This is a genomic window from Celeribacter persicus (genome assembly GCF_003050785.1).
Lineage (GTDB): Bacteria > Pseudomonadota > Alphaproteobacteria > Rhodobacterales > Rhodobacteraceae > Celeribacter > Celeribacter persicus.
In genome coordinates, this window is record NZ_QAOH01000003.1 from 281,007 (window position 1) to 322,680 (window position 41,674).

Here is a 41,674-nt window from a genome sequence, read left to right on the forward strand (position 1 = left end):
GCAATATCAAGCTCTTGTCGTGCATATCTTGTGGCATCCTCCCGGGCAGACGATGCCAGATTATTGATCATCATACTGCTGAGATCGAAGATCCCATTGGCGACGTCCTGCGCCTGAATCGGGTCGAAAGCACGCACTTCAATCTCAAGAATGCCCGCGCCACCGTCATAAGACACCGATACCACCCTGCGCCAATAAGCGACAAGGTCCTCCACCGTCGACTGAGGATACAAGCAGAAGACAATGTCCTTCTGCTCCGGCAGACAGGCATAGATGCCCCTGAGATTGAGCCGTGCATCGAGTTCCTCGACCAAAGCCTGACTATGGATAAAATCGGCCAGAATCTCGGAATCCAGCGAATCCGCGCCCCCGAGCTGGCTCATGCCGCCAAGGATTTCGAGAGCAGGCGCGCTCTGTGCGCTTCGGACGGAAAAGGCGATGCGGGAGGCATACTGGTCTCGTGCCACGCCCCAAATGTAACCGACCGCGAGCAGAACCGGCAAAATCGTACAGAGCAGAAAGGAGAGAAACAGAAAACGATGCCTTTTGCGCAACCTTACGGGCCTCGCGGAAGGCAGAATGACCACCGGTGCTGGTTCGACCACAGAAATATTCGGTGAATTAGATTTTCGCGATGCTTTCCCGGCCAAAGTGCTTACCTCTCGGTCCCAGTTAACCGATTTCTAACTCGGCATGACGTAAGCCTCATCACATCAGCAATTGGTAAATAAATGATGAGGTTCAGTGCACTACATGCGAATGACGGGACAGACAGCATGAGTATGGCCGGGCACTCACCCTCCCTTGGGCGCGCCGTGCGGACGATCTCTGCCTTGATGCTAAGGGAGATGGCGACGAATTACGGCCGCACACCGGGAGGATATCTTTGGGCGATTCTCGAACCCGTGGCCGGGATTACGCTCATCACAATCTTCTTTTCGCTCGCCTTTCACCAACCTCCGATTGGTGAACATTTCATACTGTTTTATGCTTCGGGGATACTGCCCTTCACCATGTACAAGGACATGTCGACAAAGATTGGTCGGGCCATTTCCTTCAATGAGAAACTGCTATCCTATCCATCCGTGACCTTCATGGACGCGATTCTGGCGCGACTCATGCTGAATGCGCTCACACAGGTCATGATCTTCTGCCTGATGTTTGGCGCCATCCTGCTTTTCACTGGCACAGACTTACGTCACCTCAACCCGTCCATGATCGCACTCGCCTTGTGTGGCGTCATCGTGTTTTCGTTCGGCATCGGTGTCATCAATGCATTGTTGTTTGAAAAGCTGCCCGTCTGGGAACAGATCTGGGCCATTCTGAACCGCCCCATGTTCTTGATTTCGACAATTTTCTACCAGTTCGAAAACATTCCGGACGCTTTCAGGCCAATCCTCTGGTTCAATCCTCTGGTGCATATCGTCGGGGTGATGAGGCGTGGGATCTATCCGACCTATGACGCGGATTTTGTATCCCTGCCGTATATTTTCGGGCCGCCTCTCGTTCTGTCGGCCTTTGGCATTCTATTCCTGCGGGCTTTCCATAATGGTCAATAAGAGCAGAAATTCGGATGCCCCTCCATAAAAGAAGCTGCCATGGCAATCGCATGGCAGCTTCCCCGTCCCATCATATCGCGCGTTTGGCGCGAACCGTCACGCGTCGAGGTTTTCGACGTTGAGCGCGTTGTCCTGAATGAACTCACGACGCGGTTCCACGACATCGCCCATCAGTTTGGTAAAAATGTCGTCAGCCTCCTGGAAATCCTCGATCTTCACTTGCAACAGCGTGCGGGCTTCCGGGTCGAGTGTGGTCTCCCAGAGCTGCTCCGGGTTCATCTCACCCAGACCTTTGTAGCGTTGCAGCGACAGACCCTTTTCGCCCTCTTCCAGAATCGCGTTCAGAAGGTCGATCGGCCCGTGGATCATCGTCTCGCGATCCTTGCGGACAAGTTTCGACGGATCGGTGTAATGCCCTTCGGTGGCAGCCACTTCCTGATGGATGCGACGCGCTTCGCCGCCGCGCAGGATGGCGCCATCGAGGGTGCGAACCTCCTCGACACCACGCAGCACACGGGTGAGACGGATGCCGACATCCTGCGTCGGGCGCCCGGTCCAACCACGCTCGTATTCCAGCGCAATCATGTCGAGACGTCTCGCCACGGTCTCCGCCGTGCCCGGCAGATCGGCATCCACACGACCCGGCTCGAATGCGCCGGCCAGTGCCGCCTGTTCGAGGATGTGACGCGGGTAATGGGTCGGGAAAATCTCCAGCACGCGCTTGAAACTGCGCGCACCTTCGACCACACGTTCGAGATCGGTTCCGGCAATTTCTTCGCCGTTTTTGAGCCGCAGAACCGCACCTTCAACGCCCTGATGGATCAGGTGATCCTCAAGTGCCGCCTGATCTTTCAGATAGACTTCGGATTTGCCGCGCGACACTTTGTAGAGCGGTGGCTGGGCGATAAACAGATGCCCGGCCTCAATCAGTTCCGGCATCTGGCGGAAGAAGAAGGTGAGCAAAAGCGTCCGGATATGCGCACCGTCGACGTCGGCATCGGTCATGATGACGATCTTGTGGTAGCGCAGTTTGTCGAGGTTGAACTCATCGCGGCCGATACCGGTGCCGAGCGCCATCACGAGGTTGCCGATCTCCTGCGACGACAACATCCGGTCGAACCGCGCGCGCTCGACGTTGAGAATTTTCCCCCGGAGCGGCAGGATCGCTTGTGTCCGACGGTCACGCCCCGTTTGAGCGGAGCCCCCGGCGGAGTCACCCTCGACGAGGAAAACTTCGGTCAGGGACGGATCCTTTTCGGAACAATCCTTGAGCTTGCCGGAGAGGAAATTCACATCCAATGCAGATTTGCGGCGGGTCAGTTCACGGGCCTTGCGCGCGGCCTCCCGTGCCATCGCCGCCTCAATAATCTTGCCGACGATCATCTTGGCCTCTGCCGGGTTCTCATCGAACCATTCGGTGAGCTTTTCGCCCACAAGGTTCTCGACCGCCGGACGCACCTCCGACGACACAAGCTTGTCCTTGGTCTGCGACGAGAATTTCGGATCGGGCACTTTCACGGAGAGCACACAGGTCAGGCCCTCGCGCGCATCGTCGCCGGTGAAGTTGATCTTTTCTTTCTTCGCGATACCGCTTTCCTGCGCGTATTTCGTGAGCGTCCGGGTCAGTGCGCCACGGAAACCCGCAAGGTGTGTACCGCCATCGCGTTGTGGGATGTTGTTGGTGAAGGGCAGGACGTTTTCGTGGTAGCTGTCATTCCACCACATCGCGACCTCGACACCGATATCGTCGCGCTCACCGGAGACAAAGATCGGTTCCGGGATCATCGCCGTCTTGTGCCGGTCGAGATATTTGACGAACTCCTTCACACCACCGTCGTAATGCAACTCAGTCCTGAGCGGCTCAGCGGGGCGTTCATCTTCGAGGATGATGCGCACCCCGGAGTTCAGGAACGCCAGTTCCCGCAGGCGTTTTTCCAGCGTCTCGAAGGAGTAGTCGAGATTGGAAAACGTGCCCTCCGGGTCGTTGGTCTTGGCCGAGGCAAGAAACCGCACCTCGGTGCCGGTCTCGTCGCCCGCATCGCCGATGACCTTGAGGTGCTCGGAAGTCTCGCCTTTGACAAATCGCGCTTGATGCACCTTGCCCGCCCGCCAGATTTTCAGTTCCAGCCACTCGGAGAGCGCGTTCACAACGGACACACCCACGCCGTGCAGACCGCCAGAGACCTTGTAGGAATTGCTGTCGAATTTGCCGCCCGCGTGGAGCTGGGTCATGATGACCTCGGCGGCGGAAACGCCCTCTTCGGCGTGCAGATCGGTCGGGATACCGCGTCCGTTGTCGCGCACGGAGACCGAGCTGTCCTTATGGATTTTCACCGCCACAAAATCGGCATGACCAGCCAGAGCCTCGTCAATGCCGTTATCCACGACCTCATAGACCATGTGATGCAGGCCGGAACCGTCGTCCGTGTCGCCGATATACATGCCGGGACGTTTGCGGACGGCCTCCAAGCCTTTGAGAACCTTGATGGAATCTGCGCCGTACTCGGAAGGCTGCTGCGTATTGTCGGACATTCGAAAATCCTTGTTATTTCCTGCCTATTTTATACGCGAGCGGGTCCGGGATGTCACGCAATTGACATAGAAAAGCGTGGGAAAAAGACGGGTTTTCGCGATCAGACGAAAGGCAAGATCAGACCGACGAAAATCAGCAGGCTGCCTGCGGAAATATTCATCCGCCTGAGTGCTTTCGGGGAGGTCATGATCTTGCGCACCGCACCGACGGAGGCCCCCAGGATCAGGTTGCCGACCAGAGGGATCACGGCGGAGATCGTACAGATGGCCGCAATGTCGTAAACGGTCAAGGCCGAGAGATCGAAGAACCCCGGCAGAAAGCCCATGTAGAACAAGATCGCCTTCGGATTGCCGAGGATGCAGATCAGACCCGCAACAAACCCCGCCCACATACCGGGACGGGTCAGGCGACTGTCGGCGGCGATTTGTTTATCGGCGTGACGGATGAGCAACCCCCCCATGGCGATGAACATCACCACGGCAATCCAGCGCATGACGGTAAGAAAGCCCGAAAATTCGGAAACGATCCAGCTCACGCCGAGGATCGCCAGAAGCGACCACAGGAAATCGCCGATCACAACGCCGAGCGCCAGAGGCCATGCGGCATGAAACCCGCCCGAAAGCGAGCGCGCCAGCATGGCGAGCCAGACGGGGCCGGGAGTCAGAAAGAGGATCAGAAGCGCGAAGGCATAGAGGCCAAGATCGCCGGGGGTGATGGTCATTCGGGGTCTTTCTCGGGCTCTTGCAAAGTAAGACTACCGTCCGCATCGAGCGGCCAGAACGGATTGTAAGCCAGTTCCCAGACATGGCCGTCCGGGTCGGCGTAATAGCCGGAATAGCCACCCCAAAAGACCTTTTCCGGGCGTTTCAAAACGGTTGCACCCGCCGCTTCGGCCAACGCGAAAGCTTCATCGACCTCTGCTTCCGACAGGAAGTTCTGTGCCAGCGTCATTGCCCCGGTGCCAAGAGGCGTACCGGGACGGGCCTGATCCTCGGCCAGAGTTTCCCGTCCGAAAAGCCCGAGTGCAAACCCGTTCGCCTGGTAGACGGTCATCTCGTCTTGCGAACTCGGATGCATCTGCCAGCCCAAAGCCGCATAAAAGGCACGGGCGCGCGCCATATCGTCCACACCAAGGGTGATCAAGGTCACACGTTGCGGCGTCATCCGGGTATCCTTTCGTCAATCAGGGAAAGACCTGCGTCTTCCCGCACTTCGATCTGCATCGCGCGCGTGCCGAGTTCGGCGAACAATTCGGGGCCCGTCCCGGTCATGAAAGCCTGCGCGCCCAGTGCGCAAATCTCATCATAGAGCGCCGCGCGGCGGGAGGCATCGAGATGGGCTGCAACCTCGTCCAGCAGAAAGATCGGCGCAGCTCCGAAGTCTTCCGCCAAAGCGCGACCATTTGCAAGGATGAGCGAAATCAGAAGCGCCTTTTGCTCTCCGGTCGAGCACTGATCTGCTGGTACACCTTTGGCCGTGTAGATCGCTCCCAAATCGGCGCGATGCGGCCCGATCAACGTGCGACCTGCTGCCAGATCGCGCGGACGTCCCTCCCGAAACGCGGCCAGAAGGTCCTCTTGCCCGACAGGCAGTTCCATATCGTCAGACGCCTTGAGCGACAATTCCGCCGCCGGGAACGCGGTTTCCGCCCCGTCCTGCGCCTCCGCCAATCGGGTCAGCGTCGAGATGCGATGCGCCATGATCGCCGCCCCATGCTCCGCCATCTGCGCCTCAAGCGCGCCATACCAATGCGCGTCCCGCACCATGTCCTTCAATAGGCGATTGCGCTCCCGCATCGCCTTCTCATAGGCCAGAACCGCCTCGGCATGGCGCGGCTCAAATGACATCACCATGCGGTCTAGAAACCGCCTCCGCCCTTCGGCCCCTTCGATCCAGAGCCGGTCCATCGCCGGAATGAGCCAGACGACCCGCGCGATCCGGCCCAGGGCAACCTGTGGCGCGGGTTTGCCGTCGATCTTCACACTCCGGGACGCGCCCGGTTCGGCCCAGGTTTCCACCTCATGCAACTGATGCAGAGAGTGCAGATCGGCGCGAATTTTCCAACCGAGTCCCTCGGGCTTGCGCGCAATCTCATCGGGACTCGCGCGCCGCAACCCACGCCCCGGAGAGAGCAAGGAAACCGCTTCGAGAATGTTCGTCTTACCCGCGCCATTCGGCCCCCAAATGGCGACAGGCCGCCCGTCCAATTCGAGACGCGCGGCCTTGTGGGAGCGGAAATGCGACAGGCTCAGCTCTTCTATGAACAGGCCGCCCATCGCATCCCTCTGGTTTTCTTCTTGGCAGAAATACTCAAACCCGCATCGGCATGACGACATAGACAGCGGAGGTGTCATTGCCTTCGCGCATCAAAGTCGGATCGCCCGAGGAATTGAACAGGAACACGGCGTTTTCGCGATCCACCTGAGAGGCGATTTCCAACAAGTATTTCGCGTTGAACCCGATCTCAAGGCGCTCGTCGTTGTAAGCCACAGCCAGCTCTTCCTCGGCAGCACCGCTGTCGGGCGCATTAACAGAGAGCGTCAGCTTGTCGTCTTCGAGCGTCAGTTTGACCGCGCGGGAACGCTCGGAGGACACGGTGGCCACACGGTCCACGGCCTTCGCGAATTCGGCGGCGTCCACTTCGAGCTTTCGGGTGTTGCCCACGGGGATCACCCGGGAGTAATCCGGGAAGGTGCCGTCGATGACCTTGGAGGTCAGGGTGATCTCGGGCGTGGCAAAACGCACTTTCGCCTCGGAGACGGAGACAGCGATCGTCATCTCGTCATCGTCGAGAAGCTTGCGCAGTTCACCCACGGTTTTACGCGGTACGATGACGCCAGGCATATCCGCAGCCTCGGGCGGCAGCGGCGCGTCGATGCGGGCCAGACGATGGCCATCGGTGGCCACGCAACGCAACGCACGGCCGTTTTCACTGTCGGCGACATGCATGTAGACGCCATTCAGGTAATAGCGGGTTTCCTCAGTCGAGATCGCGAATTTCGACTTGTCGAACAGGCGACGCAACACCGGCGCGGGCACGGCGAAGTTGCTGTCGTATTCGGCGGTGGCCATCACCGGGAAGTCCTCTTTCGGCAGCGTCGCGAGAGAGAAGTTCGACCGCCCCGCCTCGACCGTCAGACGGCCCGTAGTGCTGTCATCGGTGAGTTGGACCATCGCCCCGTCCGGCAGTTTGCGCACGATCTCGTGCAGCGTCACGGCGGAGACGGTGGTGGCACCGGCACGTTCGACCATGGCCGCGCATTTGTCCACCACTTCGATGTCGAGATCGGTGGCGCGGAAGGACACGGTGTCACCCTCGGCCTCGATCAGAACATTGGCGAGGATCGGGATCGTGTTGCGGCGTTCGACAACCGATTGTGCCTGACCGACCGCTTTCAGAAGCGTGCCGCGTTCGATGCTGATTTTCATACCACCCTCGCGTGTTTCAAAGCCCGGGGCGATGAAGGTAAACGATCCATCGCCGGGTGCAATAGTTTGTTTGCCCAGACTGTGTTGCGTCCGGTTCCGAAGGTCAAGAGACGCAGGCACCGCCAGAGACGATTGTCACGGCGGTGCAACGCATTTGACTCAGGTTCGCTACGCTTACGCCTCAAGCGTGCGGCGCAGCATTTCCAGATCGTCGGCGATCTGGCTGTCGGTGGCCTTGAGCTCTTCGATCCGGCGCACCCCATGCATCACGGTGGTGTGGTCACGCCCCCCGAAACGCCGCCCGATTTCCGGCAGGGACCGCGTGGTCATGTGTTTCGCCAGATACATCGCCACCTGACGTGGACGAGCAATGGAGCGTACCCGTTTCGGACCAATCATATCGGAAAGGCGAATGGCGTAATGTTCGGACACCTTGCGCTGGATTTCCTCGACCGTCACCTTACGCTCGGAAGCCTTGAGAATATCGGCAAGACATTCCTGCGTCAGATCAAGTGTGATCTCGCGGCCCACAAGAGAGGCGAAGGCAAAGAGACGCATCAGCGCACCTTCGAGCACGCGCACGTTGGTCGAGATGCGATGCGCGAGGAATTCGAGCACGCCATCGGCGAATTTCAGATCCGGGTACTGGGCGCGATAGCCTTCGGCTTTGGTTTGAAGAATGCCGAGACGCAGCTCGTAATCTGTAGGGTGCAGGTCGACGACAAGACCGCATTGCAGACGCGATTTGATCCGGTCTTCAAGACCCTGGATTTCACCCGGGGCGCGGTCGGCGGAGATGATGATCTGTTTGTTCTGATCGACCAGCGCATTGAACGTGTGGAAGAATTCTTCCTGCGTGCTGTCCTTGCCAGCGATAAACTGCACGTCATCGACCATAAGCACGTCGACGGATCGGAAAATCTGTTTGAAGTCGATCATCTGACGGTCACGCAGCGCCTGGACGAAACGATACATGAACTGTTCGGCGGAGAGATACAGCACACGCGCCTCGGGGTCGCGCAGGCGAATTTCATGCGCGATGGCGTGCATCAGGTGGGTCTTCCCGAGCCCCACACCACCGTAGAGGAACAGAGGGTTGAACGTCACCGGACCGCCCTCGGCCACACGGCGCGCTGCGGCATGGGCCAACTCGTTCGGCTTGCCAACGACGAAATTGTCGAAGGTGAAACGCGGGTCGAGCGGCGCGCCGGGCAGATCGGCGGCGGGAGCCTCATGCACCAGGGTCGGGGTCTGATTCGAGGTTGCAGGTGCGGTTTCAGCCGGAGCGACAGCAGGCTGACTCTGGTGCGGCTCGACTTTGAATTCGACGCGCGAAGCCGGTGCATTCGCCGCCTTGAGATGGGTCAGGATGGTGTCGGCAAAATTGCGCGACACCCAGTTCGCCATGAAACTCGTCGGCACTGAGAAAACAGCGACACCATTGTCGACTTTTCTCAGTTCCAGCGGCTCGATCCAGTTCGCGTAATTGCTGCGCCCCACAGACTCAAGAAGTTGTTCCTTAACACGTCCCCACGTCTCGTTTTTCATTTTCTCTATTCGACCCATTATCGTTTTTATCCATGCCGGTTTTTGCTCCGACATCGGGGCCTGCGGCTGCCCGCAAATCCCACGGCTCTTGCGCCTCGGGTCATCTTGCCAACAAACAGGCAACAAAACGGTCAGCCCCGCGACACCCTCACAAAGTCGCGGCTGCGGCCGACCCGGCCAGATGTTGACGTACCAACTGTATCGCACGTCTTTCACCCATGGGGACCTCACCCCCCACAGACACAGACGCACGAACGGCGGCACGGGATATATGGACAGACCGGACTGCCCAGCACGGAAGTGTGGACAACCGGACAACCGCTTCCCGGATACCCCTATCCGGGAAAGGTCTCAGACTCATGCGCTTTGACAAAAGGAACCTGTCGGAAAGAAAGCGTTTCTCTCCGGCAAAATCCAATCGCTCATCCGCGACACGACCCTGAATGTCCCCCCAAGACGACGTGAATCGCATGGCCAAGCTAGCAACCCCATTGGCGGAGTCGCAATCGAACTTCGCGCTTGACTCTGCCTTTACCAAAATCGAATCCCAAAAGCTCAATAAGCACTGCGGGAGACGTGGCGCATTTGCCTCAGATCGCGTCTCTTCGAGAAAGATTTGAGCAAGATGATTGTCACTACCACATAAGTCTTGCTAGGCGCCGCCGCCGCGAAAGATTCGCTGCACAGCCGCATTGAAATCATCGAAAAAACCGTCGGCACAAACGCAAAAAACGCGCCCGAAAGGCGCGCTTTTCTCATAAATTCTTCGCAAATATCAGCCGAGCGCTTTGACGCGGGACGACAGGCGGGACATTTTGCGGGCAGCGGTGTTCTTGTGAACCACACCTTTGGTGACGCCGCGCATCAGCTCCGGCTGAGCGGCCTGCAGAGCGGCTTTCGCAGCGGCCTGATCGCCGGAAGCAATGGCCTCTTCGACTTTGCGCAGGTAGGTGCGGATGCGGGAACGACGGGCTTTGTTGACGTCGGTGCGACGGACGGCCTGACGGGCGCGTTTTTTGGACTGGGGCGAATTCGCCATGATCTTTTCCTCTTCGAGGTCGTGTTACAATTTCGATTGCGCGAACAGACCCCGAACCCAAATATTGGGCGGTCAATCATAGCCTAAGCGGGCTCCACGCGCATGTAAGGCCTCCCTTTAGGCGAGAATCGCCCAAAAGAAAAGCCTGTTTTCACCTAAATCTGTCGGCTTACTTGTCGCGGAACTGCGGCGCACGTTTTTCCATGAAGGCGGCCATGCCTTCTTTCTGGTCTTCCGTGGCGAACAGCCCCTGAAAACTGGTGCGTTCGAAACGCACCCCCTCGGACAGGGTCAGCTCATAGGCACGGTTCACCGCCTCTTTCGCGGCAGCCACGGAAATCGCGCTCTTCTCGGCGATCTTGTCGGCCACGGAAAGCGCTTCCTCAATGAGTTTCTTGGCGGGCACCACGCGGGACACGAGGCCCGAACGTTCCGCCTCCTCGGCCTCCATGAACCGCCCGGTCAGGATCATTTCCATCGCCTTCGACTTGCCCACGAAGCGGGTCAGGCGTTGGGTACCACCAATACCGGGAATGATGCCGAGATTGATCTCCGGCTGACCGAATTTCGCATTATCCGCCGCCAGAATGAAATCGCACATCATCGCAAGTTCACAGCCACCGCCCAGCGCATAGCCCGCCACGGCCGCGATCACCGGCTTGCGCGTCGCCACGATCCGGTCGGCGTCCTCGGCAAACAGGCGTTCGGTGGCCATATCGGCATAGCTCTTTTCCGACATTTCCTTGATATCGGCCCCGGCGGCAAAGGCCTTCTCCGATCCGGTGATGACGATGGCGCGCACTTTCGGGTCGAGATCGGCCTTGCCCAGCGCATCGGCCAGTTCGCAGAGCAATTCGGAATTGAGCGCATTGAGCGCCTCGGGCCGGTTCAAACGGATCAGTTCGACACTGTCCTTGATCTCTATAAGAAGCGTTTTGTAGGCCATGGCACCCTCCGGTTTCTGATCCTTCCCGGCAGTCCTAACATCTCGCCCATAGGTATCAAGTCATCTTTGACAGGTCGGACAAAAGAAGCTGGATCGCCCCGATTGAGTGATCCTTTTTATGCGTGACGCACAATCCGGCGTCACGCAGGGCTGCCCCTCGCGTCCGTAAACCCGGAAATTGTGCTGAAAATATCCAAGCTCTCCATCGGCCTGACGGAAATCTTTGAGCGACGATCCCCCCGCCTCAATTGCCTCCAACAGCACCTCGCGGATGATCGGCACAAGTGACCCGATGCGCGCTGCGGAAATCTTTGAGGCCTTGCGCGCCGGATGAATACCCGCGCGAAACAGAACCTCACAGACATAGATATTACCCAGCCCCGCGACGACATGCTGGTCCAGAAGCGCCGATTTGATCGGGGTGTTCTTGCCTTTGAGCGCGGAAATCAGGTGATCCTCGCTGAACGTGTTGCCCAAAGGCTCCGGCCCGAGTTTCGCCAAAAGAGGATGCGCCTCCTCCGTCCCCGTGGCCATCAGGTCCATCGCCCCGAACCGCCGCGGATCGTTGAAGGTCACGCGCGCACCATTGGCCATATGAAACACCACATGGTCATGCTTTTCCTGCGCCGGGTGATCATACACGAACTGCCCGAGCGGATCGCCGGACACGGTCATTCGCCCGGACATGCCGAGATGGATCAGCAGGGTTTCTTTTGTATCGAGATCGGCGAGGATGTATTTCGACCGCCGTCGCAACCGCTCCACCGTTGTCCCTGTCAGCCGCTCCGCCATCCGTTCCGGGAAGGGCCAGCGCAGATCGGGCCGGTTCACATCGGCCCGTGCAATCCTCACCCCCGTCATCGAGGGCTCTAACCCGCGACGAACCGTCTCGACCTCTGGCAATTCCGGCATTTTGGCCCCTTCGCTTTGCGACATGCGATTGTCACGCCCGACGTGAGCCCTATAAGAAGGGTGAGTTTCGAGAAAGGTTCAAGAGCGATGAGCGAGAACGGCAAAACCACCCATTTCGGTTTCAAGGATGTGGCCGAGGATCAGAAAGCCGGGATGGTGCATGGGGTGTTTACCTCGGTTGCCTCGAAATACGACATCATGAACGATGTGATGTCGATGGGCATCCATCGGGTCTGGAAAGATGCGATGATGGACTGGCTTGCGCCGCGCCCGGATCAGCATTTGCTCGATGTTGCGGGCGGCACCGGCGACATTTCCTTCCGTTTCCTGAAACGTGCGCCGGGTGCAACGTCTGTTGTGCTCGACATGACCGAGTCGATGCTGGTGGAGGGCCGCAAACGCGCCGAGGCCGAGAAAATGGCCGACAGCCTGCAATGGGTCACCGGCGACGCGATGCAGCTTCCGTTAGAGGACAACCAGTTCGACGTCTACACCATTTCCTTCGGCATCCGGAACGTGACCCGCATCCCCGATGCGCTGTCTGAGGCCTACCGCGTTCTGAAACCCGGCGGGCGTCTCATGGTGCTCGAATTTTCGCAATTGCCGAATCCGATGATGCAGAAGGCCTATGATCTCTATTCCTTCAACATCATCCCGCGCATGGGTCAGATGATCGCCGGCGATCGTGATAGCTACCAATATCTCGTGGAGAGTATCCGCAAATTCCCCGATCAGGAAACGTTTGCACAAATGATCCGAACCGCAGGGTTTTCCAACGTCAAGTATCGCAATTTGACGATGGGCATCGCGGCATTGCATTCCGGATGGAAACTCTGATGCGCGGACCTCACAACATCTGGCGGCTCATTCGCACCGGCGCGACCATGGAGCGTACCGGGGCGATGACACAGGCGATGGATGCGCTCGACGCTCCGCGCGCCTTTCGCATTCTGGCCCGCACCGTGGTCTGGCCCTTCCGCTGGCTGGGATACAAGGGCGATCCGAACCTTCCGCCGCTGACGCGCGCAATTACCGCGCTGGGCCCCGCCTATATCAAATTCGGACAAATCCTTTCGACCCGTCCCGATGTCGTCGGCGTCGATCTCGCCAGGCAGTTGCAGGTGCTTCAGGACCGCATGCCGCCCTTCCCACGCGATGCGGCGATCAAGACGGTCGAGACCGAGCTTCAGGCTCCGATATCCAAGCTGTTTTCCGAGTTTTCCGAACCCGTCGCCGCCGCCTCCATCGCACAGGTGCACAAAGCCGTGCGCGCCGACACCGGGCAGGCGGTTGCGGTCAAGGTATTGCGTCCGGGGATCGAGAAGGCGTTTCGCACCGACATCGACGCCTTCTATTTCCTCGCCTCCCTGATCGAGAGCCTCTCCCCGGCCTCGCGCCGTCTGCGTCCGACCGATGTAATCGCGCATTTCGAAGGCGTCGTGCATGGCGAGTTGGACCTGCGACTGGAAAGCGCCTCAGCCTCCGAATATGCCGCGAACACCGCGAAAGACGAAGGCTTCTCCGTGCCTGCCGTCGACTGGGGCCTATCCTCAAAACGGGTCATGACACTTGAGTGGGTCGAGGGGATCACCGCTTCCGACATCGACGAGATTGTGGCCGCCGGGCATGATCGCACCGTGCTCGGCCCGCGGGTTTTGCAGATGTTCCTGACCCACGCGTTGCGCGACGGCTTCTTCCACGCCGACATGCATCACGGCAATCTCAAGATCGCGCCAAACGGTGATATCATCGCCCTGGATTTCGGCATCATGGGCATGCTCGATGAGTATACAAGACGTGTTTACGCCGAGATTTTGTACGGCTTTATCAAAAAAGACTACAAACGCGTGGCAGAGGTCCATTTCGAGGCGGGCTATGTTCCCGCCGATCGGGACGTGGATGAATTCGCGCGCGCACTGCGGGCTGTGGGCGATCCGATCTTCGGGATGGACGCTACGCGCATCTCCATGGCGCGGCTGTTGTCCTACCTTTTCGAAGTGACGGAACGCTTCGGGATGCAGACCCGCACAGAGCTGATCCTGTTGCAACGCACCATGGTGGTGGTCGAAGGCGTTTCCCGCTCGCTCGATCCGCATATCAACATCTGGGAAGTCTCCAAGCCGGTGGTCGAGGCGTATATCAAGGCCAATATCGGGCCCAAGGCTATGGCGCGCGATCTTTTGCGCACCGCCACGGTGCTTGCACGTTTCGGGCCGCGCCTGCCGCAACTGGCCGAGGCGCTTTTGATCGCCCAGAGCAAGGAGACCGCCGAACCCGTTGAGCGCACGAATTGCTGGCAGGTTTTGTGGCTGATCGCCGGGGGTGTGGTTTCCGCCGGGATCGGAGCTGCGGTCATGCTTCTGTTGGGGTGAGTTCAGCCTCCGCCGCTTCGAGATAAATCGCTTCGCCCCGCCCCGCTTTCCACACGCAATAGGCCGCCATGCGCCATCGGTAAAAGGGTGCAAGTTGCCGGTAACGCGCAATGATATCGACGTTGGGGTAAGCGGAAAGCGCCGCCTCCTGCTCCGTTTTTGACAATCCACCCGCACCATAAACATGGTGCATGGCAGGCGACAGGGCTATGGCCAAATCCGCCGTCGCATCGCCCCGCGCCGGACATTGCCAGTCGATGAACCGACGCTGCCCGTCGTAGATCAGAACATTCGCGGGCACCGGATCGCCATGAAGGAACACCTCTTTTCCTGCTGCAACAGGATATGGAGAAGGTTCGATTTCTCGCAGATGTCGCGCAAGGGAGCCCTCCAGCCCATGCAGGAAAAACCGTCCCTGCTCCAGCAAAGCCGTAGGGCTTGTGTCAATCGTGCGCAGGTCAGGTGGGGGAGTCAGACGGTGCAGGCGGCCCAACGCCCGGATGGTGTCGGGGTCCGTTTTTCCGGAAAACACACCCGCGACATAATGGTAAACGAGGCACACACCCTCGTATGTCTCGAAACGCGCCACGAATTCCGGTGCAAGGTCCATCCCCCCCAAGGCGATCAACGCATAGCGTTCCGCCTCCGGGTCGTTCGGGAAAAGCGGGTTGGCCCGTCGGGGATCGAACAGTTTGACCACCCAGTCACAGGACGGCCCTGTCACGCGCCAACTGCGGTTCGTCCGTCCGCCCGGAAGGCGCAACCAGTGAAGCGGAGCTGAGACACGCGCCGCAACAACGTCCTGAAGCCCCTTCGGGGGAAGGTTTGAGGCATGCATGGAGACGCTCCAGAGTTACGAACCGCCAGAGTTTAACGAGGGAGTGTTACGCTCTGCAAGCGTATCACGACGGATCGCGCAAGGCGGTCACATCGTCGGATCCGATCTCATTGCCTCCCGCCAGAACCAGAACGACATCGCCATCGTCAGAACGCGCCTCGACAATCCGGGAATAGCTTTCGACCGTGGTGGTAGAGAGGTAATCGCCGTTGTGATAATTTTCGATCTTGAAGCTGTAGAGCCCGGCATCGAACGCATCGCCATTCTCATCAAGGCCGGTCCACTCGAACGCGTCATCCGTCGGGGACATGGTCACCTGTTGAACGACCGTCCCGTCGGTGTCCCGCACAATCAGCACACCGGTATCAGCCGAGGTGGCAAAGTCGCCGGTCAGGGTCACCGGAGAAGACCCGTCGAAATAGGTCGCAGCCTCGCTTCTGGCATCCATGCCAACCCAGCCGGACAATTCCGAAAATCCCATGAGGCCAAGTTGCGCCGAAAGATCTTCCAGAAGATCGTTGGTGATCACGGATTGCTCGACCTGCGAGAAGGTGGCGAGTTGCACCGCGTAATCGGTCGATTCGATCGGATTAAGCGGGTCCTGGTTTTGCATCTGGACCGTGAGCATCTTGAGAAACGTATCGAAATCAGAACTCAGTGTGGCACTGGAACTGCTCGAACCTGAACTGGCCGAACCCGTCGTAGCAGTTGCCGTGGTCGCGGCGGTGATCGTGTTTACCATCTTGTGCTCCTGTTAAAGCCGGATATCCATGCCCGACGAGTTTCCGAGCGACAGGCGCACGGGGGCATCGGTGGGCATCGGGTCGATCATATCGGATGAGGCGGATGAGCCGCTCAGGGAACCGAAGGCATCGGTGCCGCCCTGTTGCGTTCCCTGATCGAAATTCTGGAAAGAAAATCCGCTGTCAGTATAGCCGAGGTCGCGGAACTCTCCGATCAGACTGTCGACATTGCGGCGCAGCAGATCGAGCGTGTCCGCCCGTTCGGCAGCGATCACCACATGCATTGCACCGTTCTCGGACAGGTGAAAAGACAGCCTTACCTTGCCGAGTTCTTCGGGAGACAGTGTGATCTCCACCGGGCGGTCCGGCAATTGCCGGGCCGCATCTGCGATTTGCGACGCCATATGTGTGGGCAACTCGATCCGATTCGCGACACCTGTAGCCGTAATCTGCTCCCGCACAGTTCCCGTTCCCGAGACAACATGGGTGGCCGGACCGACATCATCGCGCAGCTGAAGTTGATCCGTCTCGCCCATGGTGGACCCTTGAAATTCTATAGATGTCAGTGGCGCAGCCGAAACCGCAGCGTTTTGCGCCGGTTTCGGAACAGAGAAATCCGCCAGTTCAGAGGTCCCAGCCTCGGCAGTCATATCTGACGATACCTCCGAAACTGCGCCTTCCTGAGTCTCGGGCCTCGCCTCCGAACGGCCAAGCGGGAGGTGGGGAACAAGGCTCACCTCGTCAGTCAGGCCTGCGGCGAGTGTTTGAGTCTGATCAAGCGGCGCGGATGTTTTCTGCGATGCGGTCGCTACGGATGTCTCAAGATCGGCAGGTACACGCGAATCCGATTGAGCCGCATATGCAACGTTCCCATATTCCACAAGATCACCAGACGGGCGCACAGCCATCGCAGACGTTCCGACCGCCTCATAATGACTTTTGGCACGCAGGCCCGTTATGGGAACAAACAATGTGTCGGCTTCTTGCAGTTTCGGCCCCCTATCGCCTCGCGTCACATCCGTAGCGCTATCGTCGACGTCGATCTCTGTCGCAAGGGCCTGTGTGGTTACGTCAGATGCCATCGCTATCACCTGATCCTTTGACGATGTTATCTCAAAAATTTTCCACACATTGTCTTTTGAAACAGCTTCAACGCCCTCTGTCGCATGTCGCTCAGTCATTACGACGGATGGGGGCACAACCTCGTGTGATAAGACGGCCCGTTGCTCGGAACCCATGTCGATATCGGCCTCCCCAAGCAATGCGCCAACCGAGAGAGGAGAGTTGTCTGGCCTCCAATAAGCACGCGTGCGATCCCAATCTTCGGAGGCCAGGCCCGTTGCAGAACATTCTTCCTCGGAAACATCGGTCGCGGCCTTATCCGCCCGCATCATTATGTGGAGGCCCGGCACCGCAGCAGCAACTGTGTGTGTGACGGGTTCGAACGGAGTTTCAGAGCTTTCAGAGGGAGTCGTTTGATCGTCGACCTGCTCCACCTGGATTTTAGACCTAACAGCCAAACCTTCACCCGAGACGAGTGCCTGAATGGCTGTATCCCTAACAATTTCACTGTCGCTCTGTATCCTCATGGTTCGGGTTTCACTCACCTGACACTCATGTTTGGCTTGTAAGGGCTGGTCCCGAGAACTCCCGAGTGTTGCCCCCTGCGAGACGGTCGGTTTCGAATCATTTGCGGTTGCTGTGTTTGCGAACATGTCTTTAAAGCCGGTTTCCAACGCAGAATTCGCCCCCGTCAGCACATCGAAAGCCGACATCTTTCGGGATCGTCCGGTCTCAGGACTGCTCGCGGTCTTCATGAGGTCAAAGGTCTGAAACTGCATTTCCTGCATCCGGGATTTCTTTCGCCGTGATGCCACTATCTTCGAAGAGAGTTACCGGTTCTTTACCGGATTGCAGTTAGGAATCGAAAAAATGCTTCGAATTGGAGTGAACCCTCATGACCGTGCCTGCTGTTCCATCCGTGTCAGTCCAAAACCTTCCACAGATTTCGCAGGATGAAAAACTGCGTGACGTCTCGAAACAACTGGAAGCGACCTTTTTGGCGGAAATGCTGAAAAGCGCCGGTTTTGGGCAGACCCCGAATGCCTTCGGCGGTGGCTCGAGTGAGGACCAGTTCTCATCGTTCCTGGTACAGGCACAAGCAGAAAAAATGGTCGAGGCCGGAGGAATCGGCCTTGCTGAACAGATTTTCAACGCGTTGAAGGAAAAATAAGATGGCATTTCTTGATGCATTCCGCCCGGCGGCGGCCCTCGCCGATCTGCTCGACAAAGAGAAAGCCGCGATCCTGAAAGGCGACTTCGCAACTTTGGGAGTGCTATTGAAATCGAAGGAATCGCTTCTGACGATCGTTGCGAAATCAAAGACGCCCGCCGAGGTTCTCAAAGACCTGCAAAAACGCAGCGACCATAACAAACGCCTCCTTATGGCCTCTGCCAAAGGCATTCGCACGGCACGCGAGCGCATCCTGTCTTTGCGCAACCAGGTACGGGGTTTCACGACCTATGGACCTGCCGGCAAGGCGACCGAAATCAAACGCCAGTCATTAACCATGGAGAGAAAAGCCTGAGATTTCGTGCGCCTTTACCTCAAATTGAAAGCATCAATCTGAGCCAGCTTAGGAAACTCTTAGCCTTTAAGCTCCAAATATCAGAGTGCATCCCGAGGGGGTGGCGCGGTCGACCGGAAGCGGTCATCCGTAATCGGTCAGAATGACGATCCTGAAACCGCCCGTGGGGGCGGATCTCGAAACTCGTGCGGCGCAAAACGCGTCCCAAGATCAAAGGAAATTATGCTATGTCCAGCATTCTGACCAACAATAGCGCGATGGTCGCGTTGCAGACTCTGAACGCCATCAACTCCGACCTGTCCAAAACCCAGAGCATGATTTCAACGGGTAAGGCCGTTGCCTCTGCCAAGGACAACTCTTCCGTCTGGGCAATTTCAAAAGTGATGGAATCCGACGTCGCGGGCTTCAACGCCATTTCCGACAGTCTCGCGCTCGGGGAATCAACCCTGGCCGTGGCGTCCGAGGCCGCTGAAACCGTCACCGACCTGCTGACCCAAATCAAGGAAAAGGTCGTTTCGGCACAGGAGGAAAACGTCGATCGCGAGAAAATTCAAACCGATATCGACGCTCTGGTCGACCAGGTGAAATCGGTGATCGGTGCCGCTCAGTTCAACGGTCTGTCGCTCGTCGAAGGCACCGATGACGTCAACATCCTGTCGTCTCTGGATCGCGCCTCCGACGGCACTGTAACCGCTTCGGACATTACGGTCTCCCGTCAGGATCTCAGTACCTCCACCGGTACTTTTGGCACGGCTTTGACCGATGCCGAATCGGCCGCTTACGGCACCGTGAACGGGTCCACGAACTCCAATTTCACCACAGATGCGGGCGGTACCGTGGCGCTGCTCGAAATTACGGCAGGTGACGTTGGCGACACCTTCTCTCTGTCGGTCGGAAACGAGACTGTGAGCTACACCATGGAAACCGGTGACGACGCGGATACGATCCGTGATGCACTTGCTTCTCAGGTAAACGCTCTTGGCATTGAGGGCCTTTCGGTAGATGCGAGCACAACCGGTGAATTGACACTCAAGAACACCAACGCGTTTTCGACAATGGAAATCTCTGCAACCGCCGATGGTGATGCAACCGATTTTGAAATTGCCGAGATCAACGGTGAAGACATCGCCGACTCCAACGGTCCGGAAACTCTGAATCAGCGCGCCGCAACGATTGACTTCAGCACCACGGCGAACATCAACGAAGGTGACAGCTTCAAGGTTACTGTCGGGTCTGAATCTTATACCTATGTCGCCGGTAAAGGCGAAACCATGGAAGACGTCGCCAAAGGTCTCAAAACCGCGATCGATTCCGCAGGAACTGAGGGGGTTACCACAGGGGTTCAGTATGACGATGATGCCGGTCAGTGGAAACTGGCAATCGACGATGAAAATGGTGACGGTTCCAGCACAACCCTGAAACTCACTGTGGGTGAAGATGGCGAAGCATCCGGCGGCCTTTTCGGGCTCGACAGCATTGACGTGACCACCAACGCAGGGGCGGATGCGGCACTTGGCAATGTCGAAACCCTGATCAACAACGCTGTCGATGCGGCCGCGGAGTTCGGCTCTGCCCAGGGCCGGATCGAAACCCAGTCCACGTTCATCTCCAACCTGACCGATGCTCTGACCTCCGGGATCGGATCCATGGTCGATGCCGACATGGAAGAAGCTTCCGCGAAACTGCAAGCGCTTCAAGTACAGCAACAGCTCGGTGTGCAATCTTTGTCGATTGCCAACCAAGCGCCGCAAACCATCCTATCGCTCTTCGGCTAAGCGCTCTCGCCGGGTGCCTGACCGGCACCCGGTTTCTGCGCGGTAAAAGCCGCGCGTTGAAAGTCATTGTCACCGGAAGGATAAGACGTGAACGCTCTTCAGATGGCCCGAACGGCCTATTCCAATACTGCCGCTCCGATCCGGACGCCACGCGGCACCGAATACGAGGCCTTTGCCAGAATTACGCATCGCCTTCGTCAGACAGCCCAAGACAAAAAACGGTCCTATTCCGCCTATGTAAAGGCATTGTATGACAATCGCCGTCTGTGGACCCTTCTTGCTTCGAATGTCGCCGAAAGCGACAATCAGCTACCGAAGGAACTGCGCGCGCAGATTTTCTATCTCGCACAATTCACGGCGAAACACACCTCCGACATTCTGGCCAGGAAAGCCGATGAGATGCCCTTGATCGACATCAACACGGCGATCATGCGCGGCCTGCAACGGGAGGGCCAGTAAATGAGCGGTCTTGTTCTCAAGCTCGGACCCAAGGAACGGGTTCTGATCAACGGGGCCGTCATCGAAAACGGTGACCGCAGGTCGCGGTTGTCCATCGTGACGCCGAACGCAAATATTCTGCGGTTGCGCGATGCGATCCATCCCGAAGAGGTCAACACCCCTGTGCGGCGGGTCTGTTACATCGCTCAACTGATTCTCTCCGGCGATGCGGACCCCAAAGAGGCAAGCCTGCAACTCATGCGTGGCATCGAGCAGCTCAGTCAGGTTCTCACAGACCCGGACAGCCGCAAGCTACTCAATACGGCAACAACGGAGATTCAAAGCGGACAGTTCTATCAGGCCCTCAAGATACTCCGTGTACTATTGCCTAGGGAGGAGCGGCTTTTGTCTGCCGCGCATTACCAATGACATATCAACCTGTCATCCCATTCAGCGGTTACGCTGGATGGGTCGTTCTCCAAAACACTCAGGTCGCTCAGCAGGAAGCGTTCAATCAATCTGCCGAGATTCAGAGAGACGTAGAGTATTTCCGGGAAAACATTGCAAATGTGACCACTGCCGAGGAACTGGTCTCGGATTACAAGCTGTTGAAGGTCGCCTTGGGTGCATTTGGCCTCGACGATGACATCAACAGCAAGTTTTTTGTCGAGAAAGTCCTTAGCGAAGGCACACTTGATGATGATGCGCTTGCGAACAAACTGACCGATACGCGATATTTCAAACTCGCGGAAGCTTTCGGGTTCGGGAATTTCGATACACCTAACACCGTGCTGAGCGATTTCCCGGACAAAATCATCTCCGCGTATCAGGAAAAACAATTCCAGATCGCCGTCGGAAATCAAAACGAAAACATGCGCCTCGCGCTCAACCTCGACGCCGAATTGGCGGAGTTGGTTGAGAAAGACACCACGGACAATGGTCGCTGGTATTCGATCATGGGAAATGAGGCCTTGCGAACCGTTTTTGAGACCGCCCTTGGCCTCCCGAGTTCTGTGAGCAGCCTTGATCTTGATCAGCAGTTGAGCATCTTTCGCGACAAGGCCGAGCAGTATTTTCACGAGTCCGAAGTGTCGCAATTCTCGGATCCGGCAAAACGGGAGGAACTCGTGAAACTGTTTCTCATTCGCTCCGAGTTGAACTCCGGCACCACCGGGACTTCGGCAGCCTCGAATGCGCTTGCCTTGCTGACCGGGTCATTCTGATGGCTTACGCCTTTTCCCGATCCACGAAACAGGCCTTGAGCCGCTCAAAGCTTTCCCGCGTCCCCTTGAGTTCAGACTCCGCCAGAAACTGATCCAGTTTCGGCCAGGTCGCAATTGCCTCGTCAATACCCGGATCCGTGCCTACGGAATAGAGACCCGCCTGAATCATCATCTCAGAACGGTCGAATACCCCAAGCAGGCGTCGTGCGCGTGAGATCAGAGCGTTTTCCTCCTCCGATGCGGCATGCGGCAAAGCGCGGGAAACGGATCTCAGGAGGTCAATCGCGGGAAAACGGCCGCGTTCCGCGATCTGCCGATCAAGCACGATATGCCCGTCGAGCACACCGCGCAGGATATCCGCAATCGGCTCTTCCATATCGGAACCGGCCACCAGAACAGAAAACACCGCCGTAATGTCTCCCGTATCTCCGATCCCGGGACCTGCCCGTTCACAAAGTGTGGTGATCAAATGGGACGTAGAGGGCGGGAAACCACGCAGGGAGCTGGTTTCGCCGGTCGCAAGCGCCACTTCGCGATGCGCTTCGGCAAAACGTGTCACGGAATCGGCCAGAAAGAGGACCTGTTTCCCCTTGTCGCGAAAATATTCAGCGACCGACATGGCCGTCCAGGCACAGCGACGACGCACCATCGGAGACTGATCCGAGGTTGCGGCGACGATCACCGAACGCTTCATCCCAGCTGGACCAAGCACCCGGTCGATAAATTCACGTACCTCACGTCCACGCTCACCGACCATGGCAATCACTACGACATCCGCCTGCAATCCCATGGCAAGTTTCGCGAGCAGGGTGGATTTCCCAACGCCGGAACCCGCAAAGAGACCAATCCTTTGGCCCCGCACAATCGGCAGCAAGGTGTTGAAGACCGCAAGGCCAGTTTCGAGCCGTGCCCCCAAAGCCCGCCGTTTCGTCGGATTGAGCGGTTCACCACGCAAGGAACGGGGTATGAGACCTTGAAGAATGGGTTTTCCGTCAATGGCTTGCCCGAACGGGTCAATCACCCGGCCGATCCAACTTTCATCCGGGGCAATATGGTTCTTGCCCAGGTGCGCAACCGGATCACCAATGGACAAACCGTCCGGTCCACCATCCGGCAGCACCGTCACGGTTTGCTTGTCGAGTTGCAAAACCTCGCCCCGGCGAATCCGGTCCTCATGACCGATCTCGACCAGATCGCCCAAGGCCGCAATCCCGCTCAACCCAGACACAGTCAGAACCCCGCGTGAGACCTCGATCACACGGCCTACGGATTGGACGGGTTTGACCGCAGCCACTTCGGCAAGAAGCAATTCGAATCCGATTCCCTTCATGAACACCTCCGCTTTCGACAACTCTTTCTAAAGGAATCAGAGTTAAGCCTTGGTTGAGATAACTCGGAGGAGAAGCCCCGATGTTCGAAAACCTGGATATCTTCAAGATGGCGAGCGGACTGGCCAGTCATGCCGTCTCCCGTCAGGAAGTCATCGCGAAAAACATCGCAAATGCCGATACGCCCGCGTATCGTGCAAAGGATATCGCGTCTTTTGCCGACACCTATAAAAGTGGTGATTTCGGCGCCGGTATGCACGCCACACGGGCGGCGCATCTCATCGACACGCAGGAAGCATCTCAGGGCTATACACTGTTGGACGCGCCGGATGCGGGCTCGCCCAATGGCAACACTGTGTCGCTCGAAACCGAGATGATGAAAGCGACTCAGGTGCGGCAACAACATGAAACCGCGCTCGCCGTTTACAAAAGCTCGATGAACATTCTCCGCACTTCGATCGGGCGCAAATAGGGGAAATATGAATGTCTGACCTTCAGAATATCCTCAACCTCTCCGCCTCCGGGATGAAGGCACAGGCCAGCCGCCTGCGCCATGTCTCCGAAAACATCGCGAACGCGGACACGCCAGGCTATCACCGCAAAACCGTATCTTTCGAGGAGATCGTCGATCAGGGCGTGAAGACCGGTGCCGTGACTGTGGGCGATGTGCAACTCGACAGCTCGCCGCTCAAGGAGATTTACAACCCCGGTCATCCGCTTGCGGGGGAAGACGGATTTTATGACGGCTCCAACGTCGAGTTGATGATCGAAATGGCAGACGCGCGCGAAGCGCAACGCAGCTACGAGGCAAACCTTAAAATGTTCGATCAGGCCCGGCAGATGTCGTCATCCCTGCTTGATCTTTTGCGTCGGTAAAACACCGGCAGTTCACCGATAGGAGACCAGAATGGACATCCGATCCGCATTCGCCGCCCAAGGTTACGCCGCCACCCGCCCGGCCACCGCTCCGACACCGGGCGAGACGGCAGGAACCACCCAGAACACGCTTGGACAAGCGGCCACGAGCTTTGCCGAGACGCTGGCTCATAGCGAAGAGGTCGCGCAGGCCGCCATGGTCGGGAAAGCCGACAGTCAGGCTCTGGTTCAGGCACTCGCACAAAGCGAACTGGCCATCGAGACCGCCGTGACCGTGCGGGACAAAGTCGTCGAAGCCTATCAGGAAATCCTCAGGATGCCGGTGTAAGCGATGGATGATCTGGTTTTCTACGACACGCTGAGACAGGCGCTTTGGATCGCAACGATAATCTCGACACCGATCCTTGTTGTCGCGTTGATCGCCGGTATCGCAGTCGGTTTGTTTCAGGCGCTCACGAGCATTCAGGAAATGACGCTCACCTTCGTGCCGAAACTGTTGGCAATCCTGATCGTGTTCTGGATGTCGATGGGCTTCATGACGGAAACCCTGACCAGCTTTTTCACCGACCGCCTCATCCCCCTGATCGGAGGTTTGTGATGGACAGCGCAGGATATACCACCCTCACCCGCATGGCCGGTCTCAGTCGTGAATTGCAGACCATTGCGAACAATATCGCGAACGTCTCGACCACCGGCTATCGCAGAGAAGGGCTGCTGTTTTCCGAACATATCGCCCGGCTGGAAAAGGGCGAGGACAGCCTCTCCATGGCAGACGGCAATGTCCGTATCACCAATGAGGCGCAGGGGCCACTGACGCCCACCGGCGGCACCTATGATTTCGCTATCGAGGGCAACGGGTTCTTCCTGATCGACACACCGAACGGACAAGCGCTGACCCGCAACGGGGCCTTTACCACCAATGCCGAGGGCGAATTGACCACGCATGACGGGTATCCGCTTCTGGACAATGGCGGAGCAGCGATCTTCATCCCGCAAGACGCGAAAACCGTGGCCGTGTCCTCGGACGGGACCGTCTCTGCGGATGATCAACCACTGTCGCAAATCGGGCTCTACATGCCCGAAGATCCGACAAGTCTGACCCGCAGCAACGGCGTCCGTTTCTACACCGACGGAGCCATCATACCGCAGGAAGAGGCGGTCATTCTCCAAGGTTACGTCGAAAACTCGAACGTCAACGCGATCACCGAAGTCGCCCGGATGATCGAAGTGCAACACGCCTACTCCACGGGCCAGAAATTCTCGCAGCAGGAAGATGAGCGGATCAAATCCGTCATCTCCACACTCGGTCGCTAGGAAAGGAGCCTGACATGCGCGCCCTCAAAATCGCCGCCACGGGCATGAGCGCCCAGCAGATGCGGGTGGAAACCATTTCGCAGAACCTCGCGAACATGAGCACCACCGGCTACAACGCCCGGCGTGCCGAATTCGCCGATCTGCATTATCAACAGGCCTCGCGTCCCGGCACGATCAACGCCTCGGACGGCACGGTTCTGCCGACCGGGGTGCAGCTCGGTCTGGGTGTCCGGCCCTCTTCGGTCACGCTGGAACTGGCGCAGGGGTCTTTGTCGCAAACCAGCGGAGATCTCGACATCGCAATCGAAGGCAAAGGCTATCTCGAAGTCACCTTGCCCTCCGGCCAATCCGCCTATACCCGGGACGGTGGGCTGAAACGCTCCGCTGACGGGCAAATCGTGACCTCTGACGGCTATCCTGTCGTGCCCGACATCACCATTCCCGACGAGACCTTGTCGCTTTCAATCAATGCGGATGGGGAGATTTACGCCTATTTTTCCGACCAGATCGAGCCGGAGCTTCTGGGTCAATTCACCCTCGCCGGCTTCTCGAACGCCAAGGGGCTTGAGGCCATTGGATCGAACCTGTTTCTGGAAACCGAAGCCTCGGGTCCCGCCAATGTCACCACGCCCGGTCTCGACGGGCTGGGCACTCTGCGTCAGGGCTATCTTGAGGACAGCTCCGTCGACGCAGTGCGCGAGGTTACCGAGCTGATCGAGGCTCAGCGCGGTTACGAGTTGAACGCCAAGGTCATCACCGCCGCCGATCAGATGCTTTCCGCGACGACGCAAATCAGATGATCAAGCCTGTTCTCATAACCGCCTGCCTCTGGCTGACCGCCACCCCGGCTCTTGCCGATACGGTCGCGGCCGCGCGAACCATTCGCGCCCAAACCATCCTTGCGCCGACGGATCTGACCATGATCGCCGGTGACGTGCCCGGTGCCATCAACTCGCTCGACGAAGCGGTCGGCCTGGAGGCCCGTGTGATGCTTTACACGGGTCGGCCGATTTCCACGTCAGACATCGGGCCGGCGGCCATCGTCGAACGCAATCAGATCGTCGTGTTGCGCTACAGCCATGGTGGACTTTCGATTTCCGTGGACGGGCGGGCACTCGACCGGGCCGGGGCTGGCGATGTCGTCCGTGTCATGAACCTCTCTTCCAAAACAACCGTGTCCGGCGTGGTCGCGCCGGATGGGTCCATCCAGGTCGGCGGGCTTGCCGCTCAGTAATCAGGATTTGTCATGCGTCTTCACCTCATGCTCCCCGCCCTTTTCGTCCTCTCCGCCTGCACCGATCTCAAGGAGGTTGGGCGTCTGCCAGAGTTTACCCCGATCCAAAGCTCGGCCGAGACTGCGGCCATGCGCAACCCCTCTCTTCCGGAACAGATCGTAAGTCGCAGTCCTTCGGATGCGGCCTCGCTCTGGAACGCCTCGCGGCAATCGCTTCTCGGCGATCGTCGCGCCATCGAACGGGGCGATATTCTCACAGTTGTCATCGAGATCGACGACAGTGCGGAAATGTCGAATACTTCGAGCCGCGGACGCTCAGGCTCCGAAACGATGGGGATTTCTTCCCTCTTCGGCATTCCCGAACGGATCAACCAAGTGCTTCCCGATGGTGCCAGCCTGGAGTCTGCCGTCGGAACCAATTCCAGCTCGTCGTCGTCCGGCAACGGCAGTGTGAAGCGCAACGAAAAACTCGAACTGATGGTCGCCGCGACCATCGTCGATGTGCTGCCCAACGGTGTGCTGCACATTCAGGGTTCCCAGGAGGTGCGCGTGAACTACGAGATTCGCGAACTTCTGGTCGAAGGCTACGTACGGCCCGAAGACATTTCGCGCCAGAACGAGATCACCTATGACAAGATCGCCTCAGCCCGGATTTCCTATGGTGGGCGCGGTCAAATCACCCAAGTGCAACAACCGCGCTATGGCCAACAAATCGCCGATATCGTCCTGCCGTTCTGAGGAATCGTGCCATGATCAAGAAGCTTCTTCCCCTTTTTCTGGCAGTGATCGGTCTCGGCGCGGGGATCGGTGGCGGGCTGATGCTCCGTCCCGAACCGCAAGAAGTCGTCGAGATCAATCCCTGTGGCGATGTGCCTGCGACGGACGCGGCACATGATCCGCATGCCGCGACGCATGAACCCGGCGAAGAAGACCCCGAACATACCACGTTCGAGTATGTCAAACTGAACAACCAGTTCGTGATCCCCGATCTCGAAGCCGGGCGCGTCGTGTCAATGGTGGTGCTCTCGCTCAGTCTCGAAGCCCGAACGGGTTCCAGGGAAAGCATCTATGCGCGAGAGCCGAAACTGCGGGATGTGTTACTTCAGGTCATGTTCGATCACGCGAATTCAGGTGGGTTCAAAGACGATTTCACGGACAGTGTCACGATGAACGCTTTGCGCCATGCGCTTCTGGAAGCGGCACAGGCCACTCTCGGACCGGAGATCAACGACGTTCTGGTGATCGACATCGTGCGTCAGGATATGAGCTGAGACCGGGCATCACCAAAAGCACTCCTTTCGCTCAACGCTTGAGATCATCGCGCTCGGCCAACCGGTCGAGCGCGTCTTTTTTGCCAAAGGCCCTGCGCGTCCGTTCCAGTTGCGTTTCCCGACGCGCGGCGAGTTTGGCAAGCGCCATCATGGCTTTGCGCTTTTCATGTTTCGCCCATGTTTCCCAGGCACGATCCGTCCCCATCAGGCTCGACATATCGAATTCCTCTGCTGCGGCGAGCGCCGTGGCACGATCATGTCGAGCCTGATCAATCTCATGCACTCGCGCACGGAACGGTTCCTCTTCCCGTTTGATCACAGCCAGATGCGCCAACTCCGCGTTGAATGCCAGCGCTGAGACCTCCTTGAGACGCTTCAACTGTTCCCGCCTCTTCGACATGCTTATTTCCCAAACTGGTTTTTCATTTTCTGACGCATCTGCTCGGCAAAGCGGATTGAGGCCGCAACCGCGCGGTAATGCTCGGGCAGAATCTGCTCACCGAGTTCGACCGTCGCATAAAGCGCACGGGCCGTCGGCGGATCACGGTGAATGGGGATGCTGTTTTCATTGGCCACTTCGCGAATACGCGCCGCAATCTCATCGACCCCTTTCGCCACACAGACCGGCGCACCGCCCACCATACGATCCCATTTAAGCACCACCGCGTAATGCGTCGGGTTCACGATCACCACATCCGCCTTCGGCACTTCGGCGAGCATCTGGTTCATCACGATTTCAAAGCCCTTCTGGCGCCGCTTCTGTTTGAAATGCGGATCGCCTTCCTGCTCCTTCGCCTCGTCGGTGAGTTCCTTGCGGGTCATGCGGTGCTTGCGGATATGCTCGTTGTGCTGGAACAGATAATCCACAGCGCCGATAACCAGAGAAATCATCAACACGATCAGCATGAAACCCACGACCAGATCGACTAGGGTTGCCGCCACCAGCCCGGGACTGAACGACATGGTGGACATGATTTCAGGAAGCTTGGCGTAGAGATAGACCCCAAGAACAACCGAATAGATCGTCAATTTGAAAAAACTCTTGGCAAATTCGAAAAGCCCGGAGCGACCGAATTTGTTTTTGGCGTTGGAAACAGGCGAGATTTTCGAAAGTTTCGGCTCAAGTTTGGAGGTCGCGAAAATCATCGAGCGGGTCGCGAAAATCACAACGAGCGCCATAGCGGCGGGGATGGCGAACCACGGCAAAAGCCCCACGCCGACGGTTTGCATCAGACCCATCGCCCAAGGTTCGGCAGAACCTTCGAACCAAGCCTCCGCATTCAGATCCGCATTGCCCAGCATGAATTGAAGCACGGTGCCCATCTTTTGCAGGCTGCCAGCCCCAAAAGCCATCGCTACCACGATGAAGCCGAAATAAGAGGCCGTCGTGATCAGATCGGTCGAACGCGGAATTTCACCCTTTTTGCGCGCATCATCGAGGCGTTTCTGTGAAGGCTCATATTGCTTGTCACTGTCGTCATCGCCCTCCGCCATCAGTCCACTCCGAACGGATCAAGCAGCAACCCGGCAAAACCGAAGCGCCAGACTTCGAGGAGGATAGGTGTCGTGGCAAAGAGCAACAACAAGCCCCCAAGTGTGATCGCAGGCGCCCCCACGAAGGCCACCATGAGGGACGGCATGGCCCGGTTGATGACACCGAGCGCGACATTGTAGATCAGCGAAGCGATGACGAAGGGGGCGGCGAAACTGAAGGACAGGGCAAAGGCCGACGAAATATGGTTGACGCCCCAGATCATCACGTCTTCGGGCGGCACGAACAGACCGGCAGGGAAGTAGTCATAGGACAGGATCAACATCTCGGCGACCCGCACATGCAGGTTCATCATCACCGCCAATGCCAGACCTGCGACAAGGAACAAATGACCAATAGCCGGCTGCGCTTCGACAGAGCCGCCGCCGAGAATTTGGGACAGGGAGGTGGATTGCGCCACCATCGTGCCCGCAATCTGTAGCACCATGATAAAGAGGCGCAGAACGAGACCGAGAAGCAAACCCGCGATGACTTCGGTCGCGAGACCACGCATGAGGCCCGACGTGGTGGAGACAAACTCCTGAAGTTCTCCCGCCACAGCCGGAAAGACAATTGCCGTAAAAGCGATGGCCAGAACGAGACGCACGCGTTCCGGGATCGAACGCTCTCCAAACGCGGGCAAGATCGCCATCATGGCCCCGACACGCAGAAAGACAAGGAAAGCCAGAGTAAGATTGCGCTGCGCCAAACCCATCAATTCCGCCAGCACATCCGTCATACCGGCACCAATCCGACGAGAGAGGGTTTGGCATCGGTTCCGATTTCCTCGAACGAATAGACCGGGTTCTGGATGCCCTGAGCCGACAACACCGTGCGCAGGAACCGTCGGCGGCGGGTTGAGGTCACAATCCCCGGATAGATACCGCTTTCTCCGGCTTTGGCAATCTTGTCCGCCATAGTTTTCGCAAGCCGGTTAAATTGGTCTGGAGGGAGGGCAATATCGGAATGACCGCGTTCGCCATCAATCTGATAGGTCGAAAAGCGATCCTCCCATTCCGGCGCGAGCTGCAAAAGCGGAAGCGTGCCATCGTCGCGCTTGATCTCGGAAATCAACTGGAATCCAAGACGTTGGCGCACATGTTCGCAAATCGATTCCGCGGTCGCATGTGCGCCCCGCGCCTCGGAGATAGATTCGAGGATCAGCGCCATATTGCGGATCGACACCCGTTCCTCAAGCAAAAGGCGCAGAACCGACAGCAAGAGATCCATCGGCACCCGGTCCGGAACAAGCTCGTTGAGCAATTTCTGATTGGCTTCTCCGCGCGCCTTGTCGGTGAGGTTCGTCATTTCATCGAGCAGTCGACGCAGGGACTTCATTGTCAGAAGACGCGGGAAATTCCGTTTGATCACCTCAAGAAGATGGGTCGCAAGCACTTCGGTCGCACCGACCACGGTACTGCCCATCAAGGCGGCCTCCTCCTTTTGAGACGGGTTGATCCAGCGGGCGGGCGCTCCGTAGACGGGTTCCACCACGTCTTCACCAATCGGCAAGCCAGCGGCATCACCGGAAACCAGAGCCAGAACCTTGTCCTTGCGCAGGCGATCCCGCGCCTGCTCGACACCCTGAATGCGCACGACATAGGTGCCCGGCGGCAGGCTCGGATCGTCCGTCAGTCGAAGCTCAGGCAAAATAAGCCCGAAGACTGTCGCAACATGGTTGCGCATGTTCGCGATCCGCGCGTCGAGACCGGTTTGCTGATCGAGAACCATCGCCACAAGATCGGGCGCAAATTCGACATGGATATCGTCGAGATCGAGAATATCCCCCATGGATTCGCGTTCTGCAGCAACCTGCGGTTTGGTTGCCTCTTTTTTCGCTTTTTCCTTTTCCTCTTCCTGCATTTTGCGGCTCACGAAATACGCCGCCGTTGCAAGAGCAATCGCTCCACCGATGAAGGGAATGAAAGGCAGGCCCGGCACAAAGGCGAAAAGGGTCATCAGCACGGCAACGGTGTAAAGTGCGGGCGGGTATTTCCCCAACTGCCGGAACAGCGCCATATCGGCAGACCCGCTGGTCCCGCCTTTTGCCAATAAAAGAGCGGCAGCGATGGAAATGATGACCGAAGGGATCTGGCTCACCAAGCCATCGCCGACGGTCAGAATGGCGTAGGTTTCAAAGGCCTTTCCAAGCGGCATGTGGTGGACGGCCACACCGATGATCAGCCCCATGACGATGTTCATCAACGTGATCAGAAGACCCGCAATCGCGTCTCCCTTGACGAATTTCGATGCGCCATCAAGCGAGCCGAAAAACGTGGTTTCCGCCAACTCCTGTTCGCGTCTTTGCTTGGCCTGTTCATGGGTGATCGCCCCTGCGGAAAGGTCGGCATCAATCGCGAGCTGTCGCCCCGGCATCCCGTCGAGCGCGAAACGCGCACCCACCTCGGCCATGCGGCCCGCACCTTTGGTGATCACCATGAAGTTCACGATGAGCAGCACGGTGAACACCACGAGACCCAGAAGAACGGAACCGCTCATCACGAAATTCGCGAACCCCTCGATCACATTCCCGGCGGCGCCGGTTCCCGTGTGCCCCTGACCAATGATCAGCTTGGTCGAGGAGACGTTGAGCGACAGACGCAGCATGAGGCTGGCGAGAAGAATGGTTGGAAAGGCCGAAAAATCGAGCGGTCTCTCGATGAAAAGCGTGACCGTGAAGATCAGGATCGCAAGGGCAAAGCTGGTGGCGAGCCCCAGATCCAGGATCCACGATGGCACCGGCAGGACCATCATCACGATCACAACCATGAGCGCCAGAGCCAGCAGGATCGTGGGTTTGAAGATTTCAGTGATGCTGATGTTCATTCCGCTCTCACCGCAGTTAAAGAACGGGAGTCTTCAGTCTCACAGTCCAAAAATCCGATTCTCATATCCGAATACCCGCTGCAATTCTTGCCGCATTTCCGGACAGGGTAAGTCGCGCATGGTTTACAAAGCGTGTACAAACACGATTGGGTAGTGGGTCAGTTCAACAAAGCATCCAAAGCGTCTCGCGTTTTCTGGCTGGATGAAATCATGTCACGTACAGAGGAAAGCGAGGGAGGACTCTCTTCGCCTGTTTCCTCTGCCAGCGTGTTTTGCTGGACAATTTCGGCCAATTGAGACATTTCCGGCACGTTCGAACGCTCCAGCCTGCTCCAGTCTGCCGCGATGATCGACAACGCGTCGCTTTCCACACCGGGTTCGAGACCGTCCAGAGCCCGCAGGGCGCTTTCGGCATCGTTCAGATAGAAATGGGCTTTGGCGGTGAGACGCTTACCCTCTTCATCCTCAAGCTGAGACGCATATCGCAGCGCGGCTTCCGGCTCACCGATTCCGAGAAACGCTTCTGCCAGAACACGCTTGGCCTCGTCACCGTCCTGTGTCGCATATCCGGCCATCAGCTCCAGCGTCTCTTTGAAAAAGCCGGCGCTCAACAGGCGCTTTGCTCCTTCCAAACGAGCCACATCCGACAGGTTCATATGTGAAATTTCATTTATGTGACCCAACATGACTTTCGAAAATCGCGTCGTATCGGCATCGCGAGAGAGGACCAGAAGCGCGTCTGAAAGCAAAGCGTCCTGTTTTTCGTTTGAGACATTCGCCGACTGATCCAAAAGCTGGCGCATGGCGATGTCCGCATCTCCGGAATGAATGCGCGCCAGAATGGCGGCATTCTGCAACTGCACTTCGTAAGGACTTCCACGATACTCAACGGCCATGACCTCAGCCGTTTCTGCCGTTTTCCGATCAATTGCCTGACCAGCCTGCGCTTTTGTCGCAATCAATCTGACAAGTGCTTCCGCTGCATTGAGGCCATCTTCGAGCACGATATCTTCCAGCTTGGTCACACCACTTGCCAAATCGCCGTCTGCGAGAGTCAGTTCAGCGTCAAGCAGGGAAAATGCGTCGCCATGATCGCCACCTGCGCGCGCAATCGCATTCTGGATGTACTGCGCCGTTTTCTCGTCTCCGATGGCCAAAAAACGCTCGGAAAGGGTCGGTCCCAAATGTCGTCGCAGATGAATGGGCAGGGCCGAGAAAGTCGCACGCACACTGTCGAGATTATAGTTTTCCCATGTGCTTAATTGCTTCTTCACCATGACCGACCAGAATGCCACCGGCCCCTCACAATGGAATTGATATTTCAAGCGCCCGGGTCGGTCAGAGTAGCCCTGATCCATGATGTCCGCCATTGCCCTGAGAACGTCTTCGCCATCGGCATACACACCGAAATTCGTCATGACGGCCTTGGCCTCCGCCCCGAAGGTCAGGAAGATGTAATATCGGGAAAGGCGTTGAATCCCCTCCGGATCGGGTTGGTCAAACTCTCCAAGAGTCGCCGCGCGCAATATTGCAAGCTGCAATCCCTCATCCGGGGGTTTCCCCCAATTTGAAATGTCAACATATTGATTTTTAATGCATATATTTCCATCCACATCTGTAGCCTGCGCTTCAGTCCGATTGGCGCTCTCCCGATCTATGGAAGACTGAATCCGGATGTGGCTTCGCTCTGCCGTTGATGCAACAACTTCGGGTTGGGGAGGGGAAAGCTCCGTTTTCTCCCCCCTGCCTTGATATGCATTCGCCTCTTCAACCACCCGCTCTGTCGAAGACACATCCGCGTCCAGCAATCCCTGAGACACAGCGCGCCCGATTTGTTCGATCAATTCACGCTCAAGTTTGTCCACTCTCTCGGACCGCGGGTCTGACAATTCGGCATCGTCAGGCAATAACAACATGGGCTGCTCTACATCGTTCGCAGCCCCCGGAATGATGATCGGCAGCTCCAGAGGTTTCACTTCAACAAGAGTGTCATTGTGCGGGATACCCATATGCTCTTGACCGTCCGCCGCCAGCAAAGCTTCGGATGCGGAAGCTGACACGGGGGACGGTTCCGCAGGTTCAATCTCTGAATTCTCGGCGGAATCTTTCGAAACCTCTGAAAGCTTTTGCTCGAAAACGGAGGCCGCCTCAGGCGCACCATCCTTGATGTCGATGACAATCCGTCCGGCCCGCAACTCGAAGACGTCTGCGTGAACATTTTCACGGACCGACACGATCAAACGGGAGTCTGACCCATTTACAGAGACGATCCGCGTCTGGGGGATTTTGCTGAAAACGATCTTGGCGTCGAATTCCACGTCCGCATCCGGAACGCGGAACTCGTATTCATTGCCGGACCGGCCAAACTCCCAGGTCACAACCGAAGGAAATTGCATTACGAGGCGCGAAAATCCGGCATGTTCCCCCGACCGCACTTCGATCACTTCAGCACGAAGCCCCTGCGGAAAAGCCACCAACAAGGCCAGAAGAATGAGAAACCGGATCATGCCGCCTCCGACTTCACCTCTTTCAAGGCTTCTTCAAGATCGGAAAAACTCGGACGGTAGTGACCGGGGGTATTCTGACGTCCCACTTCGATGCAAATGTTCGTTGCGTGATTATACAGGTTCGCGACGAGGACTTCGCGGATCAGTTGATAAAAATGTCCGTCCTCCTCGATCACGTCTTTCATTTTGCCGGCGAAAGGCCCCACGATCCCATAAGCCAGAAACACCCCAAGGAATGTCCCGACAAGCGCACCGCCAATCATTTTCCCAAGAATTTCGGGGGGCTGGTCAATCGAAGCCATGGTCTTGATCACACCCAGCACAGCCGCAACGATGCCGAGCGCAGGCAGACCGTCACTAACCGCCGCCATCGCATGAGAGGAATGCAGCGCGTGATGCAGGTTCGCTTCGAGACGTTTTTCCAACACTTCCTCGACCTGATGCGGATCGTCGTAATTCATGGAGGCGGACCGCAATGTGTCGCAGATCAGCGAGGCCGCTTCCTTGTCGGCAAGAATTTTCGGGTATTTCGTGAAAATCGACGAATTCTCAGGAGCTTCGATGTGTTCCTCAAGACCGACAGGGTTTTGCCGCGCCAGACGAATCAATTCGAACAACAGGCACAAAAGATCCTTGTAATCCTCGGGTTTCCACTTCGGTCCCTTGAACACCTTTCCGATGTCCTTGAGCGTGTGTTTGATCCCGGACATATCGTTGGAAATCACGAAGGCCCCGACAGCCGCGCCACCGATCATCATGAATTCGAACGGAAGCGATTTCAGGATGATCCCGAGCTTGCCTCCGGCCGCAATATAGCCACCGAACACCATCACGAAGATCAGCAAAATCCCGACGATACCGATCATTTTCTTGTTTCCTCATCGTTGGGGACCAAACAGGTGCAGGCTGCCACAAACCTCTTAAGAAAGTTTGCTCACCCCGATACTCGCCCTATTCGCTCGGCGCTTTGGCGTTGCGTCCGGCCAGAATGACAGAAACCGTGTAGGCCGTTTCAGGTGTCAGGCCCGCCATAACGGCACCGGCCGCATCCGAGCGCATACGCCCGAGGAAACCGGCCGCGAATTCCGGTGACATGGCCTCAAACAAGGCTGCCGCCTCTTTCGGTTTCATAGACTCATAGACCGCCGTCAGCTTGGCCAGATCGCCCTCTGCCGCAGTCTGGGATCGCGTCATGGTCGCCTCCAGCCGTGCCTCCGCCTCCTCTAGAGCCGACAGGTTCTGCATCACCTCGGTGCGCGCCAACTCGACCGCTTTCATTTTCTGGGCCAGCATGAGTTCCCGTTCGCCGACATCTTTTTCCCGCCTGAGCAGCGCTTCGAGGAGAGCGGAGGTTTCGGCATCGGTTTTACACAACTCCGACGGTCCACCCGATTCTTCCGAAACATCCTCATAGGTCAGTTCCGACATTTCGCGTGCAATCGCGGCACCGGTTCCGGACATGAGACGAACGACTGCGGAGGCCAGAAAAATAAAGGCAATGAGCCAAAGTGCTCCACGTCCGGGACGACGTTTGCCTCTGGCTTTTTTCGGGGCTTGCTGCGGGGGGGGAGACATTGTTTGTGTCATTCAGCGGCCTCCACTCGGCGTCGCTGGCTCAGAAACAGCGTTTCGCCACCATCCTCAACCTCCTCCCTGGCCTCCGACACAGAGGAGGGTTGGGCATTGCCTGAGGGCTCAGAAACAGTCGGCAGATCATGCATCGACGCAATCAACAATTCGAGGCGACGCGACACATCTTCGGCACGTTGCGTCAGTTCCTCGAGTTTGACGGCGGACGCGCCCGCCGTTTTCTGGGCACGAGTCAGAGTTTTCGTCATATCGTCCACCTGGGCGGACAAAACGGCAATCGCGCCACCAACCCCTTTTTCAAGATCAGTGAAACGACCGAGCCTACGTGCCAGAACCACACAGTAGATAGCCACGGCCACTGTGCCGGCGATCATAAGCATATCAGCAATCAGTTCCATCTCCGGCTCCTCAGTTGATCACGAATTCCATAATCAGAACGTCCTTCACCCGGTTTTCCCCGGCCACAATCTGAAGACGCCTCAGCATTTGCGCCCGCAAACGCACCAATGCGGACGGGTTTTCCAGTTCCGCCACATCGACCGCGCGCAGATAGCCATTCAGCACGTCCACAACGCGGGGCAACAAAGTGATCACCTCCTGCTCATATTGTGCGGGCACTTCGAGCTGAGCCTGAAACCGCAAATGACGGGCCCGCCCCGAAAGGTCGATCAAGTTCACGATCAGCGGTTCGACAGACACGAAAGCCACATTGGGCAAAGGCGCCATGGCTTCTTCTTCCAATGCGGCCAGATCCTCCTCGGCATGGACCTCATCAGGCGCAAACAGCATACCGGTATAAACGGCAAAAAATCCGCCCCCGCCCAGAACCACCATCAAGACCACACCGAGAATGAGGGACAGTCTCGACTTTTTCTTCGGTTCTTCTTCCAGCTGTTCTTCTTCAGCCATTGGTCCAATCCAGAAAAAATTTTCCGAATCTGTTTTAGCCCGAAGGTAGCTAACCGATTATTAAGGCTGATCGGACATTTCTAGGAACAGACGGGGGCAGAAGCCCGCACATCCAAGGAGTGTCGTCTTGCAACAGATCCTTTCTGTCTGGTCCAACCTCGACCCCAAACGCCGTATCATCGTGATTGGCGCGACCGTTCTCATGTTCGCCGCCATTATCGGCCTGTCGCGCATTGCCGCGAAACCTTCGATGTCCCTGCTCTATTCCGGTTTGGAATCAGGTGCGGCGGGTGAAGTCGTCCAGTCGCTCGAAGCGCAGGGCATCGTCTATGAGATACGTGGAGGCGCAATTTTCGTGCCCGCCAATCAGCGTGATGAATTGCGAATGACGTTGGCCTCTGAGGGATTGCCCGCGAATTCTACCGGCGGGTATGAACTGCTCGACTCACTGTCGGAATTCGGCACGACGTCGCAAATGTTCGATGCCGCCTATTGGCGCGCGAAAGAGGGCGAACTGGCCCGCACCATCGTGTCCTCTTCGCAGATTCGCGCCGCCCGGGTGCATATCGCCAACCCCTCCGCCCAACCTTTCAAACGCCAGATCGCCGCATCCGCCTCGGTCACAGTCACCGCCGTCAGCGGCGCCATTTCCACCGATCAGGCCAAGGCCTTCCGCTATCTCGTCTCCTCTGCCGTGGCAGGTCTTGCGCCCGAAGATGTCTCCATCATCGACGGGCGCAACGGTATCGTGGTGTCGGGTGACGAGGCGGAAACCGGAAATGGTACGAGCACCGATCGGGCCGATGAATTGCGCCAGAATGTGCAGCGTCTTCTCGAAGCCCGCGTCGGGGCCGGCAAGGCCGTAGTCGAGTTGTCCGTGGAGACGGTGACCGACCAAGAATCCATCGTCGAGCGTCATTTCGATCCGGAAAGCCGTATCGCGATCAGTTCGGAAACCGAGGAGCGTAGTAATTATTCGCAGGACACGGGCGGTGGCTCTGTCACGGTCGCTTCCAACCTGCCCGACGGGGCCGGTGCCGGAGGCAATGATTCCAGTTCGAGCAACAGCGAAACCCGTGAACGGGTGAATTACGAAGTGTCTGAAACACGGCGTGAAATTCAACGTGGCCCCGGGGCGATCAAACGCCTCACCGTCGCCGTTCTGGTCGATGGGATCCGCACACTCAATCCCGAAACCCAGGAGGTGGCCTGGGCACCCCGGAGCACCGAGGAACTTGAGGCTCTGCGCGATCTCGTCGCCTCCGCCATCGGTTTCGATGAAGCGCGCGGCGATCAGATCACCCTCAAAACCATGGAGTTCGAACCCATTGCCGTTGAAGGTACGGAGGCACAAAGCTCCCTGATATCAGCCATGAGCATTGATCTGATGTCTCTGATCCAGCTTGCGGTTCTGGCGGTGGTGTCGCTTGTGCTCGGGTTGTTCGTTCTGCGCCCGCTACTGGCAAAATCTGCGGTTGCTCTGCCTGCTCCTTCTGCCCCTGACGTACAGAATGAATTCAGCAACAGGCCCGCAACATTTCCGGTTCCGGATCTCCCGCGTTCCGCTACTCCGGCACTGAACGGAGAGATCGACACCGGCGGGTTTGAGGTGCCCGCCATGGGAGTCGTGTCCGACTTCGATTTTGGGGGCGACGAGATCGGCATGCCAACGGATCCTGTCAAACGGCTCAGGAAACTCATCGAGGACCGTCAGGAAGAGACGGTTGAAATTCTGCGGAGCTGGATGGAAGACACTGAGGAGAATGCCTGATGAGAGCTCTGTTTCCGCTTGAGGATTTCGGGGTCACGCCCCGTCCCAAACCACAGGCAAAGCCGAAAACCGATCCCCTCGCGGAACCTGTCCTCCCGCCGAAGCCCTCAACGGAAGAGATCGAAGCCAGTCGTATGGCCGCTTATGAGCAGGGCTATAAGGCCGGTTGGGACGATGCCGTGCGCGCCGAAACGGATGATCAGTCCCGCATCGGTGTCGAATTCGCGCGCAACCTGCAGGATCTGGGGTTCACCTTCCACGAAGCGCGTTCGCACATCATGAAAGCGCTTGAGCCCTTGCTGACCGAGATGGTGAGCAAAGTGCTCCCGCAACTCGTGTCACAAACGCTGGGGCAAACGATTCTCGAAGAATTGCTGCCGATGGCCGAAGCGGCCTCTGACGCACCGATCCAGATCGTTGTTTCAACGGCATCACGTCCGGCAATTCAGCATCTCGTTGACGGCTCGTTAACCATTCCGCTCGAAATCATAGAGGAACCGAGCCTCGCCGAAGGACAGGTTTATCTGCGGATGGGCGAGCTTGAGAAAAAGATCGATATGGACGCCACCGTGGAAAAAATCGGCCAGGCGATCAAGGCAGTCTATGCATTGAACAAGGAGGCCATGAAACATGGTTGATCATACGGAAGACAGCGCGGCGAACCCGTTTTTTCAGGTTCCGATCGAAATCACGATCTCCGTCGGCAAGGCCCGCCCACTGGTCAAGGATTTGTTGAAACTGCAAAGTGACAGCATCCTGCCGCTCGACCGCAATGTCGAAGACCCGGTCGAGCTTTACATCGGGGACAAGCTGATCGCACGCGGTGAGTTGCAGGAGGTCGAAGGCGGGCAACCCGGCCAGCTTGCCGTGCGTCTGACCGAGGTCGCCGATCTGAAAAACGGTTTGTAACCCGAGATGCGACCGTTTCTTTTCCTGTTGCTCGTGGGCGCATTGGTCATGGGACTGACCGACGCCGCTGTCGCGCAAGACATCATGCTTGATCTTGGCGACGACGGATCGCTCTCCGCCCGCTCGATCCAGTTGCTCCTGCTGATCACCGTGCTCAGCATCGTGCCCGGCATTGCGATCACGCTGACTTGCTTTCCGTTCATCGTGACGGTGCTGTCGATCCTGCGACAAGCCATCGGTTTGCAACAATCGCCGCCGAACATGCTCATGGTCAGTCTGGCGATGTTCCTGACCTATTTCGTGATGGAGCCAGTTTTCGTGGAAAGCTGGACGAGCGGCGTGCAGCCCTATGTGAACAATGAGATCGAGTTTGACGAGGCGTTTCGCCTGAGCATGAATCCGTTTCGTGGCTTCATGTCGAACCGAACCGACGCGGAAACCTTTGCCGAGTTGCAGGATTTGCGTCCGGATTTTGCCAATGGCGACGGCCTCACCCGCGACGCACCGCTGTCTCTCCTGATCCCATCCTTCCTACTCTCGGAAATCCAACGTGCCTTCCAGATCGGCTTTCTCATCTTCCTGCCTTTCCTGATCATCGACCTGGTGGTGTCCGCGATCCTGATGTCCATGGGCATGATGATGGTGCCTCCCGCCATCGTCTCCCTGCCCTTCAAGCTGGCCTTTTTCGTGGTCTCCGATGGTTGGGCGCTGCTTTCCAGCGCTCTGGTTCGCAGTTACTTCTGATCACGCCCGCTCGACATCAAAAGAAACCGCGCGAGAGCCATTTCTTACGCGGTTTCTTTATGCACTCGCCTTTGTGATCCGGGGCGCGAGGAAAGATTACCCCCTCAACGCACCACGAATTCAGCGTGCAACGCTCCTGCGGCTTTGATGCTCTTCAGAATGTCGATCATATCCCGCGGCGACACACCCAAGGCGTTCAGCCCAGCGATAACTTCGGAGAGGGAGGTGCCCTCGTGAACCTCCGCCAGACCGATCCCCGGTTCTTCCTCAATTGCGGCGCGGGTGCGCGGAATGACGACCGTTCCACCCGCAGAGAAGGGATTGGGCTGGACCACAAGCGGCTCTTCCTCAATGCGCAGAGTAAGATTACCCTGGCTGACCGCCACCCGGGAGATCCGGACATCCTCTCCCATGACGATGGTGCCGGAGCGCTGATCGACAACCACGCGCGCCTTGCGCTCCGGTTGCACTGAAATGTTCTCGACACGACCCAAGGCATGCGCCGGAGACAGCTCCTTCGTCGCTTTGATGTCGAGGATAACCGTCCCGGCATCAAGCATGCGCGATACCACACGTCCGAAATCCCGATTGATTGCGTTTTCGATCCGCTCAGCCGTCGTGAAATCCGGATTTCTCAGGGCCAGTCGTACCGACTTCAATTGCGTGAAATCGAAGTCGATCTCCCGTTCGACGCGTGCACCCGAGGGGATCACCCCCGATGTCGGCACGCCTTGCACGACAGAGGCTCCATCCCCTTCCGCCGAAGCCCCCCCGGCGATGATCGTTCCCTGCGCAACGGCGTAAATCTGTCCATCCGGCGCATTCATGAGAACGGCGGTGCAAAATTAGACCACGGTAGCGCCGTCGTATTGACGGTGCGGGCGGCGTAAAAGTCGTCCACTTTTTCCCTTCTTGCGGCAG

45 protein-coding genes and 1 pseudogene (1 of these 46 running past the window's edge) are annotated in these 41,674 nt (G+C 57.7%); 22 read left to right on the forward strand and 24 right to left on the reverse strand.

Features of this window, described 5'->3' with window-relative positions; genetic code table 11:
- On the reverse strand, window positions 1-554 hold the 5' portion of the coding sequence (locus tag C8N42_RS06075) for a KpsE/RkpR family capsule polysaccharide export protein (protein ID WP_107815651.1). It extends 550 nt beyond the left edge of the window; only the first 554 of its 1,104 coding nucleotides appear in the window; it begins with the start codon at window positions 552-554; the stop codon falls past the left edge of the window.
- A 282-nt stretch (window positions 555-836) separates the two neighbouring features.
- Here C8N42_RS06075 and C8N42_RS06080 point away from each other — a divergent pair, with 282 nt between their 5' ends.
- Complete coding sequence (locus tag C8N42_RS06080; protein WP_245889981.1) at window positions 837-1,559, forward strand: ABC transporter permease; 723 nt, start codon at window positions 837-839, stop codon at window positions 1,557-1,559.
- Window positions 1,560-1,655: 96 nt separating this feature from the next.
- Here the strand turns inward: C8N42_RS06080 and gyrB are convergent, their stop codons facing one another.
- The 9 genes from gyrB to mutM form a co-directional block, all read right to left on the reverse strand.
- Complete coding sequence (gene gyrB, locus C8N42_RS06085; protein ID WP_107815653.1) at window positions 1,656-4,091, reverse strand: DNA topoisomerase (ATP-hydrolyzing) subunit B; 2,436 nt, start codon at window positions 4,089-4,091, stop codon at window positions 1,656-1,658.
- 101 nt (window positions 4,092-4,192) lie between these two features.
- Window positions 4,193-4,813 carry a LysE family translocator gene (locus tag C8N42_RS06090; protein WP_107815654.1) on the reverse strand — a complete coding sequence of 207 codons (621 nt, stop codon included), beginning with the start codon at window positions 4,811-4,813 and terminating at the stop codon, window positions 4,193-4,195.
- Window positions 4,810-5,256, reverse strand: a complete 447-nt coding sequence (locus tag C8N42_RS06095) for a VOC family protein (RefSeq protein WP_107815655.1) — start codon at window positions 5,254-5,256, stop codon at window positions 4,810-4,812. Before C8N42_RS06095 ends, C8N42_RS06090 begins: the two co-directional genes overlap by 4 nt.
- The gene (recF, locus tag C8N42_RS06100) at window positions 5,253-6,368 is read right to left on the reverse strand and encodes a DNA replication/repair protein RecF (RefSeq protein WP_107815656.1); all 1,116 of its coding nucleotides are present in this window, start codon (window positions 6,366-6,368) and stop codon (window positions 5,253-5,255) included. The genes C8N42_RS06095 and recF overlap by 4 nt, the downstream gene beginning before the upstream one ends.
- A gap of 34 nt (window positions 6,369-6,402) precedes the next feature.
- Entirely contained in the window at window positions 6,403-7,521 is a 1,119-nt protein-coding gene (gene dnaN, locus C8N42_RS06105) for a DNA polymerase III subunit beta (RefSeq protein ID WP_107815657.1), read from the reverse strand.
- 174 nt (window positions 7,522-7,695) lie between these two features.
- Complete coding sequence (dnaA, locus tag C8N42_RS06110) at window positions 7,696-9,069, reverse strand: chromosomal replication initiator protein DnaA (protein WP_245889979.1); 1,374 nt, start codon at window positions 9,067-9,069, stop codon at window positions 7,696-7,698.
- Between the two features lie 775 nt (window positions 9,070-9,844).
- Entirely contained in the window at window positions 9,845-10,108 is a 264-nt protein-coding gene (gene rpsT / locus C8N42_RS06120; RefSeq protein WP_107815660.1) for a 30S ribosomal protein S20, read from the reverse strand.
- A gap of 169 nt (window positions 10,109-10,277) precedes the next feature.
- Window positions 10,278-11,054: an enoyl-CoA hydratase gene (locus C8N42_RS06125; RefSeq protein WP_107815661.1), complete on the reverse strand. Its 777-nt coding sequence runs from the start codon at window positions 11,052-11,054 to the stop codon at window positions 10,278-10,280.
- Between the two features lie 60 nt (window positions 11,055-11,114).
- Entirely contained in the window at window positions 11,115-11,966 is an 852-nt protein-coding gene (gene mutM / locus C8N42_RS06130) for a bifunctional DNA-formamidopyrimidine glycosylase/DNA-(apurinic or apyrimidinic site) lyase (RefSeq protein ID WP_107815662.1), read from the reverse strand.
- Window positions 11,967-12,053: 87 nt separating this feature from the next.
- Between mutM and ubiE the strand changes: the two genes are divergently transcribed.
- Entirely contained in the window at window positions 12,054-12,803 is a 750-nt protein-coding gene (gene ubiE / locus C8N42_RS06135; protein WP_107815663.1) for a bifunctional demethylmenaquinone methyltransferase/2-methoxy-6-polyprenyl-1,4-benzoquinol methylase UbiE, read from the forward strand.
- The gene (gene ubiB / locus C8N42_RS06140; RefSeq protein WP_107815664.1) at window positions 12,803-14,338 is read left to right on the forward strand and encodes a 2-polyprenylphenol 6-hydroxylase; all 1,536 of its coding nucleotides are present in this window, start codon (window positions 12,803-12,805) and stop codon (window positions 14,336-14,338) included. Before ubiE ends, ubiB begins: the two co-directional genes overlap by 1 nt.
- On the opposite strand, the gene C8N42_RS06145 is transcribed toward ubiB, so the two are convergent.
- The 3 genes from C8N42_RS06145 to C8N42_RS06155 form a co-directional block, all read right to left on the reverse strand.
- The gene (locus C8N42_RS06145) at window positions 14,319-15,176 is read right to left on the reverse strand and encodes an aminoglycoside phosphotransferase family protein (RefSeq protein ID WP_107815665.1); all 858 of its coding nucleotides are present in this window, start codon (window positions 15,174-15,176) and stop codon (window positions 14,319-14,321) included. The two genes, ubiB and C8N42_RS06145, sit on opposite strands and share 20 nt — an antisense overlap.
- 64 nt (window positions 15,177-15,240) lie before the next feature.
- Window positions 15,241-15,918, reverse strand: a complete 678-nt coding sequence (locus C8N42_RS06150; protein WP_107815666.1) for a flagellar hook capping FlgD N-terminal domain-containing protein — start codon at window positions 15,916-15,918, stop codon at window positions 15,241-15,243.
- Between the two features lie 12 nt (window positions 15,919-15,930).
- Window positions 15,931-17,769 (reverse strand): flagellar hook-length control protein FliK, encoded by a 1,839-nt coding sequence (locus C8N42_RS06155; protein ID WP_107815667.1) that lies wholly within the window; start codon window positions 17,767-17,769, stop codon window positions 15,931-15,933.
- Between the two features lie 107 nt (window positions 17,770-17,876).
- Here C8N42_RS06155 and C8N42_RS06160 point away from each other — a divergent pair, with 107 nt between their 5' ends.
- The 6 genes from C8N42_RS06160 to C8N42_RS06185 all read left to right on the forward strand — a co-directional run bounded on the left by C8N42_RS06160 (window position 17,877) and on the right by C8N42_RS06185 (window position 21,943).
- The gene (locus tag C8N42_RS06160) at window positions 17,877-18,152 is read left to right on the forward strand and encodes a rod-binding protein (RefSeq protein WP_107815668.1); all 276 of its coding nucleotides are present in this window, start codon (window positions 17,877-17,879) and stop codon (window positions 18,150-18,152) included.
- Between the two features lies 1 nt (window position 18,153).
- Window positions 18,154-18,507, forward strand: coding sequence for a hypothetical protein (locus tag C8N42_RS06165; protein WP_107815669.1), 354 nt, complete (start codon window positions 18,154-18,156; stop codon window positions 18,505-18,507).
- Window positions 18,508-18,734: 227 nt separating this feature from the next.
- Window positions 18,735-20,282: a flagellin gene (locus C8N42_RS06170; protein WP_107815670.1), complete on the forward strand. Its 1,548-nt coding sequence runs from the start codon at window positions 18,735-18,737 to the stop codon at window positions 20,280-20,282.
- 87 nt (window positions 20,283-20,369) lie between these two features.
- Window positions 20,370-20,741, forward strand: coding sequence for a flagellar biosynthesis regulator FlaF (flaF, locus tag C8N42_RS06175; protein WP_245889980.1), 372 nt, complete (start codon window positions 20,370-20,372; stop codon window positions 20,739-20,741).
- Entirely contained in the window at window positions 20,742-21,149 is a 408-nt protein-coding gene (gene flbT / locus C8N42_RS06180) for a flagellar biosynthesis repressor FlbT (protein ID WP_107815671.1), read from the forward strand.
- 140 nt (window positions 21,150-21,289) lie between these two features.
- Window positions 21,290-21,943: a DUF1217 domain-containing protein gene (locus C8N42_RS06185; protein WP_342747965.1), complete on the forward strand. Its 654-nt coding sequence runs from the start codon at window positions 21,290-21,292 to the stop codon at window positions 21,941-21,943.
- Window positions 21,944-21,947: 4 nt separating this feature from the next.
- Here the strand turns inward: C8N42_RS06185 and C8N42_RS06190 are convergent, their stop codons facing one another.
- Window positions 21,948-23,273 carry a FliI/YscN family ATPase gene (locus tag C8N42_RS06190; RefSeq protein WP_107815712.1) on the reverse strand — a complete coding sequence of 442 codons (1,326 nt, stop codon included), beginning with the start codon at window positions 23,271-23,273 and terminating at the stop codon, window positions 21,948-21,950.
- An 80-nt stretch (window positions 23,274-23,353) separates the two neighbouring features.
- Between C8N42_RS06190 and C8N42_RS06195 the strand changes: the two genes are divergently transcribed.
- From C8N42_RS06195 to C8N42_RS06235, 9 genes are read left to right on the forward strand one after another with little or no spacing between them, the layout of a single operon-like run.
- Entirely contained in the window at window positions 23,354-23,743 is a 390-nt protein-coding gene (locus C8N42_RS06195) for a FlgB family protein (RefSeq protein ID WP_107815673.1), read from the forward strand.
- Window positions 23,744-23,754: 11 nt separating this feature from the next.
- Window positions 23,755-24,147: a flagellar basal body rod protein FlgC gene (gene flgC, locus C8N42_RS06200; RefSeq protein ID WP_107815674.1), complete on the forward strand. Its 393-nt coding sequence runs from the start codon at window positions 23,755-23,757 to the stop codon at window positions 24,145-24,147.
- A 31-nt stretch (window positions 24,148-24,178) separates the two neighbouring features.
- The gene (gene fliE / locus C8N42_RS06205) at window positions 24,179-24,475 is read left to right on the forward strand and encodes a flagellar hook-basal body complex protein FliE (RefSeq protein ID WP_107815675.1); all 297 of its coding nucleotides are present in this window, start codon (window positions 24,179-24,181) and stop codon (window positions 24,473-24,475) included.
- A gap of 3 nt (window positions 24,476-24,478) precedes the next feature.
- Entirely contained in the window at window positions 24,479-24,745 is a 267-nt protein-coding gene (locus C8N42_RS06210) for a flagellar biosynthetic protein FliQ (RefSeq protein WP_107815676.1), read from the forward strand.
- Complete coding sequence (locus C8N42_RS06215; RefSeq protein ID WP_107815677.1) at window positions 24,745-25,461, forward strand: flagellar hook-basal body complex protein; 717 nt, start codon at window positions 24,745-24,747, stop codon at window positions 25,459-25,461. Before C8N42_RS06210 ends, C8N42_RS06215 begins: the two co-directional genes overlap by 1 nt.
- Before the next feature lie 14 nt (window positions 25,462-25,475).
- Window positions 25,476-26,261, forward strand: a complete 786-nt coding sequence (gene flgG, locus C8N42_RS06220; protein ID WP_107815678.1) for a flagellar basal-body rod protein FlgG — start codon at window positions 25,476-25,478, stop codon at window positions 26,259-26,261.
- A complete protein-coding gene (gene flgA / locus C8N42_RS06225; protein WP_107815679.1) occupies window positions 26,258-26,695 on the forward strand; it encodes a flagellar basal body P-ring formation chaperone FlgA in 438 nt (145 codons plus the stop codon). Before flgG ends, flgA begins: the two co-directional genes overlap by 4 nt.
- Window positions 26,696-26,707: 12 nt before the next feature.
- A complete protein-coding gene (flgH, locus tag C8N42_RS06230; protein ID WP_107815680.1) occupies window positions 26,708-27,433 on the forward strand; it encodes a flagellar basal body L-ring protein FlgH in 726 nt (241 codons plus the stop codon).
- Between the two features lie 11 nt (window positions 27,434-27,444).
- Window positions 27,445-27,966, forward strand: coding sequence for a flagellar basal body-associated FliL family protein (locus C8N42_RS06235; protein WP_107815681.1), 522 nt, complete (start codon window positions 27,445-27,447; stop codon window positions 27,964-27,966).
- 31 nt (window positions 27,967-27,997) lie between these two features.
- Here the strand turns inward: C8N42_RS06235 and C8N42_RS06240 are convergent, their stop codons facing one another.
- The 9 genes from C8N42_RS06240 to C8N42_RS06280 all read right to left on the reverse strand — a co-directional run bounded on the left by C8N42_RS06240 (window position 27,998) and on the right by C8N42_RS06280 (window position 37,329).
- A complete protein-coding gene (locus C8N42_RS06240) occupies window positions 27,998-28,366 on the reverse strand; it encodes a hypothetical protein (protein WP_107815682.1) in 369 nt (122 codons plus the stop codon).
- Between the two features lie 2 nt (window positions 28,367-28,368).
- Entirely contained in the window at window positions 28,369-29,460 is a 1,092-nt protein-coding gene (locus tag C8N42_RS06245) for an EscU/YscU/HrcU family type III secretion system export apparatus switch protein (protein ID WP_107815683.1), read from the reverse strand.
- Entirely contained in the window at window positions 29,460-30,236 is a 777-nt protein-coding gene (locus tag C8N42_RS06250) for a flagellar biosynthetic protein FliR (RefSeq protein ID WP_107815684.1), read from the reverse strand. Before C8N42_RS06250 ends, C8N42_RS06245 begins: the two co-directional genes overlap by 1 nt.
- Window positions 30,233-32,323 carry a flagellar biosynthesis protein FlhA gene (gene flhA / locus C8N42_RS06255; protein WP_107815685.1) on the reverse strand — a complete coding sequence of 697 codons (2,091 nt, stop codon included), beginning with the start codon at window positions 32,321-32,323 and terminating at the stop codon, window positions 30,233-30,235. The genes C8N42_RS06250 and flhA overlap by 4 nt, the downstream gene beginning before the upstream one ends.
- Before the next feature lie 158 nt (window positions 32,324-32,481).
- On the reverse strand, window positions 32,482-34,830 hold the full coding sequence (locus tag C8N42_RS06260; RefSeq protein ID WP_107815686.1) for a hypothetical protein: 2,349 nt from the start codon (window positions 34,828-34,830) through the stop codon (window positions 32,482-32,484).
- The gene (gene motA, locus C8N42_RS06265; protein ID WP_107815687.1) at window positions 34,827-35,696 is read right to left on the reverse strand and encodes a flagellar motor stator protein MotA; all 870 of its coding nucleotides are present in this window, start codon (window positions 35,694-35,696) and stop codon (window positions 34,827-34,829) included. The genes C8N42_RS06260 and motA overlap by 4 nt, the downstream gene beginning before the upstream one ends.
- An 85-nt stretch (window positions 35,697-35,781) precedes the next feature.
- A complete protein-coding gene (locus tag C8N42_RS06270) occupies window positions 35,782-36,405 on the reverse strand; it encodes a MotE family protein (protein WP_107815688.1) in 624 nt (207 codons plus the stop codon).
- Window positions 36,406-36,413: 8 nt separating this feature from the next.
- Window positions 36,414-36,818 (reverse strand): hypothetical protein, encoded by a 405-nt coding sequence (locus C8N42_RS06275; protein WP_107815689.1) that lies wholly within the window; start codon window positions 36,816-36,818, stop codon window positions 36,414-36,416.
- Between the two features lie 10 nt (window positions 36,819-36,828).
- Window positions 36,829-37,329 (reverse strand): flagellar basal body-associated FliL family protein, encoded by a 501-nt coding sequence (locus C8N42_RS06280; RefSeq protein WP_107815690.1) that lies wholly within the window; start codon window positions 37,327-37,329, stop codon window positions 36,829-36,831.
- Window positions 37,330-37,456: 127 nt separating this feature from the next.
- Here C8N42_RS06280 and fliF point away from each other — a divergent pair, with 127 nt between their 5' ends.
- The 4 genes from fliF to fliP are packed head-to-tail and all read left to right on the forward strand — an operon-like array spanning window position 37,457 to window position 40,753.
- Window positions 37,457-39,100 (forward strand): flagellar basal-body MS-ring/collar protein FliF, encoded by a 1,644-nt coding sequence (fliF, locus tag C8N42_RS06285; protein ID WP_107815691.1) that lies wholly within the window; start codon window positions 37,457-37,459, stop codon window positions 39,098-39,100.
- Window positions 39,100-39,738, forward strand: a complete 639-nt coding sequence (locus C8N42_RS06290) for a FliH/SctL family protein (protein ID WP_107815692.1) — start codon at window positions 39,100-39,102, stop codon at window positions 39,736-39,738. Before fliF ends, C8N42_RS06290 begins: the two co-directional genes overlap by 1 nt.
- On the forward strand, window positions 39,731-40,009 hold the full coding sequence (locus C8N42_RS06295) for a FliM/FliN family flagellar motor switch protein (RefSeq protein ID WP_107815693.1): 279 nt from the start codon (window positions 39,731-39,733) through the stop codon (window positions 40,007-40,009). The genes C8N42_RS06290 and C8N42_RS06295 overlap by 8 nt, the downstream gene beginning before the upstream one ends.
- 6 nt (window positions 40,010-40,015) lie before the next feature.
- Window positions 40,016-40,753 carry a flagellar type III secretion system pore protein FliP gene (gene fliP / locus C8N42_RS06300; RefSeq protein ID WP_107815694.1) on the forward strand — a complete coding sequence of 246 codons (738 nt, stop codon included), beginning with the start codon at window positions 40,016-40,018 and terminating at the stop codon, window positions 40,751-40,753.
- A 104-nt stretch (window positions 40,754-40,857) separates the two neighbouring features.
- Here fliP and C8N42_RS06305 read toward each other — a convergent pair.
- Window positions 40,858-41,580 (reverse strand): annotated as a pseudogene (locus C8N42_RS06305) (flagellar basal body P-ring protein FlgI); the annotation flags it as partial.
- Between the last annotated feature and the right edge of the window lie 94 nt (window positions 41,581-41,674).

Excerpts from the sequence above, each read along its gene's own strand:
- C8N42_RS06270 (WP_107815688.1), bottom strand. The coding sequence starts at position 36,405 with ATGTCTCCCCCCCCGCAGCAAGCCCCGAAAAAAGCCAGAGGCAAACGT.
- C8N42_RS06190 (WP_107815712.1), bottom strand. The coding sequence starts at position 23,273 with ATGAAGGGAATCGGATTCGAATTGCTTCTTGCCGAAGTGGCTGCGGTC.
- mutM (WP_107815662.1), bottom strand. The coding sequence starts at position 11,966 with ATGCCGGAATTGCCAGAGGTCGAGACGGTTCGTCGCGGGTTAGAGCCC.
- C8N42_RS06165 (WP_107815669.1), top strand. The coding sequence starts at position 18,154 with ATGGCATTTCTTGATGCATTCCGCCCGGCGGCGGCCCTCGCCGATCTG.
- C8N42_RS06235 (WP_107815681.1), top strand. The coding sequence starts at position 27,445 with ATGATCAAGAAGCTTCTTCCCCTTTTTCTGGCAGTGATCGGTCTCGGC.
- C8N42_RS06160 (WP_107815668.1), top strand. The coding sequence starts at position 17,877 with ATGACCGTGCCTGCTGTTCCATCCGTGTCAGTCCAAAACCTTCCACAG.
- C8N42_RS06295 (WP_107815693.1), top strand. The coding sequence starts at position 39,731 with ATGGTTGATCATACGGAAGACAGCGCGGCGAACCCGTTTTTTCAGGTT.
- gyrB (WP_107815653.1), bottom strand. The coding sequence starts at position 4,091 with ATGTCCGACAATACGCAGCAGCCTTCCGAGTACGGCGCAGATTCCATC.
- ubiB (WP_107815664.1), top strand. The coding sequence starts at position 12,803 with ATGCGCGGACCTCACAACATCTGGCGGCTCATTCGCACCGGCGCGACC.
- C8N42_RS06095 (WP_107815655.1), bottom strand. The coding sequence starts at position 5,256 with ATGACGCCGCAACGTGTGACCTTGATCACCCTTGGTGTGGACGATATG.
- C8N42_RS06260 (WP_107815686.1), bottom strand. The coding sequence starts at position 34,830 with ATGATCCGGTTTCTCATTCTTCTGGCCTTGTTGGTGGCTTTTCCGCAG.
- rpsT (WP_107815660.1), bottom strand. The coding sequence starts at position 10,108 with ATGGCGAATTCGCCCCAGTCCAAAAAACGCGCCCGTCAGGCCGTCCGT.
- C8N42_RS06170 (WP_107815670.1), top strand. The coding sequence starts at position 18,735 with ATGTCCAGCATTCTGACCAACAATAGCGCGATGGTCGCGTTGCAGACT.
- C8N42_RS06250 (WP_107815684.1), bottom strand. The coding sequence starts at position 30,236 with ATGACGGATGTGCTGGCGGAATTGATGGGTTTGGCGCAGCGCAATCTT.
- C8N42_RS06155 (WP_107815667.1), bottom strand. The coding sequence starts at position 17,769 with ATGCAGGAAATGCAGTTTCAGACCTTTGACCTCATGAAGACCGCGAGC.
- C8N42_RS06245 (WP_107815683.1), bottom strand. The coding sequence starts at position 29,460 with ATGGCGGAGGGCGATGACGACAGTGACAAGCAATATGAGCCTTCACAG.
- fliP (WP_107815694.1), top strand. The coding sequence starts at position 40,016 with ATGCGACCGTTTCTTTTCCTGTTGCTCGTGGGCGCATTGGTCATGGGA.
- C8N42_RS06150 (WP_107815666.1), bottom strand. The coding sequence starts at position 15,918 with ATGGTAAACACGATCACCGCCGCGACCACGGCAACTGCTACGACGGGT.
- C8N42_RS06090 (WP_107815654.1), bottom strand. The coding sequence starts at position 4,813 with ATGACCATCACCCCCGGCGATCTTGGCCTCTATGCCTTCGCGCTTCTG.
- C8N42_RS06215 (WP_107815677.1), top strand. The coding sequence starts at position 24,745 with ATGGACAGCGCAGGATATACCACCCTCACCCGCATGGCCGGTCTCAGT.
- C8N42_RS06210 (WP_107815676.1), top strand. The coding sequence starts at position 24,479 with ATGGATGATCTGGTTTTCTACGACACGCTGAGACAGGCGCTTTGGATC.
- C8N42_RS06195 (WP_107815673.1), top strand. The coding sequence starts at position 23,354 with ATGTTCGAAAACCTGGATATCTTCAAGATGGCGAGCGGACTGGCCAGT.
- fliE (WP_107815675.1), top strand. The coding sequence starts at position 24,179 with ATGGACATCCGATCCGCATTCGCCGCCCAAGGTTACGCCGCCACCCGC.
- flgG (WP_107815678.1), top strand. The coding sequence starts at position 25,476 with ATGCGCGCCCTCAAAATCGCCGCCACGGGCATGAGCGCCCAGCAGATG.
- motA (WP_107815687.1), bottom strand. The coding sequence starts at position 35,696 with ATGATCGGTATCGTCGGGATTTTGCTGATCTTCGTGATGGTGTTCGGT.
- dnaA (WP_245889979.1), bottom strand. The coding sequence starts at position 9,069 with ATGAAAAACGAGACGTGGGGACGTGTTAAGGAACAACTTCTTGAGTCT.
- C8N42_RS06145 (WP_107815665.1), bottom strand. The coding sequence starts at position 15,176 with ATGCATGCCTCAAACCTTCCCCCGAAGGGGCTTCAGGACGTTGTTGCG.
- flgA (WP_107815679.1), top strand. The coding sequence starts at position 26,258 with ATGATCAAGCCTGTTCTCATAACCGCCTGCCTCTGGCTGACCGCCACC.
- C8N42_RS06240 (WP_107815682.1), bottom strand. The coding sequence starts at position 28,366 with ATGTCGAAGAGGCGGGAACAGTTGAAGCGTCTCAAGGAGGTCTCAGCG.
- recF (WP_107815656.1), bottom strand. The coding sequence starts at position 6,368 with ATGGGCGGCCTGTTCATAGAAGAGCTGAGCCTGTCGCATTTCCGCTCC.
- flhA (WP_107815685.1), bottom strand. The coding sequence starts at position 32,323 with ATGAACATCAGCATCACTGAAATCTTCAAACCCACGATCCTGCTGGCT.
- dnaN (WP_107815657.1), bottom strand. The coding sequence starts at position 7,521 with ATGAAAATCAGCATCGAACGCGGCACGCTTCTGAAAGCGGTCGGTCAG.
- flgC (WP_107815674.1), top strand. The coding sequence starts at position 23,755 with ATGTCTGACCTTCAGAATATCCTCAACCTCTCCGCCTCCGGGATGAAG.
- ubiE (WP_107815663.1), top strand. The coding sequence starts at position 12,054 with ATGAGCGAGAACGGCAAAACCACCCATTTCGGTTTCAAGGATGTGGCC.
- C8N42_RS06280 (WP_107815690.1), bottom strand. The coding sequence starts at position 37,329 with ATGGCTGAAGAAGAACAGCTGGAAGAAGAACCGAAGAAAAAGTCGAGA.
- flgH (WP_107815680.1), top strand. The coding sequence starts at position 26,708 with ATGCGTCTTCACCTCATGCTCCCCGCCCTTTTCGTCCTCTCCGCCTGC.
- C8N42_RS06275 (WP_107815689.1), bottom strand. The coding sequence starts at position 36,818 with ATGGAACTGATTGCTGATATGCTTATGATCGCCGGCACAGTGGCCGTG.
- C8N42_RS06125 (WP_107815661.1), bottom strand. The coding sequence starts at position 11,054 with ATGGCCTACAAAACGCTTCTTATAGAGATCAAGGACAGTGTCGAACTG.
- C8N42_RS06080 (WP_245889981.1), top strand. The coding sequence starts at position 837 with ATGCTAAGGGAGATGGCGACGAATTACGGCCGCACACCGGGAGGATAT.
- C8N42_RS06290 (WP_107815692.1), top strand. The coding sequence starts at position 39,100 with ATGAGAGCTCTGTTTCCGCTTGAGGATTTCGGGGTCACGCCCCGTCCC.
- flbT (WP_107815671.1), top strand. The coding sequence starts at position 20,742 with ATGAGCGGTCTTGTTCTCAAGCTCGGACCCAAGGAACGGGTTCTGATC.